At 36.0% G+C, this 57,671-nt stretch carries 60 protein-coding genes and 1 pseudogene (2 of these 61 cut by a window edge); 32 read left to right on the top strand and 29 right to left on the bottom strand.

Annotated features, from left to right (window positions below; all coding sequences use genetic code 11):
- The 4 genes in view from ABM34_RS08835 to ABM34_RS08820 are tightly spaced (at most 10 nt apart) and all read left to right on the top strand, a layout consistent with a single transcriptional unit that may run on beyond the window.
- Positions 1–863, top strand: the 3' portion of a protein-coding gene (locus ABM34_RS08835) for an alpha/beta hydrolase (RefSeq protein WP_048705097.1). It extends 46 nt beyond the left edge of the window; only the last 863 of its 909 coding nucleotides appear in the window; its start codon lies off the left edge, out of view; its stop codon occupies positions 861–863.
- A 10-nt stretch (positions 864–873) separates the two neighbouring features.
- Positions 874–1,350, top strand: coding sequence for a hypothetical protein (locus ABM34_RS08830; RefSeq protein WP_048705095.1), 477 nt, complete (start codon positions 874–876; stop codon positions 1,348–1,350).
- Positions 1,351–2,196, top strand: a complete 846-nt coding sequence (locus ABM34_RS08825; protein ID WP_048705093.1) for a sulfite exporter TauE/SafE family protein — start codon at positions 1,351–1,353, stop codon at positions 2,194–2,196.
- Positions 2,196–2,561, top strand: a complete 366-nt coding sequence (locus ABM34_RS08820; RefSeq protein ID WP_048705091.1) for a DUF1634 domain-containing protein — start codon at positions 2,196–2,198, stop codon at positions 2,559–2,561. The genes ABM34_RS08825 and ABM34_RS08820 overlap by 1 nt, the downstream gene beginning before the upstream one ends.
- 50 nt (positions 2,562–2,611) lie before the next feature.
- On the opposite strand, the gene ABM34_RS08815 is transcribed toward ABM34_RS08820, so the two are convergent.
- Together ABM34_RS08815 and ABM34_RS08810 are read right to left on the bottom strand one after the other, a co-directional pair.
- Complete coding sequence (locus ABM34_RS08815; protein WP_048705090.1) at positions 2,612–2,878, bottom strand: Txe/YoeB family addiction module toxin; 267 nt, start codon at positions 2,876–2,878, stop codon at positions 2,612–2,614.
- Positions 2,878–3,147, bottom strand: coding sequence for a type II toxin-antitoxin system Phd/YefM family antitoxin (locus tag ABM34_RS08810; protein WP_048705088.1), 270 nt, complete (start codon positions 3,145–3,147; stop codon positions 2,878–2,880). Before ABM34_RS08810 ends, ABM34_RS08815 begins: the two co-directional genes overlap by 1 nt.
- 43 nt (positions 3,148–3,190) lie before the next feature.
- On the opposite strand from ABM34_RS08810, the gene ABM34_RS13595 reads away from it, so the two are divergent.
- Both ABM34_RS13595 and ABM34_RS08805 read left to right on the top strand, forming a co-directional pair.
- Entirely contained in the window at positions 3,191–3,478 is a 288-nt protein-coding gene (locus tag ABM34_RS13595) for a DUF1634 domain-containing protein (RefSeq protein WP_157023366.1), read from the top strand.
- 76 nt (positions 3,479–3,554) lie between these two features.
- Positions 3,555–3,875: a hypothetical protein gene (locus tag ABM34_RS08805; RefSeq protein ID WP_048705086.1), complete on the top strand. Its 321-nt coding sequence runs from the start codon at positions 3,555–3,557 to the stop codon at positions 3,873–3,875.
- A gap of 148 nt (positions 3,876–4,023) precedes the next feature.
- On the opposite strand, the gene ABM34_RS08800 is transcribed toward ABM34_RS08805, so the two are convergent.
- The 3 genes from ABM34_RS08800 to ABM34_RS08790 form a co-directional block, all read right to left on the bottom strand.
- Positions 4,024–4,410 carry a hypothetical protein gene (locus tag ABM34_RS08800; protein ID WP_048705084.1) on the bottom strand — a complete coding sequence of 129 codons (387 nt, stop codon included), beginning with the start codon at positions 4,408–4,410 and terminating at the stop codon, positions 4,024–4,026.
- A 67-nt stretch (positions 4,411–4,477) separates the two neighbouring features.
- Positions 4,478–4,924 carry a hypothetical protein gene (locus ABM34_RS08795; RefSeq protein ID WP_048705082.1) on the bottom strand — a complete coding sequence of 149 codons (447 nt, stop codon included), beginning with the start codon at positions 4,922–4,924 and terminating at the stop codon, positions 4,478–4,480.
- Positions 4,925–4,946: 22 nt separating this feature from the next.
- Positions 4,947–5,357: a hypothetical protein gene (locus ABM34_RS08790; RefSeq protein ID WP_048705080.1), complete on the bottom strand. Its 411-nt coding sequence runs from the start codon at positions 5,355–5,357 to the stop codon at positions 4,947–4,949.
- A 314-nt stretch (positions 5,358–5,671) separates the two neighbouring features.
- Here ABM34_RS08790 and ABM34_RS08785 point away from each other — a divergent pair, with 314 nt between their 5' ends.
- Positions 5,672–6,247: a zinc metalloprotease gene (locus ABM34_RS08785; protein WP_048705078.1), complete on the top strand. Its 576-nt coding sequence runs from the start codon at positions 5,672–5,674 to the stop codon at positions 6,245–6,247.
- Positions 6,248–6,308: 61 nt separating this feature from the next.
- On the opposite strand, the gene ABM34_RS08780 is transcribed toward ABM34_RS08785, so the two are convergent.
- A complete protein-coding gene (locus ABM34_RS08780) occupies positions 6,309–6,914 on the bottom strand; it encodes a zinc metalloprotease (RefSeq protein WP_048705076.1) in 606 nt (201 codons plus the stop codon).
- 137 nt (positions 6,915–7,051) lie between these two features.
- On the opposite strand from ABM34_RS08780, the gene ABM34_RS08775 reads away from it, so the two are divergent.
- Positions 7,052–7,870 (top strand): zinc metalloprotease, encoded by an 819-nt coding sequence (locus ABM34_RS08775; protein WP_048705074.1) that lies wholly within the window; start codon positions 7,052–7,054, stop codon positions 7,868–7,870.
- Here ABM34_RS08775 and ABM34_RS08770 read toward each other — a convergent pair.
- The 4 genes from ABM34_RS08770 to ABM34_RS08755 all read right to left on the bottom strand — a co-directional run bounded on the left by ABM34_RS08770 (position 7,824) and on the right by ABM34_RS08755 (position 12,853).
- Positions 7,824–8,732, bottom strand: coding sequence for a hypothetical protein (locus ABM34_RS08770; protein WP_048705072.1), 909 nt, complete (start codon positions 8,730–8,732; stop codon positions 7,824–7,826). The two genes, ABM34_RS08775 and ABM34_RS08770, sit on opposite strands and share 47 nt — an antisense overlap.
- A 206-nt stretch (positions 8,733–8,938) precedes the next feature.
- On the bottom strand, positions 8,939–9,928 hold the full coding sequence (locus ABM34_RS08765; RefSeq protein WP_048705067.1) for a hypothetical protein: 990 nt from the start codon (positions 9,926–9,928) through the stop codon (positions 8,939–8,941).
- An 88-nt stretch (positions 9,929–10,016) separates the two neighbouring features.
- Complete coding sequence (locus ABM34_RS08760; protein ID WP_157023281.1) at positions 10,017–11,462, bottom strand: hypothetical protein; 1,446 nt, start codon at positions 11,460–11,462, stop codon at positions 10,017–10,019.
- 254 nt (positions 11,463–11,716) lie between these two features.
- Positions 11,717–12,853, bottom strand: a complete 1,137-nt coding sequence (locus tag ABM34_RS08755; RefSeq protein WP_048705064.1) for a helix-turn-helix domain-containing protein — start codon at positions 12,851–12,853, stop codon at positions 11,717–11,719.
- Between the two features lie 193 nt (positions 12,854–13,046).
- On the opposite strand from ABM34_RS08755, the gene ABM34_RS13245 reads away from it, so the two are divergent.
- Positions 13,047–13,838, top strand: a complete 792-nt coding sequence (locus ABM34_RS13245; protein ID WP_157023279.1) for a zinc metalloprotease — start codon at positions 13,047–13,049, stop codon at positions 13,836–13,838.
- Here the strand turns inward: ABM34_RS13245 and ABM34_RS08750 are convergent.
- Positions 13,749–14,783, bottom strand: coding sequence for a hypothetical protein (locus tag ABM34_RS08750; RefSeq protein ID WP_048705062.1), 1,035 nt, complete (start codon positions 14,781–14,783; stop codon positions 13,749–13,751). The two genes, ABM34_RS13245 and ABM34_RS08750, sit on opposite strands and share 90 nt — an antisense overlap.
- 245 nt (positions 14,784–15,028) lie before the next feature.
- On the opposite strand from ABM34_RS08750, the gene ABM34_RS08745 reads away from it, so the two are divergent.
- The gene (locus tag ABM34_RS08745) at positions 15,029–15,796 is read left to right on the top strand and encodes a hypothetical protein (protein WP_048705060.1); all 768 of its coding nucleotides are present in this window, start codon (positions 15,029–15,031) and stop codon (positions 15,794–15,796) included.
- Positions 15,797–15,871: 75 nt separating this feature from the next.
- Entirely contained in the window at positions 15,872–16,099 is a 228-nt protein-coding gene (locus tag ABM34_RS08740) for a hypothetical protein (protein WP_048705059.1), read from the top strand.
- Positions 16,100–16,501: 402 nt separating this feature from the next.
- Here ABM34_RS08740 and ABM34_RS08735 read toward each other — a convergent pair whose 3' ends face one another.
- On the bottom strand, positions 16,502–17,551 hold the full coding sequence (locus ABM34_RS08735; protein ID WP_048705056.1) for an IS30 family transposase: 1,050 nt from the start codon (positions 17,549–17,551) through the stop codon (positions 16,502–16,504).
- A 1,863-nt stretch (positions 17,552–19,414) separates the two neighbouring features.
- Here ABM34_RS08735 and ABM34_RS08730 point away from each other — a divergent pair.
- Together ABM34_RS08730 and ABM34_RS08725 are read left to right on the top strand one after the other, a co-directional pair.
- Positions 19,415–19,984, top strand: a complete 570-nt coding sequence (locus ABM34_RS08730; protein ID WP_048705054.1) for a hypothetical protein — start codon at positions 19,415–19,417, stop codon at positions 19,982–19,984.
- A gap of 886 nt (positions 19,985–20,870) precedes the next feature.
- Complete coding sequence (locus ABM34_RS08725; protein ID WP_048705052.1) at positions 20,871–22,754, top strand: LTA synthase family protein; 1,884 nt, start codon at positions 20,871–20,873, stop codon at positions 22,752–22,754.
- Between the two features lie 341 nt (positions 22,755–23,095).
- On the opposite strand, the gene istB is transcribed toward ABM34_RS08725, so the two are convergent.
- Positions 23,096–23,845: an IS21-like element helper ATPase IstB gene (gene istB / locus ABM34_RS08720; RefSeq protein WP_048702648.1), complete on the bottom strand. Its 750-nt coding sequence runs from the start codon at positions 23,843–23,845 to the stop codon at positions 23,096–23,098.
- Positions 23,835–25,076 (bottom strand): IS21 family transposase, encoded by a 1,242-nt coding sequence (gene istA, locus ABM34_RS08715; RefSeq protein ID WP_048702647.1) that lies wholly within the window; start codon positions 25,074–25,076, stop codon positions 23,835–23,837. The genes istB and istA overlap by 11 nt, the downstream gene beginning before the upstream one ends.
- 626 nt (positions 25,077–25,702) lie before the next feature.
- Here istA and ABM34_RS08710 point away from each other — a divergent pair.
- From ABM34_RS08710 to ABM34_RS08685, 6 genes are all read left to right on the top strand, one after another.
- Positions 25,703–27,166, top strand: a complete 1,464-nt coding sequence (locus ABM34_RS08710) for a hypothetical protein (RefSeq protein WP_048705051.1) — start codon at positions 25,703–25,705, stop codon at positions 27,164–27,166.
- A 466-nt stretch (positions 27,167–27,632) separates the two neighbouring features.
- Positions 27,633–27,992: a hypothetical protein gene (locus tag ABM34_RS08705; protein WP_048705049.1), complete on the top strand. Its 360-nt coding sequence runs from the start codon at positions 27,633–27,635 to the stop codon at positions 27,990–27,992.
- A 104-nt stretch (positions 27,993–28,096) separates the two neighbouring features.
- Positions 28,097–29,224, top strand: coding sequence for an acyltransferase family protein (locus ABM34_RS08700; protein ID WP_048705047.1), 1,128 nt, complete (start codon positions 28,097–28,099; stop codon positions 29,222–29,224).
- A 215-nt stretch (positions 29,225–29,439) separates the two neighbouring features.
- Positions 29,440–31,797 (top strand): helicase C-terminal domain-containing protein, encoded by a 2,358-nt coding sequence (locus ABM34_RS08695; RefSeq protein ID WP_048705045.1) that lies wholly within the window; start codon positions 29,440–29,442, stop codon positions 31,795–31,797.
- A gap of 7 nt (positions 31,798–31,804) precedes the next feature.
- Positions 31,805–32,521 carry a hypothetical protein gene (locus ABM34_RS08690; RefSeq protein ID WP_048705042.1) on the top strand — a complete coding sequence of 239 codons (717 nt, stop codon included), beginning with the start codon at positions 31,805–31,807 and terminating at the stop codon, positions 32,519–32,521.
- Entirely contained in the window at positions 32,518–33,444 is a 927-nt protein-coding gene (locus ABM34_RS08685) for a sce7725 family protein (RefSeq protein WP_064505412.1), read from the top strand. Before ABM34_RS08690 ends, ABM34_RS08685 begins: the two co-directional genes overlap by 4 nt.
- A gap of 19 nt (positions 33,445–33,463) precedes the next feature.
- Here the strand turns inward: ABM34_RS08685 and relB are convergent, their stop codons facing one another.
- Positions 33,464–33,694 (bottom strand): type II toxin-antitoxin system RelB family antitoxin, encoded by a 231-nt coding sequence (gene relB / locus ABM34_RS08680; RefSeq protein ID WP_048705040.1) that lies wholly within the window; start codon positions 33,692–33,694, stop codon positions 33,464–33,466.
- A gap of 1,141 nt (positions 33,695–34,835) precedes the next feature.
- On the opposite strand from relB, the gene ABM34_RS08675 reads away from it, so the two are divergent.
- Positions 34,836–35,471, top strand: a complete 636-nt coding sequence (locus tag ABM34_RS08675) for a hypothetical protein (RefSeq protein ID WP_048705038.1) — start codon at positions 34,836–34,838, stop codon at positions 35,469–35,471.
- 567 nt (positions 35,472–36,038) lie between these two features.
- Here the strand turns inward: ABM34_RS08675 and nrdF are convergent.
- Genes nrdF through nrdH form a run of 4 tightly spaced genes read right to left on the bottom strand, consistent with a single transcriptional unit; the run spans position 36,039 to position 39,811 of the window.
- Entirely contained in the window at positions 36,039–37,007 is a 969-nt protein-coding gene (nrdF, locus tag ABM34_RS08670) for a class 1b ribonucleoside-diphosphate reductase subunit beta (RefSeq protein WP_048705037.1), read from the bottom strand.
- A 42-nt stretch (positions 37,008–37,049) separates the two neighbouring features.
- On the bottom strand, positions 37,050–39,215 hold the full coding sequence (nrdE, locus tag ABM34_RS08665) for a class 1b ribonucleoside-diphosphate reductase subunit alpha (protein ID WP_048706490.1): 2,166 nt from the start codon (positions 39,213–39,215) through the stop codon (positions 37,050–37,052).
- Positions 39,202–39,576, bottom strand: a complete 375-nt coding sequence (nrdI, locus tag ABM34_RS08660) for a class Ib ribonucleoside-diphosphate reductase assembly flavoprotein NrdI (RefSeq protein WP_048706489.1) — start codon at positions 39,574–39,576, stop codon at positions 39,202–39,204. The genes nrdE and nrdI overlap by 14 nt, the downstream gene beginning before the upstream one ends.
- A gap of 4 nt (positions 39,577–39,580) precedes the next feature.
- On the bottom strand, positions 39,581–39,811 hold the full coding sequence (gene nrdH, locus ABM34_RS08655) for a glutaredoxin-like protein NrdH (protein ID WP_048705036.1): 231 nt from the start codon (positions 39,809–39,811) through the stop codon (positions 39,581–39,583).
- 261 nt (positions 39,812–40,072) lie between these two features.
- Between nrdH and ABM34_RS08650 the strand changes: the two genes are divergently transcribed.
- On the top strand, positions 40,073–40,699 hold the full coding sequence (locus ABM34_RS08650) for an LVIS_2131 family protein (RefSeq protein ID WP_048705035.1): 627 nt from the start codon (positions 40,073–40,075) through the stop codon (positions 40,697–40,699).
- 102 nt (positions 40,700–40,801) lie between these two features.
- Here ABM34_RS08650 and ABM34_RS08645 read toward each other — a convergent pair whose 3' ends face one another.
- Positions 40,802–41,011, bottom strand: a complete 210-nt coding sequence (locus tag ABM34_RS08645) for a DUF2187 domain-containing protein (RefSeq protein WP_048705033.1) — start codon at positions 41,009–41,011, stop codon at positions 40,802–40,804.
- A 90-nt stretch (positions 41,012–41,101) separates the two neighbouring features.
- On the opposite strand from ABM34_RS08645, the gene ABM34_RS08640 reads away from it, so the two are divergent.
- Together ABM34_RS08640 and ABM34_RS08635 are read left to right on the top strand one after the other, a co-directional pair.
- Positions 41,102–41,653: a guanylate kinase gene (locus tag ABM34_RS08640; RefSeq protein WP_048705031.1), complete on the top strand. Its 552-nt coding sequence runs from the start codon at positions 41,102–41,104 to the stop codon at positions 41,651–41,653.
- Between the two features lie 217 nt (positions 41,654–41,870).
- The gene (locus ABM34_RS08635; RefSeq protein ID WP_048705029.1) at positions 41,871–42,599 is read left to right on the top strand and encodes a C40 family peptidase; all 729 of its coding nucleotides are present in this window, start codon (positions 41,871–41,873) and stop codon (positions 42,597–42,599) included.
- Between the two features lie 929 nt (positions 42,600–43,528).
- On the opposite strand, the gene ABM34_RS08630 is transcribed toward ABM34_RS08635, so the two are convergent.
- The 6 genes from ABM34_RS08630 to ABM34_RS08605 form a co-directional block, all read right to left on the bottom strand.
- Positions 43,529–44,533, bottom strand: coding sequence for an aldo/keto reductase (locus tag ABM34_RS08630; RefSeq protein ID WP_048705027.1), 1,005 nt, complete (start codon positions 44,531–44,533; stop codon positions 43,529–43,531).
- 208 nt (positions 44,534–44,741) lie between these two features.
- Positions 44,742–44,951, bottom strand: a complete 210-nt coding sequence (locus ABM34_RS08625) for a type II toxin-antitoxin system RelB/DinJ family antitoxin (RefSeq protein ID WP_048705025.1) — start codon at positions 44,949–44,951, stop codon at positions 44,742–44,744.
- Between the two features lie 122 nt (positions 44,952–45,073).
- Positions 45,074–46,399: an MFS transporter gene (locus ABM34_RS08620; protein ID WP_048705023.1), complete on the bottom strand. Its 1,326-nt coding sequence runs from the start codon at positions 46,397–46,399 to the stop codon at positions 45,074–45,076.
- Between the two features lie 3 nt (positions 46,400–46,402).
- The gene (locus ABM34_RS08615; protein WP_048705022.1) at positions 46,403–46,915 is read right to left on the bottom strand and encodes a DUF1440 domain-containing protein; all 513 of its coding nucleotides are present in this window, start codon (positions 46,913–46,915) and stop codon (positions 46,403–46,405) included.
- Between the two features lie 631 nt (positions 46,916–47,546).
- Positions 47,547–47,786, bottom strand: coding sequence for a hypothetical protein (locus tag ABM34_RS08610; RefSeq protein WP_048705020.1), 240 nt, complete (start codon positions 47,784–47,786; stop codon positions 47,547–47,549).
- Positions 47,787–47,832: 46 nt separating this feature from the next.
- Positions 47,833–49,035, bottom strand: coding sequence for an ATP-binding protein (locus ABM34_RS08605; RefSeq protein WP_048705018.1), 1,203 nt, complete (start codon positions 49,033–49,035; stop codon positions 47,833–47,835).
- 226 nt (positions 49,036–49,261) lie between these two features.
- Between ABM34_RS08605 and ABM34_RS08600 the strand changes: the two genes are divergently transcribed.
- From ABM34_RS08600 to ABM34_RS08590, 3 genes are read left to right on the top strand one after another with little or no spacing between them, the layout of a single operon-like run.
- The gene (locus tag ABM34_RS08600; protein ID WP_048705016.1) at positions 49,262–49,822 is read left to right on the top strand and encodes a sugar O-acetyltransferase; all 561 of its coding nucleotides are present in this window, start codon (positions 49,262–49,264) and stop codon (positions 49,820–49,822) included.
- Between the two features lie 3 nt (positions 49,823–49,825).
- The gene (locus ABM34_RS08595) at positions 49,826–50,275 is read left to right on the top strand and encodes a cyclophilin-like fold protein (RefSeq protein WP_048705014.1); all 450 of its coding nucleotides are present in this window, start codon (positions 49,826–49,828) and stop codon (positions 50,273–50,275) included.
- Positions 50,276–50,302: 27 nt separating this feature from the next.
- Complete coding sequence (locus ABM34_RS08590; RefSeq protein WP_048705012.1) at positions 50,303–51,049, top strand: SDR family oxidoreductase; 747 nt, start codon at positions 50,303–50,305, stop codon at positions 51,047–51,049.
- A gap of 38 nt (positions 51,050–51,087) precedes the next feature.
- Here the strand turns inward: ABM34_RS08590 and ABM34_RS08585 are convergent, their stop codons facing one another.
- A complete protein-coding gene (locus ABM34_RS08585) occupies positions 51,088–51,960 on the bottom strand; it encodes a LysR family transcriptional regulator (protein WP_048705010.1) in 873 nt (290 codons plus the stop codon).
- 114 nt (positions 51,961–52,074) lie between these two features.
- On the opposite strand from ABM34_RS08585, the gene ABM34_RS08580 reads away from it, so the two are divergent.
- Together ABM34_RS08580 and ABM34_RS08575 are read left to right on the top strand one after the other, a co-directional pair.
- Entirely contained in the window at positions 52,075–52,818 is a 744-nt protein-coding gene (locus tag ABM34_RS08580; RefSeq protein WP_048705008.1) for an SDR family oxidoreductase, read from the top strand.
- Between the two features lie 15 nt (positions 52,819–52,833).
- A complete protein-coding gene (locus ABM34_RS08575; RefSeq protein WP_048705006.1) occupies positions 52,834–53,223 on the top strand; it encodes a DUF2255 family protein in 390 nt (129 codons plus the stop codon).
- A gap of 39 nt (positions 53,224–53,262) precedes the next feature.
- Here the strand turns inward: ABM34_RS08575 and ABM34_RS08570 are convergent, their stop codons facing one another.
- Positions 53,263–54,315, bottom strand: coding sequence for a Fic family protein (locus tag ABM34_RS08570; protein ID WP_048705005.1), 1,053 nt, complete (start codon positions 54,313–54,315; stop codon positions 53,263–53,265).
- 186 nt (positions 54,316–54,501) lie between these two features.
- Between ABM34_RS08570 and ABM34_RS08565 the strand changes: the two genes are divergently transcribed.
- The 3 genes and pseudogenes from ABM34_RS08565 to ABM34_RS08555 all read left to right on the top strand — a co-directional run bounded on the left by ABM34_RS08565 (position 54,502) and on the right by ABM34_RS08555 (position 55,797).
- Positions 54,502–55,083 (top strand): TMEM175 family protein, encoded by a 582-nt coding sequence (locus ABM34_RS08565; RefSeq protein ID WP_048705003.1) that lies wholly within the window; start codon positions 54,502–54,504, stop codon positions 55,081–55,083.
- 176 nt (positions 55,084–55,259) lie between these two features.
- Positions 55,260–55,523 (top strand): type II toxin-antitoxin system RelB/DinJ family antitoxin, encoded by a 264-nt coding sequence (locus tag ABM34_RS08560; RefSeq protein ID WP_048705001.1) that lies wholly within the window; start codon positions 55,260–55,262, stop codon positions 55,521–55,523.
- A gap of 6 nt (positions 55,524–55,529) precedes the next feature.
- Positions 55,530–55,797 (top strand): annotated as a pseudogene (locus tag ABM34_RS08555) (Txe/YoeB family addiction module toxin).
- On the opposite strand, the gene ABM34_RS08550 reads toward ABM34_RS08555, so the two are convergent.
- Complete coding sequence (locus tag ABM34_RS08550) at positions 55,794–57,194, bottom strand: aminotransferase-like domain-containing protein (RefSeq protein ID WP_064505411.1); 1,401 nt, start codon at positions 57,192–57,194, stop codon at positions 55,794–55,796. The pseudogene ABM34_RS08555 and the gene ABM34_RS08550 overlap by 4 nt on opposite strands.
- Before the next feature lie 161 nt (positions 57,195–57,355).
- On the opposite strand from ABM34_RS08550, the gene thiD reads away from it, so the two are divergent.
- Positions 57,356–57,671 carry the 5' portion of a bifunctional hydroxymethylpyrimidine kinase/phosphomethylpyrimidine kinase gene (thiD, locus tag ABM34_RS08545; RefSeq protein ID WP_048704997.1) on the top strand. Its footprint extends 464 nt past the window's final position, so only the first 316 of its 780 coding nucleotides appear in the window; the start codon lies at positions 57,356–57,358; its stop codon lies off the right edge, out of view.

The raw sequence follows: 57,671 nt of genomic DNA, 5'->3' as shown, positions 1-57,671 counted from the left end.
TTCTAATTTTGAATGCGCTCTTTTTGTATTTACAGAAGAGAAATAGTAATGCGATGGGTTCGGACGCTCCACATGTGACGCGTGATCCTGGTATCGACGAGGCTACTGCTGCTTATTTGAAGCTTCCTCGCGAGGAGTGGACAATTACTTCGAATAGTAATAAGTTATATGGATGGTTCGTACCAACGGTTAAGCCGTCAAATACGACCGTTTTAATCGTGCATGGTTTTGCGGTTGACCACAGTTCACTCGATATTCACGCGCAACTTTTCAACAAGCTTGGTTATAATGTTTTGCAAATTGATAATCAGGCTGCAGGGAAGAGTGAAGGTAAGTATCAAGGATTTGGTTATCTTGAGAGTATCGACACGAAAGCTTGGATTGATGAGCTGCTAAAGAAACGTCCTGACGAAAAAGTGGTCATATTTGGTGCCTCCATGGGTGCAGCGACCGTTATGATGACGGCGGGTACAAAGTTACCGGATAACGTAAAAGCCGTCATAGAGGACTCTGGGTACACTAGCATGGAGGAGGTAGTCAACTACCACTTCAAAGATCGTTATCATATTTCTGGCCGTTGGTTGTTACGCATGATTTCGATTGTGTCCAAAGTTCGTGCTGGTTTTTTCTATGGTCAAGCTGACTGTACAAAGGCTCTGCAAAATTGCCACTTACCAATTTTATTTATGCATGGGAAACAAGACACAGCTGTGCCATACTTTATGAGGGATGAATTGCTTGAATTCGGTGACTTTCCAAAGGAAACTTACTCACTGGACAAGGGTGTTCACATCCGAAGTTACTATGTTGACTCAGTGAATTACCAAGCAACTGTAGATAAATTTTTAAAAAAGTATCTCTAGGAGTTTTTATATGAAAATTACAATGAATGAATTCAAAGACCGTATTGAAAATGGTGACTTCAACCAAACTAGTTTGGATGTCAGCAAGGATGACTTGTTGCAAGAAGACCTTTGGTCTATCAACAAAGCTAGCGAACAATTGAAGAAAGATTTGGATGCCGGCAAATTGTCACAAGTTATGATTCACGTGGTCGACGCTGAATTTCCAATCGACTTTTATCTTGAATCCGATATCATCAATTTGCCATTTGATGATGCTAAAAAGGTGATTCACTTCTTCGAAGACAATCAAGAAGTTGAGACAAAGGTATACCTCTCAACTCGCTGTGATGAACTCAATGCATCTAAGTTCCACATCGACCACATTTCTGATGGGGATGTGACAGAAGCACAAGCCAAGAATGCTATGGCTATTATGCGTGGAAACTACGAAACATCACTAGAAAACATGAACAAGAAAGACGAAGCAGAAAAAGAGGCTAAATAGATGAATTCATCGATGATATTATTCATCGTTATTGGTCTAGTTGCCGGAACGCTTGGGGCAGTCCTAGGAATTGGTGGGGGAATGATTATCACGCCAATCCTGACCGTAATGATGGGGTTAGATATTAAATACGCAATCGGAGCAAGCATAATCTCCGTTATCGCAACCAGCTCAGGGGCTACAATTGCCTATCTAAAAGACGATATGTTGAACTTGCGTGTTGCAATGTTCTTGGAAATCGCCACCACCGTCGGGGCCATAATGGGAGCACTACTCGTCGGAGCGTTCTCCAGCACCTTTCTTTACGTCCTGTTCGGATTTTTCTTGCTATATTCGACTTACAACATGATCCGCAAATTAATGTCCAAAAAGGGCGAGGCAGTCTACACCGGGCATGATTCCACCGTCGATAAATTAAGATTAGCAGATTCATATTATGACAAAGCTGAGAAGAAACAAGTCGACTACTCCATGAAAAATGTTCCTGGTGGATTCATTATGATGTGGGCGGCTGGACTAGCATCCGGATTACTCGGAATCGGTAGTGGTGCCTTCAAGGTTATCGCCATGGATACGATTATGAAGATGCCACTTAAGCCATCAAGTGCCACAAGTAACTTGATGATGGGTGTTACTGCTGCAGCCAGTGCCACAGTCTACTTTTTCAACGGATCAATCCGCCCAGACATCGCCGGACCACTCTCAATCGGAGTGCTAGTCGGTGCCACGATCGGAGCCAGATTGATGCAAGTGCTCAAGCCAAAACTAATTAGAATGATCTTCGTACCCGTAATTTTCTACATGGGGATGCAGATGGTTCTTAAAGGATTTGGGGTGCTACACTAATGAAAATGAAAAAAGATGAAATGCGCGACGTAGAATTAATCATCGGGAAAATCCTCCGAGTGGGAGTAATAGTATCCGCAGCCGTTATCGTCATCGGAATCTTGCTATACTTCTTCAACGGTGGAGCAGGCTATCCCAACGGCGAATGGCCACGCAGATTCGGAGTAATGTTCCAAGGAATCGCACAAGGAAAGTCCTACGCAGTAATAATGCTAGGAATATTCTTGTTGATCCTGACACCAGTATTGCGAGTAGTCGTGTCAATTTATGCCTTCGCTAAAGAACACGACCGACTTTATGTTTATATCACTACTGCAGTTTTGATTATTTTGATATTTGCTATGATATTTGGTTATAACGGGTAAAAAAATCTCCCAAATCGACATTTTGCCGGTTTAGGAGATTTTTTTTGTAGTTAATTTCTTTGGTATTGTCCATATGCATACCAAATCGTAACTGTTTTTGATTCATTATCAACTGTATAAACAACTCTATGCAGAATATTTATTCGTCTTGAGTAAAATCTGCTAATTGGTGGAACGAGCTTTTCAAAGGATCGAGAGTTCTCAAACGGATCATGTCTCAATGTATTTATGATTTTTAAAAAATTTTTTTCTAATTTTGACCCCTTGATTTTTTTCAGATCGTTCTTGGCTTGTGACTTAATGGTTATTGTGTACATTAGAGACTTTTCCAAACATCATCGAAATCCAATTCTTTATCATTTTTTCTTTTAGCTAGAATTTCAGTGACTTCTGTGTTAGTTAAGTAAAGGGTCTCTTGCATAGCGTTATAGTCATCTTTACTCATAATAACGATATCATTATCGCTGTCTTTCTTGGTGGAGGAAACAGTAACAGGATGTTTTTCCTCATTTACTTGATTCATAATTTTAAAAAAGTTTTCTCTAGCTTTTGTTGGTGTGTATACGTCTTTGTATTCTTCAGTCATAATATGAATCGCCTCCTAATGTACCTATTGCTGTACATAAACAATATCATTATTAATAAACTTCATCAAGAACTATGCTTGTCGGATAAATTACGGCGGATGGCCACGCAGAATCGGAGCAATGTTCCAAGAAATCGCACAAGGTAAGTCCTATGCAGTAATTATGCTAGAAATATTCTTGTTGAACCTGACACCAGTTCTTCGTGTTGTTGTGTCAATTTATGGAGCTTCCGGACTGACAGTTTTGTTGGTTTGGGGGCTTTTTTTGTTGATTAATTTTGAGTTCGGGTGGAATTGTGGAAAGTTGTGTAAAGATTGTGTAAATACCTAGTTTAGCAGGCTTTCCCACTGTATTTTTAGTAACTAATTTTGATAAATTAGTAGTAAATGTATTTATGGGGGAAATTATGATTTGGAATGCCATATCTGCAGTGGTGGTAGTTTGTTTCTTTGTCGCAATAATAGTCGCAATTGTATGTTGGTTCCTAGAAATTGCGCTAGGAGGACTAGCAATAATCGTATTCTGCTTTGTAATTTATGGACTGTGGAAGTTCTTTACTTGGTTCTCTGGCTTGTTCGCACTTGTTGGGAGTGTTATTGGAGTTATATTCTTCTTAATTAAATGGATATTGATTATTTTTGTGGCGCTTTGTGTGATTTGTTTTGTTTATGGGATGTTTAGTTCTGGGAGTGATTCGAGGTCTGGAGAGAAGAATGGGGAGGAGTAGAATTTAAAATCAATAATAAGGCTTTATCTAGAAATTCAAAAAATGCCACAACTCTGGGGATGAGTTGTGGCATTTGTCGTGAAAATATTTATATAGGTTGGATAAGTTTTGAATGAATTAAAAACCTAATTTGTTGAAAATATAAGAACTAGATAGTCTTAACTGAACTTGTTTTAACCCAAGTTTGATATGGTGTGCCTGGATCATTAATTAAATAAGCAAATTGATTTGAAAATTCATCGTAATATAATGAACCCATGATTTTTGCATCTGGTGCATACGTGTTCCAAATTATTCCACTAGTTCCATAAAAATCGGATTCACCCCAGGCACCACCTTTACTAGTGACCATCAATTGAACATTTTTTTGTTTCAACTGTAGTCTTGTCCTATAGGTGTCTCCATAATTAGTCTTACCAGTAGTATCAATATAATCGGGTATTATAGTTGATGCACTAGCAATTGATGGTGCTAATGAACTCCCTGTTAATAAAAGTGCAAAACTTGCGACTGCAATGGCAATTGTTTTCTTCATGATTATTCCTCTTTTGTATAATTTGTTTGTAAAAAATATTATCTGATACTTGTATTAAAAATGTGAATTAGTGTTCAGTGAAAGTGGTTGCATATTTGTTGTGCATTAAATAAACGAAAGTATTCGGAAAGTCAGGTCTGTTTACTAGATACAAAGTTTGTCCTGCCATTGATCCATCTAGTGCTGAATATTTTGCTGCAACAAATGAATCGCCAACGTTATATTTTAGACCACCTTGTTTAACAGAAACATTCATTAAATTGTCTCTGAGTTTTCCTTCATTAGAAGTATTTGGGTAGGTCCACGCTGCAGATCCGAAGTCGTCGCTTGATATCGTTACATTTACTTTGTTGGAAACTTTTACTAGATGTGAAGTTTCTGGACAATTATTAAACGCAATTTCACTTGGTGCAGTTTCAATATTTGAAGCCTGAGATGTTGATACTGATAATGCAGCGGTACCTGCTAAAAGTAATGATAAAGATGTGAATATAAGTGCTAGTAATTTTTTCATAATTAATTTCCTCTTTTATTTTTTATTTTGCTGGATGTGTAAACATCATATAGAGTTTCATAAGCCAATATGAGATTGCATTACAAATGCCGAATTTTATTACTAATACTGGTTCTATCAGTTGTGAGTAATCATTGTGTATAAAATCTGAAATCGTAAATGATTGCCCTGAAGTAACTAGGATTCCGATAATAAAGAATAGAGTTACAACCCATGAAAGAATCAATTGGATTAGTTCAATCTTTGTTACACCCTCAATTTTTTCGTTGCCTATCCATGCTGAAAATATATGAATAAACGATTTGATGTTGTTCCACGCCAACTTAAACATTGAAATAAAAAGAAGCATAATGAATCCATACCAATGTCTCATGTAGTAATCTTGGGCATCTTCTTTATATGGATACCATTGACCATTTCGTGCGTAATACATTATATTAATCTCCTCAAAATATACTTGTTCTCATCGAAATTTTGTTTACCCCAGTTCCAACAACTTACTCACTGGAATAATAATTTTTGGAATAAATGAATTCAGAATAAGATTTCATATCCGTAACCCCCTGTGTTTGTTTATGTCTTCATATTACGGCTTCCACTAGAGAATCCTAGTATCAGAACTGGTACATCGGAATGTTTAGTCGTTATAACGGCGAATATATTTCAAAACAGGGAATAAGAATAAGTCAAAGTATTATAATATTTATGAAAAGTTTTATGGAATGAAGTTCGAATGGGGATGTCTATATGAAGAAATCAGTTATTATTGGAATTCTGACAACGTTGATGTTATTGATAACAGGAGTTGCTGCTGTTAATAGTGTCAGCGCATCAACAAATTCAATTAACACAAAAGAGTTTTTAACAGGGGACAAGTTACAAAGTACAAAAGTTAAAGTATATATTGATCCCAATGTTTCAAGTGGAATCAAACAAGACATACAGTGGGGCGTTAAAGATTGGCAACAATCAACCAACAAAATTGCTTTCTCATATACAAACAACCCAAATAATGCCACGATCAGATTTACCACGGGTACATTCGACAACCTGATAAATGCGATGACATATGACAATCAGACAATTCCAAATGGAAAGAATAAACTGATTGTTAACGCGATTATTAAAATTAACCGTGACTTAATTGATACAGATAAACTAACAAACTTTGGAATACGGATTGTTGAGCATGAAATTGGACACGTGCTGGGATTGGCTGATATTAAAGATAGTGGTTTGAAGTACTCTACTGTAATGTGGTGGAAGGATCCTAATACGGGTATTACGGCATTAGATGATAGAGCAATTAACTCTATATACTAAAAATACCGATGGTTCTCAGTTGAACCACCGGTATTTTCTTATTTGTATGATTTGAGAAAAGCTAATTAATATTATAGAGAGCTTTAACATTTGAGATATCAAATGGAGTAGGTCCTGTAACATTACCATCATTGCTAAAGTACATTACACTTTTACCTTTCATGGCTGGGTCGGTTAAATCTATTAGTCCTAGTGCGTGTCCCATTTCGTGATTTGTTACATTAACTTTATCATATGTATGTAACTCATCGTGAAAATTGAATTGAATCGTGGCTTTGATTATCGTATTACCCTCATAAGAGATTACTGTTTGTCCTGCAGTTCTATCTGTCAATGTTCCTTCTGATGTATAAATGATTTGAGCATTGTTGGGTGAGGGGACTAATTTGTAAGTTAATTTTTTGTATATTGCATGGTCCCAGGCGTCAATTGCATATTTTGCAAGTTCAATTTCATTTGTTGAAAGTTTGGGATCGATATATACCTTAATGTTTTCTAATGAAGGCAGTTTTTTGTTTGCATAAATGTTTGAATTTGGTAGTAAACCATTATATGCAGGTTTGTCCAATGTTTTAGACACTGCTTGAACTGTATTGGGTGGAAGTAGTATTAACGCGGTAACAACGGTAACAAGAAATTTTGTTATATTTAAGTAGAATTTTTTCATTAATTTATCCTCTAAAAGGTTGTAATATAATTAGCTTTACTTATGATATATCAATATGGATATTATTTATATAGAAATAATTATTAGTGAATGAAACACCGATAGTATTTAAATATTTTAAGGGATGAACGGGGATTATGAGTAAAAGAAAAATGATCTGTTTTTTTGCAATTATTTTTGGTGTTATTATCGAAATCTCAGATTATTCACCTGTTTGTGCAAAAACTGTAACAGATGAACAGCATAATAGAATTGAAATACAAGATAAATATTTTGTAAATATGCCAACTGAACAGGACTTATCCAAAGCTTTAGGATTATATCAGGAAGCAACTTACTACTTAAACCACTTGGATGAACAGATGCCCTCAGAATTACAACATCATTTTGAATATAAGACCATGAGAGATAAAGTTGAGTCACTTTATAGTCCTGATAGCCTTAGTTGGAAGACTAGAGAACAGTTACGATTGTATTTATTAAGCCAATATACTCCACATATGGCAATACACAATTACATGAATCAAGTACATGGCGGACTAGATACAGATAATATGCGATTTACGCTCCAAAAGAATGGAATTTATCAGTACTCTGCAATTTTAAAGCCTTCAAACATAACAGTATACAACCAAACTGGTAGAAAAGATGTAACCAATGCTATTAATCAGGCTGCTATTAATTGGAACGATACACCCGGAGTACACTTCAGGTTGGTAAGTTCACCTAAAGATGCACGAGTAATTATAAGGCAAACGAATGGAAATGATTCAGACGTATATTTCGAACAAGCAACAGACGCTGTATTCAATGTTACAGAAACTTATGCACAATGTTTAGTTCAGGGAGATGTGATTTTGTCATCAGATTTATTGAAGTCCCAGGACAAGAAAAAATTAGTTCATGCAGTTACTCATGAGTTTGGACATGTTCTGGGGATGCCCGATTTATATTAGGATTGACTGGAATCCCGTTGTCAAACTTGTGTATGGGTTCATTCTCTACAGCATTCCAGTCAGTGACGTATCCTATGTCTTCATTTGAGACATCAGTTGTGTCGTTTTGAGCATAATACATAACGTCATTAATATGGTTATCATCATATACAATGCTTTTATCAGCATACTTACTGTTGTATTTGGGGTTGTAATTATTTCCAAGATATTCACTGTAACGTGTGTCAATAAAGTCTCCATTGGCTAGATGTACTAGACCAGTAAAATATGGATGAGAATTATCAATATGATCACCCTGTGGATTCGAAGAATCTTGATAAACAATTGATCCTTTGTTTGAATTGTTGGATGTATGCGCTGTCATGATATCACCTCTATTTGAATGATGCTTATTTATTTCAAGTGGGGTCATAACCTTACCAGTCGTGACATCTATGTAGTTTCCTTTAGAATCTGTTTTGTAATTAAATGATTTGGCATTGTCACCGGTTGAATGGACTTTTAGTTGCCCAACTTTTCTTGATATTTTTGCGTCGAAGAATTTAAATTCTGGATATAAATTTCCATTTGATTGTCTTCGATATTGATAGACACCATTCGAGCCGAATGGATGAATAGCGATAATTCTGTCAGGATTATTTTTGTCCTGCAGAAAAACATTATCGTTAGTATCTTTTCGTCCTCTTTTTTTAGTTGTTTCGGCATCAGCAATTTTTTTCTTGTTAGTTTTAGACTTTTGTGAAACAGCGGGATTGCTGTTTTTAACACTTATGTTTGAATAGCTTTGATAAGAAAAATATCCAATTAGAATTATTACAATAATTGAACCGATACTTATTAGGGTTTTGGAACGATTACTCATAGTTTTCTCCTTGAACTATTAATTTTTATGTGTAGGCAATCAAGTTAGATTACAGTAACTGTTTGGATAAAATATATTATTGATAACAATAAGTATATCGCTAATAAGCATAAATCGTGTTGTAATTGGTGCTACCTTTTTAAGTGCAAGATAAATTTGATTTATAAAAAACAGACTTGTCGTTCATTAACGGCTAGTCTGTTTTTTTAGTATCGAGGAAGTCCAAGTTCATTATTAATTCTTTCCCCTAAACTTTTAGGGCTGCCACTATATAAAGTGTAAACTTCTCCAGTTTCTCGACGTTTAAGTTGAGTACTTGATAGGCGTTGGAACGTTTGATCTTGATCAACAGCGCCGTCGTTGTTACCATCTGAACTTCGGAATGTTACTGTGTCACCATCTGTTACCACTTCAGCGTTCTTTATCCAGGCCGTCTGATAAGCTGCTCCATCATCATGAACGTTATACATACTGAATGTTGAGGCGTTATCCATTCCATTATTACCTGGATCTCCAAACACAATGTAAAGTGGTGAATCTTTTTGCCAGAAGATCTTTCCACTGTAGTCAGAATCTGATATTGATTTAGTCCCATCTGAGCTATTTGAAGAAGATTTCGACGATGTTTCACTGTCACTACTTGAACTACTTTGGTCATCGGAAGAAGTTGATTGACCAGAGAGTCTCTCGAAGTCAGCTTTAGAATATGAGTTGTACCAGGTCATCCCCTTGGTGCTTAACTTCTTTGTCTTTGAGAATGATGAGATAGCACTGCCGCCTGTCTTGTCACTTGCCATTCCAAGGGACGTTTTACCATCAGTTTTCTTGAAAACTAATTTCAAATAAATATCAGAATTGTTGGTGTCATACTGGTTATTTGAGCCATGGATGATGAAAGTATCTTCTGCAATCTGTTTGTATTCGACGTGTTTTAACAACATTGCATCTCCGAGACCATAGGTCATCTCATTGTCCAAAAATTTGACTGGTTCAAATGTTTTTTCACCAAAAGCATCAGTATCTCGTCCATAATATCCTTTGTATTGGCTTGGTACACCGGATTTCCATGTATTTGAATATGTTTGACTTGTCCCAGTTTTTGAACCTTGTGATGAAGAATTATTAGAAGTATTGGAGCAACCTACAACTGTGAGCGCCAATCCCCCGACTAAAACACTAGCTAATAACTTTTTCATATTTACTCTCCCTTTAACTATATTTATATTTTGACATTAATAAAATGATTTTCAAATGTTAAATTGATCATTTGGTATGGACTGGTATCTATTTAATATTAAAGTATTCTTTCCAATAGGCTGGGGCTTGTTGACTTTTGAGGTCATTGACCCAGATGAATTTTCTATAAGGTACGTATCTATTAACGCTGGCCTTTCCAGTGTAAAATTTCGGATCCTGTACACGGACTGAGTTCACCTTGTAATTTGTATTCATGACGTTCATGTAGCCAGCTCCAACGACGATAAGTGTTAGCGATAATAAACCGGTAAATAAATTTCTAAATTTGATGTTTTTTGCCGCAGCGATGACAAAACGCATTGCAATTAAGTACATGAACACGTATGTTTCAAAGTTTCCACGACAATTGATGGGTGCTGAAACGAACAGTAATTGTCCCATAATCACGCCGGTCATTAAGAAGTAGAGCCACATTTTTGCGTCGGTTTTGAAAAATATAAATATGCAATAACCTATGAATGTCACGAGCAGTAAACTAATTATTCCCTCGATATTTGCAAGGTTTGTATTGAATTTGGTATATCCGTACATATAATTTAGTTTCAATTGTTTTAAATAGATGTTGATGCCGATGTAATAGGCTAAGAATACTAGTGATATCAGCGTTATTGATATTTTTTTCAAAATTGAAAAATCACTTTGAACTGCCAAAAGGACAATTGCTAATAAAAGGCCTACCAATAGTGCAAGGTTAAATGTTATCAGCCAAAAGTGTGTAATTTTTGAATAGTTAAGCCAGATCTCTGATAGATTGAATGTGGTTGTGTGATAAAGGTTGTGTTCGTGATAACCAGGATGCATAAACATGGTTATTGCTGAAGCGATGGCACCGACTAAATAGGTTATGTGGAACGCTTTAGTTTTCTTGTTGAAATATAGGATTACTAAAACTCCCAGTACGATTGACGCGATTGTCAGTGTTTCCGTAAAGAGACCAATAACATAAGCTAAAATCAACGTACACAGCGGTATGATGCGACTCGGTTTTTTGTCCTTATTGGTGTCGACCATCCAAATATAGACCAGGATCATTGCGACTGGCGGAACGTAGTTAATAAATCCAGCGTTCCAAACTAAGATGTTATTTAAGAATCCGTCTTGTAGTGTGAATACAAACAAGAACGATAGAACTAACGATAAAAACGTTGGTCCTGAAAGCTCCCAAAATCCCCATAATAGTAGAGTCCAGAAGATTGCGTACATAAGTATCGCTAACCATAAGTTGTGCATCGTAAATATTTCTAGCGTATTACCAATGTAGCGGCCATTACTACTTCCACCATAAGTAGCCTGTGGCCCGTAGAACATGTGATGTAACAAGTAGGTACCAGATGGTCCCCACCAAAAGTAATCATCTCCTGAAGGTACAACGAAAAATCTGAATACACCAAAGTAGACGAATGAAACAACGAACATTAATACTGTAAAAATTTTATACAGTGGGCTTTGTTCGTTCATAATATTAGTTTTCATAATCTTGTAACTTGAAAATCTAGTAGATACTGATTGATAAATCAAAAGAGTTTGAACCAGCTTTTCTTAAATCCCCCTCATAATATTTCATGTAGCCTCCTCGTGACTACAAATCTCATACTACGGAGAAATGGCGGTGCAACAAGAATCAAAGGTGGTACATCTTCGTTATAACGATAAGATTGGATAAAAAAAAGGGATGCTTTTCAGCATCCTTAATTGAAGATTGAGCTATTTAGTTTTTTAGTAAATGGTTATATATCTCTCTTATGATAAGAGAGTTGTAATTTCTGAAGTCCGTTCGTTGGGGTATCAAAATGGCTAATATAGTACAAATTACTAATTATTGGCTTTGGAACAGATGACTTACTGATATTTCGATATTCCGATTCCAAGTAAGCTCCCTTGTGAACTACTTTGACGAATTCATCTTTCCCAGTGTAAGAACCATTGATTGTTACCACACTTCCCGCACCAAATTCATTATCGATGGCGGCAACCTTTTGTCGACCGGATTTTTGCACGAGAACATATCCAATCTCTTCCTTAATAAAAGGGTTAATTCGATCAAGATAAGGTGATTGCGCATTTTTTCCAATATATGCGACAGATATAACAGCCAGCACAACAATAATTAATGACAGTAAAAAGTAGGCAGCTTTCTTATAAATTTTACCCTTACGTAAGCCTCCAGCAAGTTCGTCATTCATTTGTTCGCTGTTATCGTCCCAAAATTCAGTAACTGGGAAATCCAGAGCTTGTGCGACTCGAATCATATATTCAAGATCAGGATAAGTTTTTCCGGATTCCCATCTGTGGACAGTTTGTCTGGAGACAAGAACAGCATCAGCTAGTTGCTGTTGAGTGAATTGAGCCTCCTCACGTTTCTCACGAAGAATATCGGCTGAGGGAGTGATTTCTTCACGCCCCTCATAGCTTTGCTTTATGGGAGTTACTGGTTGTTTAGTTTTACTAGTTCCTACATAAATTGTAAGTGCGGTACTCAAAATTAATAATAGCAGCGTAATACCTGGGATAACCCGAATGTCGCGATTGACGATTTGAAAGGTGATTAGGTTGATGCAGAGTATGGCAATCAGTGCGGACTGAAAAATTCCGACATAAAGTAAAGTATGTTTAGTATTTTCCGACCAATGGCTGAAGGATAGGAAAACGTAAGCAATGTAAATACAAATAAACGCCACGAATTCAAAAAATCCTGGTTTTGTTGTTTCCGCGTATTCCAAATAGGTCATCGACTTATAAAATGGAAAGTACGCTGTTTGGTCTGGAGTTTTAATGTAGACAATCTTTAAATACACCAGAGATATGATAGTTAGTACAGATAGCAATAACAATATTACTTTTGTAGTAGATTCTTTTTTTATCATTTTTATCGACCCGAGTATAATATTTATATCATGATAAGTATATTTATATAATAGCAGAGTTCATTTGGAGTTGATTAATCAACTTGGAGATGAAAAGAGCAGATATCATTATTAGTAGATATCTGCTCCTATGGCTATTAGTGATTTGAATAGTTTGATAAAATATAAATATTATTAATAGGGGAATATAATTATGAAAATAAAACTTGCTTCAATTGTTGCTGTGCTGATTGCCACATTCACAGTTCAAATAACTAGTTCTAACGTTAATGCTCAGAAGGTAATAGATGATCAGGGGAATACTATTGAGCTTACAAATAAGGATGGATACTTTACTAGAAATGAATATTATGGAAAATATCCATATACTCATGAAGACGATGATCTCTTACAAACAATTCAATCAGAAAAGTTTCATGGTTTGAAAGATCTCTCAAAGTTGCATGAACAATTTCCTGGTGTTTACACAATGCGGGATATATATAATAGGTTTCCAACGATGTTCCACGAAATGTTGGATTATATTATGTCTGGAGACCCTGGTTATAAAGGTCAAAATGCTTATCATTATTATTTGTTTGACCTTAATACAGATAAAAGTCTGTACTTCAATTCCACCAGTGTTCGTTACACAACGATTTTACATCCAAATGATATAACCGTTTATAACGAAACAAAGAATCCAGAAGTGGTCGATGATATCAAGTCAGCCTTTACTCAATGGGAAAAGGTATATCCAGTTCATTTCAGATTAGTTAATAGTCCAAATGATGCGCGAATAACTATTAATGATTCTTCTACAAATCCGTTGGATAATGGACTTGATGGGAAATACACCATTGATGATACGTATCAAGAAATATTGATTAAATGCCATATTACATTGTCATCAGATTTAGTTAACCAAGCTGGTTACAGTAGCGCCAGACGGCACACTATCTTGCACGAGTTCGGGCATGTATTCGGATTGGCCGACTTGGGATGATTTTATGGAATCATAGGTAAGATTTATTTCATCGGTCGAACGGTCATCAATATAGCCCCAATCTTCATTTGACTCAATTTTAGAAGGGTCGACTACATGGCCTCCTGCATTGGGTCCAAGTGTTGAAAATAAAGTGTTATTGGAATTGTAGTCAGATTTATATACCTTTATTTCATCTTCCGAGAGCTCTGTTACATTGTTTTGCTTATAACTCATTACGCGATTTGAGTTATCAGATAGCTTAGATTTGTCGTTAGGGTCAAATGAAGCATAATCGAAAGTTGCCCAATTTTTACCATAGTATGTTCCTGTGAAGGGTTGGTAGTAATCGCCGTTCTTAAGTCTGTACGAGATATATTTATCATCAGTTTTAAAAGGTTCTGTATTGTTTGCCCCATGTGATGGATCAGAAGGATTGTCTAATGCCTCATTAATAGTGTCTTGATATGCACTGCCGTTTTTATGTGGTTTGTTATTTTCAGCAAAACCATCATACTTCATATAAGTTTCATTTGTATGTTGTTCCTTATAGTTTCCGTCAGGTTGTTTTTCATAAACAAATGATTCAGACGGGCTCTTCGAGTTTGTGGGTGAGACGATTAACTTACCGCCCACTTGTTGAAGAGAACCATTAAAGAATTTGAATTCAGGATAGATTTTTCCATCGGCTTGTTGCCGATATTGGTATACACCCTTCGAACCGTGTGGGTTTACAGCAATAATTCTATCAGGTTTGTTAGTATCCACGAAAAATTCATTTTCGTGGATTTTACTTTTTTTAGGTTTGTGGAAGGTATTTGCGTTTGCAGTTGATGTATTTGATTGACTTGTTTTGGATGTATGATTCACACTAGTAGTTGAATAACTCGTGTATGAAAAGTAACCAGCAAATACGGCTAGTATTAATAGAAAACTTATTAGTCCAATTTTCGCACTCTTGCTCATTTTATGATCCCCCAAGTATAAACATAAATATAATTGTTAATTTATAATATAATATCATTTTATCTTGAGTGATAACAGACGGATAGACGGTTTAGAGGGTATTGATCAAAATAATCAATACCCCTTTTTGTTACAGTGAATCACCGTTACAATAAATATATATTTCAATGTACCACCTTTGATTCTTGAGGCTACGGCCTTTTGACCTTAATATCGAATTAACATAAAGTTTAAGGAGATTAATTATGGGACAAAGGGAACAAGTATTAAATGAATTTTCACGATATCAAGAATTAATTAATAAAATTGGGACTACACTTTCTCAAGGAAGTGATTCAGTTCATTTGATTAAGGATTTAAATTATCAAATTGGAACGAAGAATCAAGATGAAGGATATCAAAAAGCGAGAACAGCTAAAATACATAATATAATTAGTGAGCATAAAATATTATCATTGTTAGGAATTTATGCTGTATTCTTCTTACTAAATTACTTTATTATTATGCGATTATTTATTAATGGAAGGATATTTATTGGCTTTGTATTACCGGCAATAATTTCAATTGGTGTTGTTATTGTCTGCAGCAATATAGTCGACATACCTATGATTAAGCTTCAAGAAAGCGAAAAGACTCAAGAATATTTTGGATATGAAAACCAACTTCAAACAAGTAATCATGATCTTAATCAGTTAATATCTCAGTATTCAGCTTTTTATTCAAATTCACTCATTTCAGGATTCATTATTCAACCAAATGAAATTGTTGGACCAACATTTGAAAATGGAGGAAAGTATTGGACACCATTAGTGGGTGGCGAATTGAAGTGGATTGTGAGTTACTTGCAAAAACACCAAGCAGAAACAATTCATGAAGCTTCAATGTTGTATACACAACAGATGGCATATGAGAATCAAGTTGAATCAAATAATCAGATTATTCAGAATACTAATGATGCTGCAAGAGCCGCAGAAGGTGCCCGTGATAATACGAGTTATCATAATTGGTATTAAGAATTATAATTGGCAGTGTTAACATTAATGTGTAGTTTTCTTTTACTCATTATTTATTTGTTGGAGGAATTAATTATGAAGCATAAACTAGTTAAACACTTAATACTTTTTTCACTTGTCATGCCACTAACTGCAAATGCGGCATATTGGGGAGTACCGGATATTAACAATGGAAATTATGACCAGGTACATTTTGCGGCTGCGAATGTTGCATATGATGACAATTCTAAATCTATTGAAATGGATCCAAGTTATGCACCTAATATCTATAGCCAACTCGAAGAAGCCACAAATACAAGATAGAAGTAATTTGCATGAAATATATGAATAAGTGCATATTCATTCCTGATGTGGTTAATTATGAGACAAAAGCATTGTTATTAATTTATAGAAATGGGAGAAGATAATTATGAATACTATAGAAAATGAATTTATTTCAAATTTAGGCTCAATGATTTCACAGCTGGAGGGGCCACTTCTAGTGGGATGTTAGGAATGTGTGTTGTTCCATATGTTCATTAGTATTGAGAATACAATGTGGAATATTTCCAACCATCAATAGTAAACCATTTTTTTAATTTTACAGCACTGTTTATATTTTAATGTCAGACATATTTCAAAAATAAGCATCGCAAATTGCAAGAACAAGTTAGCCATTTTTAAAAGACTGATACCAAGAGGGTTTCAGGTAATGGAGCTAAGTAATTAAGCACATTCCTCATTGAATAGCTCAGTCGGTGTTTGATAACCAGTATGTTTACGAGGCATATTGTTTAGTTTATTTTCTGTTTGTGCAACCTCCAAAGGGGTTGCCAAATCAAGAGAGATTCCCTTTGGAAAATCTCTTCGTACCATACGGTTGTGAACCTCATTGGTTCCTCGTTCACTGGATGTATATGGATGAGTGAAGTAGACAGGTGCTATTTTATCCATTACTTCTGTCAGGGTACTGAATTCAAGACCATTGTCGGCAGTAATGGACTTGATTATTGATCCATACTCTTTATTAATACTTCTCATTGTATAAGCCACTGAATCAGCGTCCTTACTGTCAATTAAACGGATAATTTGGAAACGTGTCTTGCGTTCAATCATAGTAAGAATCACGCTCTCCTGACCGTTTCTAAGGCCAACAATAGTATCTATTTCAAAATGGCCAAATTCTTCCCGATTATCCACTTCGGTTGGGCGTTCTTCTATACTTAACCCCAAGATACGATGGTTCTTACGAGCCACGTATTTTGGTAATCGACGAGACATCTTATTGATAAGATCAATATTTCTAACTTCTAATAATTGGGCATCGATATAACTATAAAGGGTTTTAGTACATACCATTTCTTCTGGTAGAAAAAGGTTCAACGCCTTGGCACGACCAACAGTCGCGTCAGGTGACCAACCGTCTTTTTTAAAGTGCTCCACAAAGAATGATAAGAAGTTAAAAACCTGTGACAGTTTATAAGGTCGATGACACGCTTTGCGTTTATCGACATAACGACTATGGGCAAGTTCAGGTATATATTCTTGATGATAGTACTCTTTACCGTTAATTTTCTTAACTTGAGTAGCTTCACCACGTTTCAACTCGTTATTAATAGTCTGTGGGCAAACACCGATAGCAATCGCGATCTTACGATTGGATTGTCCCAATTTATGTAGAGCAGCTATTTTTCCACGCTCAACTTCAGTTAAGTGGTGACCCTTATTTCTTTTTATGGTAATCTGTTCTTGCGCCAAGGCGAAAACCTCTTTCATTGTTAGTGTCGGAACTCCAATGATACCTGATTTTTTCGTCTTGGTGTTTTTTTTATTCAGTTTTTTTTTAAGTGGCTAACTTGATTATAAAATTTGCCCAAAAATAAGCATTTAAAATTGATATAAAATAATACTAAAAATTAAGTTGCGAGCTTTTTCATTCCAAATAAATTTTATCTTCAAATATTTATTAATTGTTAATAATGTGTTCCTTGGTATTTAACCATAGCCATTCAATTCGATAATTGAGATTAAACCTAAATTACATTCCATTCATTTATAGTATTTCAAACGATATCTTCGAAATATATGTTAAGGATTATAGGATATATAGAGTCAATATCATTTGTTACTAAAATCATTATTACCCCGCCATTTATGCGATATATACCAATTGTTGGTGTTTGGGACTTCGGATAAGTGCAGTATTAATTGTAATAGTTCTGGTTAAATAATGATAAGCTTAAACTTATTAATTACTTTGAGATGCAAAAAGAGGAGACTAAAAATATGGAACCATTTCAAATGTACTCAGTTCTCAGTGTTCAGACTGAGGATGCATATCTTATACATCCATCTGTAACTGATTCAAATAAGTAACAATTACAATGAAAGCAAGTATGTTAGTCAAAATGTTAATAGCGGTAATAAAATGTAGGAAACCGATAGTTTTAAACCGGCGATTACCTACATTTTTTTATCGTTATTAGCATACTAATTCAGCTACATTGAATTATATTGTGTGCATTATTGACACAATAGGATTTGATTTTTTTAAGAAAGGGTTTAAGGAACGCTTTAAATTAAATTTTATTTTTCAAAAGAGTTTAAGATTGTATGGAAATATAAATAACCATCAAATTATTCAAAATAAATATTCAATTTAGGAGAGATGGTTTTCATTAAGGAATGCAGGGATATTTAGCAGTTTCATATTACTGTCAATACTTGGAACAAACGAGACTTCCATTTATCCTGAGTTATATACAGTTGGTAATGTTTTCAAGTATAAGTTCTTATAATTTTTATTATTATGATATATTTTGAGTATATTAAAGTTGGTTTCGGGTTTTGGAATGTTATTTTTAAGTAAGGGATGTGTCTTCTGTGGATATTGTTAGTCAAGAGTATGTGAATAGTGTTGATGATTTTGCGTATTGTATATTACCGACGATTACAAATATCGCTCCAAGTACGACAGATTTCGGTTATTGGGGCATTCAATAAGTATTTTAAATGGAATCATAAAAATACGCTAATAGTTTGATTTCTGAATGATTATTTTATCTCTAGGATATACAGTTGAAGACTATGTACTTGAGATTTTTTGTTTAGTTAAAATAAAAAGTCTCAACTGATTATTGTCTGAGTGCCGAAACCCATTAGCAAATATTGATGGAAATGACTTGAGAACTAAAAGAATAATATATAACAATAACATTTGAAGTTATTCAATATTATTGTCAAAAAAATCGCGAAAATCCAAAGAGACATGCGATTTTACGACAAAATTCATCATGTAATGGCTCTGGATTAAAAACCATATAGTCTATGATAAATTCAGTTGTAGATGGATTAAAATTATAGGTTCAGATCCGTTTGCCCTTTGCTAAAATACGCCATGTATCAGTCCGTTCTTATGCCAACGCGGGGTCATTAGAATTGCTATCTTTTAGACATATTCAAACTGTGATATCGTAGAAAGACTTACTTTCTGATCTGCTTGGTTCCCATCCGTTGGAAAATATTTTTATAGTTGTTTATTTGGTTAAGTGCTGAAACTAATTTCACAATTTATAGTTTTATTAAAAATAATCATTAGTAATTAAGTATTTTAAACATAAAGAGTAGGTGTTTTGGGATATGAAGATAGATATAAAAAGATATTTAACAAATACAATTTATACTGAGGATGATTTTGGAAAATTTTTATATGATTCTAGATTTGATGAAAATCAGTTAATTGATTCTCTCTTGAAGCATGGAATATCACCGCATTCGGAAAGTTCATCCATTCAAGATAGTGAGCAATGGAAAAATGCAATAATTAATTTGGAATCTAGTAAGGACAGTACACTTGATTTATTTGAAAATACGATTCAAGAATGCAAACAACAAATACGGTATAGTATGATTGATGATTTTTTATTGGGGCGAAGAAGCAGTAATTCAGCAAGTTTTGATTTTATTAAGGCATTGGTGAGAATTATCATTTCAGTTGTGTTGACGGGTGGGATAGCGTTCTCGTTAAGTAGTATAAAATTTATTAAATTAAACTCTTTTTCTATTATTTTTTTTGGAACTATAATTCTTAGTTTTTTGATAGTAAATGTTATTACTGGCGTGGAGGGACGAACTTTCTCCACGCAAGTAAAATTAAATAAATTAAGTCTTATTTTGAAAATAGCTAGGAAAAATCGAAAAACAAAATAAATGATAAGGTTAGTATGGATAGTACGAGTCCATGATTAATTGATATCGTTAAAGTTACTGACGAAATATAAGTTATCTAACCGTTTCTGTAGATGTAGAATGATTGCAAAACAAAATGTATTATGAGGTTACCAATATAATAAACCAGTAATGTAGCCAGACAGATGGAATGGGAGTGTAAATAATTTTGTGTAACTACATTTATGCCTTCTCATGTGACTTGTTTCATCTATGATAACATTGAATTTAAGGTATCGGTGCATTGGCCAAATCCTTTATGACATCTGGTACTGAATTTATCATCGTATGGCAAGAATTGACTGACCGGAAAACGATCCAATAAGTCTTCATTTGGAAATTGTTTTTTTGTCTAAAGGTGCGTCTTAACTGTTTATTGAAAGATTATATTAAATTAGTTGAATAGACTGCTCATCTTATTGCAGTTGGAAACTCATAGAAGATCAACAGGTTCTGCTGATCTTTTATTTTTTTTGTCAATTTTGAGTACTTGGATTCTCATTTGTCAGTAAACAAAGGAAATATTTCTTGAGCTAAATTTTTGCCTGACTGCTGATGGATCAGCTTGAAATTGTTCATTAGGTGCAACCATGTACCCGATGATTTCTATAGCCTCATCAAGCGTTTCTTCAAGTTGCTTTCTAAATACTTCATTTATGTTTTCACCCTTTCCGATGCATTCTTTGGGATTGTATTATATTTATACAAACTGTTTTACACTTTCCGTATTTTGTTGAGATTTTCCGATTAATCTTACAATTTGAGTTATTAATAAACAATTTCAGTGTCCATAATTGATTATTTTTAGATGTTTTTTTGACCTACCATAAATTCAAATATTGCCGATTAATCAAAGGTGTCACTTATCATGAAAAAAATTAAATTAATGTATATTATCCAGTTTGTATTTATGGTTTTATCCAGTGTATTAATGAGCTTTTATTTGTACTTCTCTCAACTTAATTCCATCTCAATGACGTTTGCTACAATTTTTCATACGAATTATGGCATGTACTTTTTGACGGTCTTAATTATGTTGTTAATTTATTTTGGGTTGTATGGGATTTTTAACAGATTCTTCTTCTCAACGGCATTATTTTACGTACTAAGTATTGTGTTTGCTGTTGCTAATAGATTAAAAATAATTTATCGTGCGGAGCCACTTTTGCCCAGCGATTTAGCATTCTTTAATAGTAGTAGAGGACTTTTATCCATGATCAGTTTAAAATTAACTCTAGAAATTATTTTTGGATTGCTGTTCATTGTTGTCATATGTCTTTTTCTTCAGAAAAAGTTTGGAAAGACAACGTTGTTTATTAAATGGCCGATAAGATTCATTATGATTTTACTATTCGGTACTGTTTTAAGCGGTTTCTACACCGTTAATAATCAGAATTCGTTGACAAAAAAAATATTAACTAAGGAAGGTTATACATCTAGTTCTGCCAACTTAATGTGGGATACCAATAATAATGGCCCACTGATTACTTTTTTGACCAATATTCATCTCGATGTTATGGAAAAACCTTCCAACTATAATCAAGAAAAGATTGATTCCATTGTTAAAAAATATCAAGGCGTAGCAACTGATATCAATGAAAATCGCCCCAATGCAGATGTTAATAAACAGACTGTTATTTTTGTTCTAAGTGAAAGTCTATCTGATCCTTCGAGGGTACCTAATGTAAAGATTAATCAAGATCCATTACCAAATATTCGCCGAATCAAAAGTGAGAATACTTCCGGTTTGATGCTTAGCTCAGGGTATGGTGGTGGTACCGCGAACATGGAATACATGGCTTTGACTGGAATGGCTGTAAACCAATTTTCAAATACATTAAGGACACCATTTGTACAGTTAGTAACAAAGCAAGTTAATCCAGAAAATATAAGTAATCAATTTGAAATTTCAACAGCAATTCATCCTTACCTTGGAACTTTTTATAATCGGACAGGAGTGTATGAAAGCTTTGGAATTAAGAACTTCAAAAATCTTAAGACAAAGGGTCACTCTGCTTTGAAATACACGGCTCCACTTAATGGAGGACAATGGGTCAGTGACAAATCAGTCTATAACGATGTGTTATTACAAGTTGAACAGGGTAAACATGGCCAATTTATTAATGTTGTTACGATGCAAAACCATATGCCATATAACAACTATTATCCTGATAATACTTTCACAGCGAGTGGTAAAGGGGTTGGTCAAAATGCATCTGAAGTGGCTAATTATGCTAAAGGAATTAGCTATACCGATGCATCGACCAAAGATTTTTTGAATGCTCTAGATACAATTAATAAGCCAATAACGGTAGTTTTGTATGGTGACCATTTGCCCGGGATATATAGCGGAAATGAAAGTGCTGTGCATGAAATCCCTGAACATGAGACCGATTATTTTATCTACAGTAATAAATATGCTATTGACCACAATATGGGGACGAAAAAAATAATTAGTGACACCCACATCACCGATCCTAATGGATTTATTCCGCTTGTTTACCAACAAATGAAACAAAAAGTATCTCCATTTTATGCACTTTTAACTGAAATTCAGAAGGATACTCCTGCTATGGCTAAATCTACTATAAACACTTCAGGAAACTTATATATAGACAAACACACAGGTAAGCAAATTTCATATAACAAATTAAGTTATCATCAAAGGCAACTTTTGGAAGACTATCGGCTTGTTCAATACGATATGACTGCTGGCAAAAATTACAGTGGCAAATTAGGATTTACAAAATAGCCAGAATTGATAAGTTAATTTAATTATGAGGTAAATTGGAAACACTAAACGGGAGGGTATGGGTAGTAATTAAACACCTATGTATATCTAGATTTTTACACTAAACTAATAAAATATATTTTAATCTGAAGATTTTTTAACGATTCCAATCAACGCATTACTAATTTTTGAAAGAAAACCTATCGCTTGTATACAAGATAATTTCCTAATTCAAAATTGTTAATAATAATATCCAAAATTGAAACAAAAGTAGGTTTAAAACTATGTAAACTTGGCATGTGTCAATAGCGGAATAAAAATGCAGGTTTATAGCGGTTAAAAATGTAGGTTTTTAGCGGTTTTTATTTCTTGATTAAATCGTTGTTTCTAAGACGATATGATTTACCTGTAATCTTGATGATTTGTGCATGATGCACTAATCTATCAAGAATTGCCGAAGCAGTTACTGTATCTTGGAGAATATCCCCCCAACTAGACAAGCTGGCATTGCTAGTAATAATTGTAGAATGTCGTTCATATCTATTGTTGATGAGCTGAAAGAGTAAATTGGCTTCTTGCTTTTCAATTGGTAAGTAACCAAGTTCATCAATTATTAAAAGCTCATAATTTGAATATCTTCTTATTTGTCTATCCAAGGTTCCCTTGTCATAGGCTTTTTTTAGTTTCAACAAGAGGTCATTACAATTGATGAATAAAGTTCTTATATCCTGTCTACATGCAGATACCCCAATGGCAGTTGCTAGATGAGTTTTCCCAACACCCGGAGAACCGAGAAATATCAAATTATCATGTCGCTCCATGAAGCCCATATTTTGAAACTCTCTAATTTGAACTTCATTGATGCTTGTTTGAAATCCAAAATCAAATTCTTCAATGGACTTTTTGACGGGAAAACGTGCTTTCTTGATAATCGAATCGATATGCTTTCTTTCATTGGCATGTATCTCTTCGTCAGTTAGCTTCAATAGTGATTCTGTTAGTGGTACAGTTTTATGGCCAGTTTCATCGAGGTACTCTGGCAGGTAGTTACACATATTGTTCAAACCAAGTTCTTGTAGATTATTCATTAATTCATGGTAGTTATCGCGCATTGTTGTTACCTCCAAATTCAATTGCATCATATTGAACCAAGTTATTCTCGATGTAGTTTCTTATCTCATCTTCAGATTTGTTTTTCTTAAGGTCAGATTGAAGAATCTCAATTGTATCTTCTTGTGTATAGTTGAATTTGTTTGAGGTTATCAAGTGCGATTTTATTAATGCTCCGTTATAATATATTTGTAATTGATCCCCATTATCGGATAAGCGAACTTCGACTGTCTTACCGATATATTGGGTGCTAACGGAATACTTACATTTACGAAATTGGACCATTGATTCAGAAGATACGATACGGGTAATATCGTCTTCGAAGTATGGATTAAGTAGGTCTGATGGTAGTTTATGTAAGTATTCTTTTTCTTTGTCATTCCATAGATCTATCGGTTTAATATCTGTCGCTTGTGAGATGTCATTGTTCAAACTATTCATAGTTTCATCAACTAACTTGATAACGTCATCATCAGTTTCAAACTCATAATTAAAAGCACGTAATCTCTCAGTTGTTCTAGCTAGTGCCTCGACACATCCTTTAGTTTGAGGTCTGAATGGTCGACAAGCAATTGGCTTGAAGCCTGCGTCTTTGGTAAAAGCAAGAAATCTAGAATTGAAGATGGTTTTATGATACTGACTCTTAGAATGGTCCACAACAATCTTCATATTGTCGAACCATATTTCTTTTGGAATGCCTCCAGTGTATTTAAAAGCTTCATTAAGACATTCGAACAAAGTATCCTGATTACGTTCAAAAGTGAGCGTCATGAATTTCATCTTTGAGAAGGGAAGAACATATAGAAAGATATTAAACTTGTGTGGCTTTCCAAATTTATCATAGAGAACCATATTTTCTTTCCAATCAACCTGAGCGGATAATGCAGGGGAATGTGTCACACGAATCGTGGCTTTCTTTGATCTCTTCCTTTTGAAGTCATGACAATAATCCTTAACCAAAGTGTATTTACCGGGATAACCTTGAGTTTGTATAAATTTGAAGATTGCCATCGCACTACATCCAAGTTCTAATTTGTCATCAATTATTGCAGTGTATGGATCTAACTTACTTTTTCGCTTCTTTACCATTTTGTTTGGTGGATTAGAAGCCTCGAGGTAAGCTTTTTTTATTGTTCGATAATCGGCATTGTAAGTACGGCCTAAAGCAGTGAAGTTAGGTTTAATATTTTCATTCACGTAGAACTCCATCCTTTCGCGAATATCATTTCTCATCAAATTGACCTCCAGGATCTTGATAAGAAAATGATACTAAAAAATGTAGGTAAACCGACAGTTTTAAACCGGCGATTACCTACATTTTATTACCGCTATTAACATTTGGTGGATTTGAGACTTTTTAAATGATTCCAAATTTTTTTCTAATTCAATAATTTTGGTATTAGTTTTCGAAAGTTGGTTTGATAGTTCATTCAGCTTCGAATTCATATAATGTAATTTTCCCTTATTTCTAAACATTGATATACATTTCCTCTATTCTTATTTCTAAACATTGATATACATTTCCTCTATTCTTAATAATAAACGTTTCATGGATAATTAAAAAATAAATATAATCATACGAATTTACAGTTCTAATTATACTTTTCTTTTTCAACAATAAGCCAAAGATTTTATATTTATGATTTTTTTGCTCGTTTTCTGGATAATTAAATGTTCTGATCATGTGTTTATGTAACTTATGAAAAATAAACAGAAGTTATTCCACTTAGGTTATATATCCAATTTACAGGTGAACTTTCAAATAATATCGATCTGGATAAATGTTCATATATGACGTAGTTACATCATATTTTATTGTACAATTTAATTATAATATTGAAATTGGGGGATCTTGGGTTATGATCAATAAATTTCAAAGGGTTATTAGTTGGATTATCTTAATTTGTGTTGCCATCTTTACGACTTTAGTTTTTTTCCAAATGTGGCATAACTTATTCAAGAATTACTTCAAGTTTGAGCCTCAAAATTATGTTACTTTTCTGGTAGTTGGTTTCGTATTAGTTGTGGCTGCCGGAGTCATACTTTATATGATTAGGGACGATATCGTTGCTGTTAATCGTGGAGTCTTGATTATCCTGCTAATTGTGTTCGCTATTATTGCTATAGTTTGGGTCAAGTCAGTACCACAAACTCAAATTAGTGACTTTGGTAACTTCTGGAATCGTGCACCTGATGCATTGCATGGCAAACCAATTTATGCATTTGATAATGATTACTTTGCTAAATGGGCATATCAAACTGGATTCTTAGTTTATGTAATGGCAGTAATAAAAATATTTGGATATCACGTTGTTGCTATTCAATATTTAAATATTCTATACCAAGTATTAATTTTGTTAGTTTCATATAAATTGGTAGTAAAAATATTTGATAACATCAAAATGGCACGTATAACGGTGTTATTGTTGATGGTGAATCTCGATTGGTTTGCATTGAACTCTCAAGCGGACAATCAATATATAGGCTCCTTATTATTTTTGACTACATTTTTATTGATTCTCCAAGATAAATACTGGGCATACGCATTGAGTGGCCTGACGTTAGCACTTGGAGCGATTGTCCGTCCAATTGGTCCGGTTATTATCGCCGGAATTGTGGTCTTTGGGATCTTCTACGTGATGTTTAAAAATAATAAATTTCATTTGGATGCTATTTGGAAGTTTCTCATTGTGTTGGCAATTTACTTTGCAATATTTTCCGGGGCTGGAATGTTGATTAAATCATCTGGATTGAATCAATATGGTTTATCTAATCGTGATTCTGAGTGGAAATTTGTTACAGGATTAGACTATGGATCCAATGGTACATATGATCAGAAACTGGTTAATAAGTTTGACTTGACCGAAAGTCGGGCCAAGATGAGTAAGCAAGAACATAAAGTCATCAATCAACATGTTGGATTTATTAAGCAGGATCATCGATGGTTCCATCTCTTCTACCAGAAACTATCAATACTTTGGGCAGAAAGGTCTTCAGGAATTGACTTCACAAGTATTGAAACCAATCATTCTCAAGATACTGTCAGCACAATGCGGTACGTAGGGTATATTGGCTCAGTCATAACAATAATTTTCTCATGGATAGGTTCTTTGAGGCTATTTAAGTTTGAGTTCAAAAATGGGCTTTTCTTACTACTATTACCATTAATGGCTTTCGTAGTTATTCAATTAGTAATAGAAGTGCAAGGAAGATACAGAATTGAATTTATTCCAGTTTTAGCAATGTTAGGTGGAACTGGGGTGGTAGCAATTTTTGATTGGTTTAGCTCCAAAGTAAAACATAAAACAGTTAATAGAATTTAATGCTATCGCAGTTACGTGATACGATATTTAAAGAGATGATTTTGAATTCAGATTGTATGATGATAGAACAGGGTTTCCAATAGTTGTCAATAGGACGACAGTTGGGGACTTTTTTATTTAATGCATTGTTTTTGTAGATTGCAAATTTTGAATGATTATTAAATTTAATATTTATATTAAATTAAAATGTGTAAATAATATTGAAACTAGTTTAGGGCTTAGATCTAATTGTTTGTCCTAGAAATGGGGATTTCGATTTGTTTATCATATAAAAATATACATTTTACATTAAAATATTTTTTCGGAAAATTAGCGCCATCTAATTACAAACTAATAATAGAGAAAATGATCATAAAATTTAACTGTTAAAATCCATAGTCTATTGCTAATCTATTGTTGTCTCATACAAGTAAGCTTGATTGAGTGAGACAGAACCAAAAAATAGATCGCAAGGGGATTAGAAATTATGTCAATTAAGAATGTGATTGTTTCCAGTGTTGCACTATTAGGATTAGGATTTGCTCCAGCTATTGGTTCAATTGCAAGTGCAGCTACTACAGTTGCACAAGCAGATACAGTAGAAACAACGACTGTAAATAGAAATGGTTTACAAAGAAGAGTCAACATGCCAGGTGTTGTTAAAGTCTGGAGTGGTTCTCTTACTAAAGGCTACGATAAGAATGGAAATGTTCTAGCAGATGGTCCATGGTACCAAGGTAGCTACAAGACTGACTTTGCAGTGTTTGCACAAGGTCATCTATTTTTTAGAGTAAGTACAGATGCTTATCTAAAAGATGATGATGTCCAGTTCACACCATCAGTTTAAGATAATTATTCAAATTGATACTAAATTAGCCTCATAACCTATTTATATTGGTTATGAGGCTTTATTAATCCAAATTAATTTCGAAGATTATGAGATGAGGGCTTATGAAAAAGAAAGCAATCAGAAATTCTAATATTGAATTTTTGAGAATGTTTAGTATGTTATTGATAACATTGCATCATTTCAGTTTGTGGGGACAAGGTGATAGAGCAGATAAATTAATTACGAATGGTCATTTAATTGACGCCTTTAAATCACTGATCTATTTACCATTGGGAGATATTGGTGTATATATATTTGTAATGATTACGGGATTTTATCTTGGAAACAAGATAGTTACTAATGGTCAGTCTTTACGGAAATCTGTGAATATATATGGTCAGCTATATTTCTATAGTGTGATATTCTTATTTATTGGACTGAGTTATCATCTTCCACTAGATAATTTTCCAAATCTGAGGGATCCACTTATGCCATTTAACCACGTCCCTAATATATTGATGTCAGTATTCCCAATTGTGTTTAATCATTATTGGTTTGTAACAGCGTTTGTATTATTAATGTTGATCGTTCCGTATTTAAATATAGTGTTAAACAGAATTGATAAGAGACAAATTCAAATTTTATTGTTCATTTCAATTGTAAGTACAAGTATCTTTCCGCTTTTAAATAATAACGTTGCATCCGAGTCTGTCGGTTTAGGTGTCGTTGTGACTGCGTATATCATTGGAATGTATATCAAAAAGTTTTGTTCACTGGGAAAAAGTAGTTTCGGTATCGGCATGCTATTCGCAATAATAAATATTATCCTAATTTATGTGATAACTTACTATGATATTACGATACTCAAGTATAGATATATAAGAATATATACAGGTTTCTTTGCACTTATGTCCGCGGTAGGGATCTTCCTAATATTTGTAAGCTTGAAACCGAGATTTAACTTTATTCTTAATAAGCTAGCAAAGCATATATTCGCAGTTTACTTAATCACTGAGAATATTTTTGTAATCAAACCGCTGTGGAAAATGTTTTCTTTTAATAACATTACTGATTTGATTAAAGTAAATGTTTTCGGATTAATTGCCGTTTTAGCTATAATGCTATGTGCTTGTTGTATTGATATAATTAGAAGCCAAATATTTAGGATGCTTAGCAGTTTAGTAACTGTAACAAAACAAGGTATTATTTTGTTTAAAGCATATGTGATGAGTAACAACAAAAAAGTTTAGAGTCACATATAGAAGCTGTGAATTCATGGTGGTGTTACATTCAAATAATCCAGGTGATCGGTGTCAAAATTGATTACCTGGATTTTTTATTTTAAAAATCCTCACAAAAGACGAACACAATTAAACTTATTATTCTAAATAACATTCATAAGCAGACAAAAACGAACACATGTTTTACAATGTTTAGAGTGATTAATCGGAAAAGGGGTGTTTAGATGGCTACGAGAATTGGGATTCGTCAGTTAGTTGAATTTGTCCTGCGTTCTGGTAATTTGGACGAGTCCAAGGATAGCCAAAACACTGCTTTGATGGGCGCTCAGATTCACCGTAGACTTCAAAAGGAGCGTTCTGCTGATTACGAAAGTGAAGTTTACTTGAAAAAAGTTGTGCCGATGAATGACGAGGATTACGTCATTTCTGGACGTGCCGATGGAATTGAAATGACTGACGATTCAGCGTTGATTGAAGAAATCAAAACGTCTGATCAGAAATATGAAGACTTGTCTGACAACACCCTGGAGCTTTATTGGGGTCAAGTTCAGGTCTATGGATATTTGTTGCTGGATGAGCATCCGGAACTTGATGAAGTGACACTTCAACTGACATACTTTCAAGTCAACGAAAACAAGACAACAACCGATCAAGAAGTATTTAAACGTGAAGACTTAAATGAGTTTTTTCAGAAATTAATCGACGAGTATGAATATTGGCTCAAGTTACGCTCCGACATGAGGAAAACTCGAAATGAATCAATAACAGATTTGCCATTTCCGTTTCCTGAATTTAGAACTGGTCAACATGAGATGGCAGCAGCTGTTTATAAAACTATTTGCTTGAAGACACGTCTATTTGTCGAGGCACCCACTGGGACTGGAAAGACTATTTCAACACTGTTTCCTGCTATTAAGGCAATGGGTGAGGATAAAATTCAGCGGCTGTTTTATTTGACGGCCAAGCAGAGTACTCGCCATGTCGCTGAAGAAGCTATCGATTTGATGAGTAATGATGGTTTGAAATTAAAGAGCATTACGTTGACCGCCAAAGAGCAGATTAGATTTCCCGAAGAGAAAGATGTTCTACCGGATAAGAATCCCTTTATGATTGGCTACTATGACCGATTGAAGCCGGCTTTGAAGGATATTTTGCAACATGAAACTAGTATTACCCGCAGTGTAATCGAATATTATGCACGCAAACATACGATTGATCCATTTGAATTTTCACTGGATACTTCGCTTTTTTGTGATGTCATCATTTGTGACTACAATTATTTATTTGATCCACTAGTCTTTTTGCAACGATTCTTCACCGAAAAGGATCCCGATAACTTCTTCTTAATCGATGAAGTTCACAACCTAGTCAGTCGTTCGCGTGATATGTATTCCGTTGAAGTCTCGAACGAACGGATTCCCAGTTTACTTAAAGAAGCAGCTGCCCAGAAGAAGGGTACTAAAAAACTTCAAAATCAGCTGGAAAAAGTTCAGAAGACCTTCGATGATATCCGGGCGACAGTCGAAATTTTGAAAAAGGACGACTTGGTGACTGCAGATGTACCGGTTAATTTGATGAAAACTATGAACAAATTCGCCGAGTTCATGACCGATTGGATGAAGGAAAAGGAGCCGTCCGACTTTCTCGACCACATGCGGGACTTCTTCTTCGACTGTTTTACTTTCGTGAAGATTTTTGGGTTTTACGATGATACGTATAAAACGAGAATTGTGATTGATGGGGATAAGGTGTCAGTTAAGCAAATTTGTTTGGACACGAGCTATTTCTTGGACCAATCGATGAAGCTGGGATCGGGTGCGATTTTGTTTTCCGCAACATTGTCGCCGATGGATTACTATCAAAATGTTTTGGGCGGAGTTGAGAATAGTTTGCCCTATCAATTGCCCTCACCATTTCCAGCCCAAAACCAAGACATTTTAGTAACGCAATATATTTCAACGACATATTATCAGCGAGCTGCCAACCAACCTAAAATTGTCGATAGTTTGTATACGATGGCTTCAAAAAAGAAGGGTAATTATCTGTTTTTCTTTCCATCATATGGCTACTTACGACAAATAAAGGATGCCTTCGAACAGAATCATCCTGATGTTAAGACGGTTGAACAGTCCAGTGCGATGGATGCTAAGGCACGAACAGAGTTTCTCGACCAATTTATCGAAGATCCAGATGAGACACTAGTCGGATTTTGTGTATTGGGTGGTATTTTCTCTGAAGGCATTGATCTCAGAGGTGACCGATTGATTGGTGTTGCAATTGTCAGCGTTGGGTTGCCGGGATTGAGTCCAGAAAACAACCTCATTCGTGACTATTACGATGGCGAGAATGGCCAAGGTTTCGCCTATGCTTACCAGTTGCCAGGGATGAACAATGTCTTGCAAGCTGCCGGACGACTAATTCGCAGTAGCACCGATGTTGGTGTGATTTTACTACTCGATCAAAGATTCGCCAGTCAGCGCTACGTCAACTTATTCCCGCCACACTGGAACGGATACAAACGAGTTAGCACTGTACAAAATTTATCAAATGAGATCGACAATTTTTGGAAAGGACAAAGGTAGTCGGCTGATGAAAACTAAACTGACGAAAAATCTAGAAAGTACGCTCTATCAATATTGCTACGAGCAGGGCGCTTATGTGGTTGAAGAGGTCTCGATGCCTGACAAGAAGGGGATTGTCGACACGCTGAGCTACCAGATGCTGCCGAGCGGTTCGGTGGAGTGGCGTTGTTATGAGCTGAAGGTGACCAAGTCCGACTTTCATTCGAAGGCGAAGCTGTCGTTCATTGGGAATTACAACTACTTCGTGCTTCCGCAAAAATTATTCGTTGAGGTGGAGGCAGAAATCCCGTCGCATATTGGAGTCCTGATTTATCGCGAATTCGATAAGAAGGCTATGGACCTAGCTCCTCAAACTTTGCGTGCGCCGGGATTTTTGACGGTGGCTAAAAAGGTCCAGTACCAGGATTTGCAAGTGGATGAGGAACAGCTAACTGGTCATTTTGTGGCGTCATTATTCCGTGAGGTCGACAAGGCTAAGCGGGTTGAGAAAGGCCTGCAACTTTATTCTGACGACAAGTTGTTCAAGGAACTAAAGAAACGTGCCAAGAAAGGTTACGATGTCTACAAGCCGGACCACAATTTATATGATCAATTTCTTGATGATACTCAAAGTGATGCTGTTGATGCGTTGCAGGAAGAATTGGATGCTAGAAACGCGGAATATCAGGAGTTGAAGCTGAAATATGATGCGCTGAACCAGCCAAATTTGGAGGGTAAAGTATGACCTACTATCCTTATTTGCGTGGCCGGATGTATGACTTATTGGCACTAAAAGAATCAGTCGAATTCGGTGACTTAGGGCCAGATATTGTTCCAATAATTGAGCCAGTCCGTGATTCAAAAGAGTTGCAACAGACGGTTGATGTTCTGATTGAACACAAACAACCATTCAGTGTAATCGCCAACCCACAGGTCAGTGTGTATGGTCTGAATGACACGAAGCTATATCCATTACCTGATTTGACAGAAGTTCCATTTTTCCATCCAGCAGCTATATTGGCGCCGGACTTCAGTAGTGATTTCTTACAAACATCGTCGGATCAGACTGCTTTGTTGGTGGCTAAAAATTACCAGATTCTAAAAGCATATGAGAAAACTAGAATTCTGAAAAAGGTCAGTGGCATCTTAATTCCTGAGGAAGCCAGAATTCACCAGATAGTCGGTGATAAGTCAATCTCATTGACCGACCCACTGACATTTGTTCCTCATGTAGAAGATTACGCCGACATTGAAGATGAATTCTTCGAAAGTGCCAATTGGTATCAACAAAATGACAATTACCAAGGATTTGGCGACTATTCAATGGTCGGCAGCTACTATTTTGATAAGGGTATGCCATCAAGAGCGATAGCCCTGCACATAATATACGCTGCAGAAAATGGCACTCTAAGAATTCACCACTTCGTTTCAGATAGCAACGAAAGAATGAGCGGACAGAAGGATAAATTTTTTGAAGCAATAAATAAACTAGCAGTTTGGGCACCAGAAAATATTCGAGGACTGAACGATACACCAGCACTGAGGGAACTAGTCGGATACGCCAAGCAAGACAAGTTTCCCGGACTAGGAATAGTTAAAAAATTATCCATGCGTCATCACTTTCAGTTGATGCATCGATTGTTTGAACTTAAAAAACATAAAGTGTGAGATGTTTAATTCTCGCACTTTATGCTTTTTTGACAAATTCATTTTTAACTTCGCTCATGCTGACTGTTTGCATATCATCTTCGAGATACTTCTTATGTGAGATTTTCCCCACGTGCAAATCATAAGCATCTTCTAATTGATCAAACGAATATTTAAGAACTAAATCTGATAAAGATATGTTATAAAGTTTTGCCATATACTCCAGCCATTCTTTTTCATTGCTAGAAACCTGAACTTTTATACTAGCCATTACTTTATCCACCTGAACATCATTGTACTTTCGAAACTAGACACATACAATCACAAAAAAACTCAGCCTCTCGGCTGAGCCATGTCTCTATTATTTACCTGGGTGAACCCACTTTTGATCCAAAGGAGCGTGACCGTTAGGTTGAGGTCTAACAGCTTGGTTTAGAGTATCGTGAAAATCATTAGCAAAGTTATTCATAAGTAAAATCCTTCTTTTCGTTAGTTTATTTAATTTATCGTTAGTACTATTTACCCGGGTGAATAAGTTTTTGGTCCAAAGGAGCTTGGCCGTTTGGCTGTGGCTTAACAGCCTGGTTAAATGTGTCGTGGAAATCATTTGCAAAATTGTTCATAGTAAATATCCTTCTTTTTTATTATTTTTTGTGATGCATTGCTTATTTTGTGTGGAAAGGTTGAATCTTTTGATCGATAGGAGCGTGACCATTAGGTTGTGGTTTAACTGCTTGGTTTAAAGCGTCGTGGAATTGGTTTGGAAAGTTATTCATAATTAAAATCCTTCTTTTCATTTATTATTTTGTTTGATTCAGATATCTCGATATCTAATTAATGTAATGGGCGTTGAAGTTTTTGGTCGATAGGAGCATGACCGTTAGGTTGTGGCTTAATAGCTTGGTTTAAAGTATCGTGAAAATCATTTGCGAAATTATTCATAGTTGAAATCCTTCTTTTATATTATTTTTAGTTTTTTAAAAATTTTGATTCTTTAATTAGTGCGATTGATGCAGAAGTATATGATTTAGATGACTCTGCATTCGAATTAGTTGTAGTTGAATTTTGTTTCATAATCGATATTCTTCTTTCTCTATTTATAGTTTTTATTAATAAGTTTAAGTTTTAATTTGGTGTTACTTTTGAATGTTTCGGAACAATGGTTCAATAGCTTGTTCAGCTTTACCATTGTGTGAAACAGCTGTGTTTAAAGCTCTGTGAAAATCGTTTGAGAAGTTGTTCATGTAATTACCAACCTCCTTTCTATGTCTTACATTATTGCAACGGGAGCTTTATTGGAGCTTAAAATTGTGTAGTCAATTTATGAAGATGATGTGAATAATTATGACGGGAGTATTGTTCCTTGATATACTCGAATTGGGATATATATATATATAGGAGGAAATACCAATATGAGAAAATTGACGATAGCATTAATTGCTACACTAGCTTTGATTTCAGCCGGAGGATCCACAGTGAGTGCAGAGACAACAACAATAAATGATAAAATGTCACCAGATTATACAGAAATCGTTCCTTACGATTCGAAACTTCCCGTGCCAAATTATGCAGGAATCAGCACAGTCTATACAAAAGATAAGTTAACAACAATTTATGACTCAAACGGTAAGCCATATGAATCTCTACATTTGGCACCAAAAACAGCCTGGCATACCGATAAAATTTTTACCCAAAATTCAAATAGCAGTAATTCATCAGATTTTGCCCAATATTATCGAGTTTCGACAAACGGATTCGTAAAAGACAGTGATATAACCATCGTCAATCCAGATGGCACATCAGTCTTAAAAATGGACGAGTATGGCTCAGGTGAAGCTTACAACAACTTTATATGGGGAAGTGGAAGAAATCATAATATGGTTCCACTAGCAGCAGGAACAACCTGGAAAATAATCAACGTAGTTCCAATAAATTACAGCATTCGTTGGGATACTCGCGATTTCAAACGAACAGATTATTTACTCCAAATAGGAAATAATGTTTACTACTCAGTCCTACAAAGTTCCGGTAAATTTACAATAGAATAAAAAAAGAGCCGATCCATAAGGACCAGCTCGTACCTGGGGTAGGTATACAAATGAAATACTTAATTAAGGTTACTAAAATCGATTAGAAACGTGTGACGTTATCAAACAATTGACCAACAGCGTTAACGTCGTTAGCGGCTGTATGGATACCAGTTGAAACACCTGCACGTAATGAGTTTAAAATAATCATACTGATTTGTTCCTCCTTCTTTTGAACAAGTTCATTATGCATTTGGAATCATAAAATTAGCTTAAAAAGGATAATGAAATGTAAAAAAAGGCGTAACTTCAATTTTGAAGTTACGCCTTCATCTTTATTATCATTTAATTACAGTAATTTGGGAAATAGCAGTGAACCGTCACCACCCACCAAAAAATTATGATTGTACTATCTAGTCCGTAGGTCTGGTTCTTTGGGGCCAAAGCCGTGAATTTATTGTTGACGAGCCAAAGGGCTCGTTTACAATAAGCTCGCTTCTGGATACCGCACTATGGATTCAGAACGAGCCACAGCGTCCACGGCCCCAAAGAACCAGACCGGAGGACGGCAGTTACGCTCAAACTAAACTACTTACGCCCAATATCATAATCATCATCTTTCATAGCTTCAACCTTACCCATCAAATAACCATTACCAACCTGTGAAAAGAAGTCATGGTTAGAAGTACCAGTAGAAATACCATTCATAACAATAGGGTTAACATCTTCAGCGTTACCATCTGGGAACAATGGACTTTGTCCAAGGTTCATTAGAGCCTTGTTAGCATTGTATCTAAGGAATACCATAACGTCGTCTGTCCAGCCGATATCGTCATATAAAGTGTGAGTATATTTTTCTTCATTGTCATATAACTTGTACAACAAGTCATACATCCAATCTTGCATCTTGCTTTGTTCTTCTTCTGAAAGTTCGTTGAAACCTAATTGGAATTTGTATCCAATATAAGTACCGTGGACTGATTCGTCACGGATGATCAACTTGATGATTTCAGCAACGTTAGCAAGTTTATTGTTACCTAAGTAATAAAGTGGTGTGTAAAAACCTGAATAGAACAAGAATGTCTCCAAGAATACACTGGCAACTTTTTTCTCTAAGCCAGTACCATTTTGGTAAATTTCATTGATGTATTCAGCTTTTTTCTGGAGGAATTCGTTGTGATCTGTCCAATCAAAAATCTCTTCAATTTCTTCAGCAGAGTTCAACGTACTGAAAATAGAAGAATAACTCTTAGCGTGAACAGATTCCATGAATTGAATATTGTTGAACACAGCTGTTTCAGCTTGGGTACGGATATCTTTTCTGATTTCTTCGATACCATCTTGTGATTGAAGGGTATCAAGCAAAGTTAGACCACCAAAAACGTGTCCTACCAAAGTATGTTCCGTATCACCCAAAGTACGCCAGTCATCAATATCGTTTGATAATGGAATACGAGTATCTAGCCAAAATTGGGAAGTAAGCTTTTCCCATGTAGCTTTATCAACTTGGTCTTCAATTTGATTCCAATTGATGGCCTTATAATATGTATCAACCATGTCAGTTCTCCTCTATATAACTTTTCAAAAATATATTTTACCTTAAATTGAGCAGCTTTCGCACTCGTTACTACCGATTTCGTCATTATTTTCTGTAAATGTTCTTACATAGTATAGCGATTTAATGCCTTGGTAGTATGCATAGTTACGCAAAATGCTTAAATCACGTGTAGTTTGTTTAGTGTCAGTCTTCCATTCGTATAATCCTTCAGGAATTTCTGAACGCATGAATAATGTCAAACTCATACCTTGGTCAACATGCTTTTGCGCTGCAGCATAGATATCGATAACTTTACGCATATCGGTATCATAAGCTGACTTGTAGTATGAAATTGTGTCATTACTTAGTAGGGGAGCTGGGAAGTACAACTTACCGTTTTTCTTCTCTTGACGTTCCTCAACTAGACGTGTGATTGGTTGCAAACTAGCACTTGTGTTGTTTACATAAGAAATTGAACCTGTTGGTGCAACAGCCAAACGGTATTCGTTGTAAAGACCGTATTGTTGAACGTTCTTCTTCAATTCTTCCCAATCAGCTTTTGTAGGGATGTGGATATTAGCAAATAATTCTTGAACGTGGTCTAGTTTTGGAGCAAAGTCCTCGTTTAGATATTTGTCGAAGTATGATCCGCTAGCGTAGTCAGATTTTTCGAAGTTGTAGAATGTTTCTCCACGATCCTTAGCGATTTGGTTACTTTCAAACAATGTCCAGTAGTTTAGAAGTAAGAAGTAAACACCAGTGAATTCAATTGATTCTGGTGAACCATATTCGATATGGTTCTTAGCTAAGAATGTGTGAAGTCCCATGGCACCTAAACCAACTGAGTGGCTTAACTTGTTACCATGTGCAACTGAAGGAACGGCTACGATGTTTGAAGCGTCAGAAACATATGTTAGTGCGCGCATCATTGAACGAACTGACTTACCAAAGTCAGGACTTTGCATCATATTCAAAATGTTTGTTGAACCTAGGTTACAGCTGACATCTGTTCCCATTTTGACGTATTCTTGGGCATCGTTAATTTCAGATGGAATTTGTACTTGTTGAATTTCAGTACACAAGTTACTCATGATGATTTTTCCATCAATAGGGTTGGCACGGTTAACTGTGTCGATGTTTAAGACATAAGGATAACCTGATTCTTGTTGTAATTTACTAATTTCGTCTTCAAGTTCACGGGCATCAATCTTGTATTTCTTGATACGATCATCAGCAACCATGTTGTCATATTCTTTTGTAATATCGATATATGAGAATGGCTTGCCATAAACTCTTTCAACTGAATAAGGGCTGAATAAGTACATTGGCTTGTCTTCACGAACTAGTTCGTAATACTTATCAGGCACAATGACACCAAGTGACAAAGTCTTAACACGAACTTTTTCATCAGCGTTTTCTTTCTTAGCCGAAAGGAAGTCGATGATATCTGGGTGGAAGACGTTCAAATAAACGGCACCGGCACCTTGACGTTGACCTAATTGGTTACTGTAACTGAAACTATCCTCGAGTAACTTCATAACTGGAAGTACACCTGAAGATGAGTTTTCAACACCCTTAATAGGTGAGCCAGATTCACGTAGGTTTGATAGTGTAATACCAACACCACCACCGATACGTGACAATTGGAGGGCACTATTAACTGTGCGTCCAATACTGTTCATGTCATCTGTGACTTGTAATAGGAAGCAAGAGACATATTCACCACGACGTTTTCTACCAGCATTCAAAAATGAAGGTGTAGCTGGTTGATAACGTTGGGCGATCATTTCTGTACACAATGACTTGGCCAAATCTTGGTCGCTATGTGCGAATAAAAGTGCGTTAAAAAGAATTCTCATTTCATAGTTTTCAAGATACAAGTCACCATCGTTAGTTTTGATAACGTATTGGTTGTAAAATTTGTATGCGGCCATGAATGATTTGAATTGGAAATGTTGATCCATCAAATAGTTATATAAGCCTTCGATAAAATCAAATGGGTATTGATCGATAACTTCTTTTTCGATGAATTGGTTATCAACAAGATAGTCAATGTGATCCTTAAATGAATCAAATTGTTTAGTATTAGGGTTAACATTTTCATTAAAAAAGGCCTTGATAGCATCTTGGTCTTTGTTTAATGGAATCTTGTCATCCACTGGAATATTAATTTCATTATTTAATTTGAAGTAACTTACATTAGTTACGTCTAAGTTATTTAGCCCCAACTTCATTCACTACTTTCTTAAAGTTTTCTACGTCTTTATCGGTTCCATTGAACTCGAATTCGAAGACGACTGGTACGTTTAATCCTTTAGCAATATCACGTGCTGTATGATTGTACAAAGTGTTAAAATTGCGATTTCCGCCGCCTGCTACGCCGACGCAATTTTCTGCATTGTCTTTGTATTGGAGAAAGTCGATTACAGAGTCCATCATATCATCGTCGTACGCAGGTACGATGAGAATAAACGACCGACCCATTTCGTGAAACGGGTCGGCGTCGTTGATCTGATATGCATCCAAGCCGGTTTTCTTAACGAAACGAACGGTTTGGCCTGTAATTGAATAAAATGCGATGTCTACCATCGTGTTAGCCAACTAAACCTTTTAGGCTATCTGGACGAAATCCGACGATTGGATCACTGTCAGCAGGCATAACTACAGGGACGCTTTGGTATCCTTGTTGTTTTAAGAAATCAAGATATTGTGGTTGTTGATTAATATTTCTTTCCTCAAATTTAACGTTATGTTCAGATAAGTATCTTTTTGTCATTTTGCATTGCATACAATTGTTTTTAGAATATACGATTACGTTGTTCATAGTGGTGGTCCCCTTTTAATAAATGTTTCAAAGACTAGTATAAAACAATTGGAATGAAATGTAACGACAAATATACTATATATTGTGGTCTACCTATATTTTCATACACTATAAGGTGTGCCAAAATGCGTGGGCTCGCCATTTATAGCACTATAAAAAAATTTCAATTTGGGTAATTGTATATGATTTCGTGTTAGAATTATCTTATCAATTATTAAGTTGAAAAATGAACAAATAACCGGTGGATTTGAGGAGAGAAAAATGAACGCATGGAACTTCATAGGTATACTCGCTTGGATTATTGTTATTGCTCTACTATTCCTTGTAGTATTCAACATTAGAAACAGACATTTGAGGATTTTAGTTATGAATAAGTCTAAAATCACATGGAAAACAATCTGTCTTGATGCACTCGAGATTTTAGTCGTCATCCTGGCAGTAATAGGGATGTTCTATGTCTCAATTTTTTCAAAAGTTGATTTGAACAACAAGGATGACATTACGGTGTCATACAAATTTGATCCAATGATTATTCAAACTACTTCTGACGGACAAGGTTACTACGTTAAAATCGACAAGAACAATTCGAACGCATCTACTAATGTTTATCAATATTGGTTGACGAATTCGCAATATACCGTTTCAAGTCGTGAGTCGACGATTTCAGACGCTACGTTGCCATTTAACGTTTCGGGAGTACATTTGAACTGGCCAATGAAGAAAATCAAGAAGATGGACCAGAAGTACCAATACGCATACGTTTTGACAGCTGAAGCTAAATATAAAAATAATTTCATTAATGGACTAGGATTACACGCCGGTAGATTTGCATCTGAGTACCGTGTCTTGCGTGTTCCAGCAACATCGTTCGTTAATGTAGAAAAATAGTGTTAATTGCTTGTCTTGTCCGGTAGTTTTTGTATAATACAAGACAACAACAGAAAAAGGGCTAAACCAATGTTGGTTTAGCCCTTTGAGTTTCAAAAAATTTTACTTTGCTTTTGACATTTTCTTGGCACTAACGACAATTTTGTTGTTAAGTTCCATCTTGTTTGGGTCATCCTTAGGATCGTTTTTAACGATTTCAACTAAAGCTGAGTGTTCATAAACCTTTTCAACTTTACCTTGGAACTCATAATCCATATCTTCTTCGACTTTGCAGTCGTATGTTTCGCCGATCTTAATATCTTCAATTTTCATAATTTAAACTCCTAGAGTTATTTACCTAACAGTCTAGTATCATAATATAGTAGAGGGAATTTTTCAAACTTAAAGCAATGGAGAGCCGTCATGGATAAAAAAGTTATTGTCATAACAGGTGCCAGCGGGACTGGTAAAACAACCATTAGTCGATATCTTGAGGACACATATAATATTCCACATGTAATTACACACACAACTAGACTGCCTCGTGATGGGGAAGTGAACGGCGTGGACTATTATTTTGAAACTCCTGAAAGTTTTGAGAAGAATCATTATTTGGAGCGAGTTGAATATAGTGGTAATAAGTATGGATCATCTGTCGAGGGTCTGGAAGAAACATGGAAGAAATCAGACATTGCTTCAATTGTGGTCGATACGAAAGGTGCAATTGCCTACCAGAAGAAATTTGGCGATGCTGCGATAATACTTTTTCTCAAAGCAGATCCTGAAGAAGTTGCTGACAGATTAGCTAAGCGCGGAGATGAGAAAGCCAGATTATTAAAGAGAATGGCTAGTGAAGAGAACCGTCGAGACTTCGAAATTCCTAAGGAATTATATGGAAATTATTATGAAATTGTTAACAAAGACATAAAAAAGACTAAAGATTACGTCAATCAAGTAATTAAATCAGTTAAATAAGAAAAAAATGCTCAATAATGCAATATCAAAAAACCTATGATATCAGCATTCTTGAGCATTTATTTTTTTGTAATACAAAGTGTAACATTCTTATACTACTCTTGTAACAGTTATGAAATATACGGAGTGTATAGTATTCCTCGTTGAGTGATAAAAATAATTTATGAAATTTAAACTTTAAAAAAAACACAAACCATTTTACGGGGGAAATTTAATTTTGAATACAATTAAGAAAAGTCTTGTTACATTTACAGCAGCTGCAGGATTAGCTGTTACAGGTTTTGGTGTTACAAACCTAACATCAAACGCTACACAATCAGTACAAGCTGCTACAATCGTTACTGAAAACGTTCCTTCAGTTGTACGTACAAACTCAGATGTTAAATTATACTCTGACGCATCAAACCAAGCTAAACTAGTTGGCCGTTCATTGGCTGCAGGTACAGACTGGGCTGTTGTTGGCGAAGCTAAAGACGACGCTGGTAACATCTGGTATGCCGTTGCTGGTAACGAATGGGTTAAGGGTGCTGAAGTTACAGCAGATCCTTCAGCTCAAGACGCAGCTACACAAGCACCAACAGCTACATCATCAGTTGAAAGCTTAATCAACACTGCAAAATCATTTATCGGTACACCTTATGTATGGGGTGGTAAGACACCAAGTGGTTTCGACTGCTCAGGTTTCACATCATACGTTTACTCACAAGCAACAGGTAAGAGCATTGGTTCATATACTGTAGCCCAAGAATCAGCTGGACAACACGAATCAGTTCAATCAGCACAAGCTGGAGACCTATTGTTCTGGGGTAACCAAGGTTCAACTTACCACGTAGGTATCTACTTAGGTAACAACCAATACATCGCTGCACCACAACCAGGTGAAAACGTTAAAGTAGCTAACATTTCAGGTTACTTCATGCCTTCATTCGCTGTACACGTACTATAATATAAAATTACACAACAAATTAAATACTACCCGTAAAGAGGTCACGTCGATAAGACGTGACCCTTTTTTTGTGATTAAGTTTTTTATACATTATAGGTAGAAAGATGATTTTTTATCTAAATATTCTCTGAAATATGGTAAACTTATCGAGCAATGTTTTTGTTGCATGTGCTGCAGTTATTTTGCAGTTTTCAAAACTTATTGAGCTGCTTTTGTATGAGTGGCCTTGAAGATAAGTAATGGTCGAACGTTATTCGGCTGTTTGTATTATTTTTATGAAGAGGATCGGGCTGGAGACGAGAATCTGGCTTGGGTGAGCTGCATTTGAGGTTTGAGAAACCTTGAGTGGAGCTCTTTTTGTTTGCTTTAGTTTTTAGTTGGGGGGATTCACTGTCGTCCTCCGGTCAGGTTCTTGGGGGCCGTGGTCGCTGTGGGCACGATTAAATAAGAACGTACGAGCTAAAGCTCGTGCGCAACAGTCATATTGTTGGCTTTGCCAACGGACGATCAAGGAAGCCAAGTTCGGGAAAATCTCGAAACTCGGCCTCCGAGTAAGCATGCCCTATGGCATGCCAACACGGATTTCACGGCTTGGGCCCCCAAGAACCTGACCTGCGGACTGGGTGGATCATCCAAATCTTCCTTTTTTTTGGGGGGTGGTGTCGACTTCCGCCACTCCGTGTCTAGTTTGGTCTTTGTACTGAACCCGATTCTTATGTTTACGTATCTAAATATTGATTATCGTAATTTCCACTTTACATCAGTAATAAGAAGTATCACTTATCAAGTGAAATTAAGTATCTATCTATCTATCTATCTATCTATCTATCTATTATTTAATACAACCAAAAAGATCACCGAAGGAAACCGCCTCGAGTGATCTTTTTTTGTATTATGAAAAATCTGTGGGAAATGTGAAGTAAGTGATTCTATCTCTTCAAATCATGATCGGATTTCTTCAATACTCCTACTACTTGGTGTGGCTTGTATGGTGCTTCTAGGTAGTTGATATCTTCTGGTGATAGTTTTACGTCTACTGCTCCTACTGCGTCTTCTAGGTGGTCTGGTTTTGTTGCTCCGATGATTGGGGCTACTACTTGTTTTTTGTGTAGTAACCAGGCTAATGCTACTTGGGTTCTGCTGATTCCTAGTTTTTTTGCTACTTCGCCGACGTGTTGAACGATTGCCTCGTCTTGGTCCTCTGTGCTGTCATATTTTGCGTGGGCTACTTTGTCTGTCTTTGATCGTTTTGTATCTGCGTCCCAGTCTCTCGTTAATCTTCCCGAGGCTAGTGGGCTGTATGGTGTTACTGCGATGTTTTCCGTTTCACAGAGTGGCATCATTTCTCGTTCTTCTTCACGATTTAGTAGGTTTAAATGGTTTTGCATGGAGACGAATTTTGTCCATCCGTGTTGTTCAGCTATCATGTTTGCCTTCTCAAATTGCCATGAGTACATTGCTGAAGCTCCGATGTATCTAGCTTTTCCGGATTTAACCACTTCATTTAATGCTTCCATTGTTTCTTCGATTGGAGTGTTGTAATCCCAGCGATGGATGATGTATAAGTCTACGTAATCCATTTTTAAACGTTCCAAACTGTGGTCGATTTGAGATAGGATTGCTTTTTTTGAAAGTCCAACTTTATTTGGCTTGTCACTTTGGTCGAAAAATACTTTTGTGGCTACCACTAATTCGTCACGATTTTCATTCTTTAAGGCGTTACCTAAATATTCTTCACTGTCACCATATGAATAGACGTTGGCTGTATCAAAGAAGTTGATTCCTAGTCGTAATGCTTCTTGGACTACTTCGGTACTTTTTTCTTGATTGATTGCCCATGGAAATTGTCCATGATCTGGGTTACCAAAGCCCATTGTACCGAGGCAGATTCTTGATACATCAAGTCCTGTGTTGCCTAGTTTTGTATATTGCATACAATTTATTCCCCTTGATAAATATACTTATAGTTCAAGTTTATACCTTCTGAATGTTACTGGTAATAGTTAATCAGTATTTGAATGTGTCAGGAACTTCCAAGTAAGACAGTGGACTGAGCCGCCTGGTGTGGATAACTTATTAACATTGATGGGTATAACTTTTTTCTCAGTATTGTTTTCCACAGGTCTATTCTGAAACAATTAATTAATGGGACTTTAGAGAGGCTATTTCTTTTTCAGTCAATTTCAAATCAACTGGATAAGAACCAGTAGTAATAATTTGTTGGAAAAGTTGAGTAACGGCCTCACTGGGAGTTATATTCAAATTTTTCAATATCTGTACAAGATTGCGTTTTTCATTTGTATCAATAGAAATACGAATTGGAACATTATTGTTAAATGACTTTGTAACCATAATAAATCCTCCTATATAACTAGTGTTTAAAGTTAAGTATAGACTTATAAGACCAAAAAAATACTATATTGCTGTAGGAAAAATTCCTTAAACAATATAGTATTTTATTTTCGTTATCAAATTTACTTCGTGTTCTCACGAATTGCGTCGTTAATCTTTGTTTCGTTATAACCTAACAAAATCAAGAACATAACAACATACAATGCCAATGGTATCAAAGCATAATTAAGATTAATTGCTGAGATGGCACCTGCGGTTTGGACTTTATTGGAAGAGTAACCTGCGACACTTAACGACTCAGCGGTGATCAAACCACCGAGACCTAGTCCTAGGTTAACTCCGAAGTCATCTGTCGAAGCGAGGACTCCTTCGGCTTGAATTCCCATTGAAGTTCCGTATCTAATCGTGTCGGCAATCATGATTGAAACTAGTCCAATGATAAATCCATTACCGATTGAGTTGATGAAGATTCCGGTGAAAATTACTGGTAAATTCTGAGTGTAGGTTGCGACTGAAATGATGGCTTGTCCAATGAATCCGGTCACGATACCGATTAACATGGTATTCTTTTTGCCCAATTTTGCGGAAACAAAATAAATTGCCACCACTCCGATTAGGGCGGTGAAGGTGAATCCATTGGCGATTGAAACTAAGTTTTCATTTTTCATTACATATTTGAAATAGTAGACGGTCGTCTGATTTTTGATTGAGGTCGTTAACCAATACAAGAAAATGACAATCGAAATTACAATCCAGGGTCTATTCTGTTTTAGCATGTTCCAGACGTTTTTGAGTGGTTGATGACTGATTGTTTTGTCGGTGAAACGTTCTCTGACGTGGAAGAATGTATTTAAAATTAAAGCCAAGGAGATTATTCCAAAAAGAATAATTGTCCCTAAGAAGCCTTTTTGTTGATCGCCTTTTCCAAATAATTCAACTAATGGAAGGGTGAAGACGGCGACGATAATTTGTACAGATGAACCGAAGAATTGTCTGATGACACCGAGTAAAGTTGTTTCCTGTTCGTTGTCGGTCATGGTTGGTAGGATTGATGTGATTGGCAAATTGACGGCTGTGTAGAAAAATCCAAGTCCAAGGTAGGTGATGTACGCCCAAACTAATTTTCCTGCGTGTGGAAAGATGGTTGGTGTCACGAATGTTAACACAGCAAATATCACGTATGGGAAGGCATACCATAAGAAGAATGGTCGACTTTTTCCCCAACGTGATTTAGTGTGATCAATCATGATACCGATAATCAAACTTTCAAAAACATCAGCGGTTCTGGCAACTACGAATAAAATTGCCACTTCGCTGGCTGTTAATCCAAAGACATCTGTATAGAAAAACAGCAGATAAGTAGTCATCATTTGGAAAACTAGATTATCTGCGGCATCGCTCAATCCATAACTGATACGCTCAGTTAGAGAAGTTCGCCACTTACTCATCGGCTATTTCTTCTCTGTTAAACGACGATAGATTTCACGACCTACGATATCATTAGTCCACATCCAAGCAATGTGACCCAATGCTTCTGAAAGGTGCTCCTCAGTTGGTTGGTCGCTGGCTGAAGGAACAGTCTTCATCATTGGCATAATTCCAATGTGGAAGGCAACCCAGATGGCTAAACCAAAGATGGCACCTGATCCAACTCGAAGGTAACGTCTGTTTTGTGTTAAAACTTCATATAGAATTGCAAATGAAGTTGAGAATCCGAAATGCATTAAATAACTAACCCAAGGTAATTTGTGGTCTGAATAAGTATATGTAGCATGTGTAATTTTTTCAGGAATACCGAATTGTTGCAATAGTTTCTGTGGAGGATTGGTTGAATCACGTTCTGCAGTACGTGGTGGTAAAATATTTTCCCAACCTAATTTAACTAATCCAGAAAAAATTCCGGCAGCTGTACCTGCGATAACAGCAGCTTTTAAATCAGTTTTTTGCCTCTTGTTCAATCTCATAATGTTGCCCCCTCAATGTCATTTGACTTCATTATAAAACAACGTAATTAATAACGCATGTCATAAGTATTCGAATTGGTCATAAATTATTCACAATTAATTTAATCTTTGTTCTCACATAGACAATCAATTATTCATAATTGAACGTTATTCTTTATACATAGTCAAAAACAAAGAGGTGACCGGATGGAACGAGACTTCGAAAATTGACTTCCGAAGTGGTTCGTTGGCATTGCCAACAAAAAAAATGTTGCGCATGAGCCATAGGCTCATACGTTCCGATTTTCATAGATTACTTACACAACTTACTAAATATAGATAATCCCTAAATAATTAAATACTTATCTCCCCCCTATAAGATAATATTTAATCCCCTAAATAACGAATATATATAATCCCCTATATAGACAAGTATGCTTGATTGAGAAATCTTTCAGGCCAAAATAAATACACCGCATGCATTGGCATCGGTGTATTTTTTTAGTTGCTCTAAGCACCTTCGGTGCATAGAGCAACTTATGTCTGTGTGAGAAGCACACAGACGTTCCATTAAAAAGAAAGCAGCAGTCAGAACAAAAATAAAGGGTGCATAGAGCAACTTATGTCTGTGTGTTTCTACACAGACGTTCCATTAAAATAAAATCTGTTCTTTTTCTACTGGATATCCATTGTCAGGGATACCCATTTTTTTCATAGCTGATCTGAAATCATAATTTTTATTCTCTTCATAAATATTTGTCCGTACCGGAACAAAAGTTAATGCCCCATTTGACTCAATTCGAGGTTCATATTCAGCGTTTTCTTGAATCCTGAAATCAGAAGGTACAGGCATCAATAGTGAAGTTCCATGCTTGATTATCTTTACTGTCATCTTGTTACCTCCATTTGATATGGCAACTATATACGTAACTTGTGCGTTAATCAATATTAGTTTCAAGTAACCAATCAACAATGTTAACAACTGGAATACCATCAATTTCTTTAACACTATTATTATAACGTTGAGTAATTAATGACTTCTTATAATTGTCTTTTATGTTAAGCAAATTATCGGTCTCATGAGAGTTTTCAGGGATGTCGTAGGCAACTTGAATATACTGTATTTCATCAATTTTTCTAGCGACAAAATCGATTTCTTTAGTTTCCATTTTACCAATATCAACTGAATAACCACGTCTAATAAGCTCCATGTAAACAATGTTTTCCAATTGTCCTGCATAGTTTCCTGGTCTTCGTCCAATTGCGTTACGGCGCAATCCGGGGTCTACTGTAAAATACTTTCCGGATGTCTGAAGATATTTTCTTCCACGTAAGTCATATTGACGTCCTCTGTAGAATAAAAATGCATCTTCAAGCAATTGTAGGTAGGAACTGATGGTGTGGTTAGTTGTTGTTAATCCTTCACTAGTTATAGTGTTAGCAATTCGAGACGGATTTACTAATTGACCAATATTATCAGAAAGAAATCCGACTAATGCTCGTAGGATATCGGTGTCTCTAATCCCAGAACGCATAGAAATATCATTTAAAATAATAGTGTCAAAGATTCCTGATAGTATGGAGTCTTTGATATTTTTTTCTGCTAAAACAACTGATGGGAATCCTCCGTATTGTTCATATTCATCGAATGCAGAATCAACCAAACGTGACTCAGAATCAATATTTTTTGCCGTCAGAAATTCTTTAAACGAGAACGGATAGATAGGTATTTCTACATATCTTCCACTTAATAATGTTGCCAATTCTCCGGAAAGCATTTTTGCATTGGATCCAGTGATTACGATATCACAATCATAGCTAACTCGGATTCCATTAATAACACGTTGCCAGCCGTCAACCATTTGTATTTCATCGAACATCAAGTACTGATGCCTGTCTTTTCTAAGCAACGGTTGTAGTTTTTCTATCAGTTGAGTGTCAGTTCTAATGTTTAATAACTCAAATGATTCAAAGTTTAAATAAATAATATCTTGCTCATCGATACCATCCGACAATAGGTAATCACGATAGAGACTGAGCAGGACCGATTTTCCTGAACGGCGAACTCCGGTTATGACCTTGATATTCTCGGAATCTTTGAATTCAATCAGTTTTTGTAAATATTGATCTCTTCTGATCATAAGTGAGTCCTCCTTGTTTCAATTGGAAGTATATTTCCATTTTACCTTTTAATTGTATTTTTTGGAAGTATGTTTCCAATTTTACGAAAAACTCTCAAAAATGGAAACATACTTCCACTTTTAGCATAACCTATAAACATATCACAATATAAATCATAGGTATTAGACATAACGTCATTGAGGCTTTAATCTAGAAAAGTGATTTAGAGGAAAGCGAGGCGGACGGATGGATATTACCGAACGAGCTTTAAATAATGAATATATTGAAACTAATAGCTCAGAATTTCCGGAAATTAAACGGATTGTTGAGAAGAATGCGGAACTTTTGACGAAGTTCAACTATACATACCAGACCAAGAAACAGAGACAGGACTTGTTTAGTCAGATTACACAACAGTCTGTCTCCTCAACTAACGAAATTAATGCGCCATTTCATACTGATTTTGGCCCACATATTTTCCTTGGAGAAAATGATTTTATTAATATTGACTGTACGTTTGTTGACTTGGGTGGAATTTATCTTGGTAACAACGTTCTGATTGGTCCTAGGACGACGATTATTTCGGTCAATCATGCTGAAGAACCTGAGCACAGATCTGATTTGAGACCGAAATCCGTTCATATCAAGGATGGTGCTTGGCTGGGAGCGGGCGTGATGGTGCTTCCTGGTGTCACAATTGGCGAGAACGCGATCGTTGGTGCTGGCTCGATTGTTACGAAGGACATTCCGGATAATATGATTGCGGTTGGGAATCCTGCGCGAGTCATTAGAGAAGTGAGGGACTGACGTATGAAGAAATATAATTTATACATTCTGGCAGTAGTAACTTTCGTAATTTTAATATTCGTGGGCAACACTCAGGTTGTCGAGGCTAAGGGAACTCAGATTGACATTCAGGTAGGCAAGAAGCACGTTAAGGGGACGCTTAATAACAGTTCTGCGGCGAAGTCGCTTCAAAAGAAATTGCCACTATCCCTTGCTGTAAAAGACTTTCCTGGTGAGCCGGAGAAAAATGCCGACTTGAATTTCAAGCTTAGTACCGATGGGATGCCGAAGGGATCAGCTGCCAAGAAGGGTTCGATTGGATACTGGTCACCCGACAGACGATTGGTCTTTTACTATGGAAAAGTTAGTTATTACCAAGGTATCCATATCATTGGTCATTTCAATTCCAAGAAGGATTTGAAGACGGTTAAGAACATAAAGAAGAATCAAAAAGTAGTAATTACGGCTGAATAAGTCGAGTTAAATAAGAGGAGAAAAAATATGACTGTAGAAAATAAAGTAGTAGTAATCGCTGGAGCATCAAGTGGTATTGGTGCAGCCACAGCAAAGAAATTGGCTTCAAAAGGTGCCAAAGTTGTGTTGGGTGCTAGACGTGAAGAAAAATTGAAGGCATTGGTTGACGAAATTGGAGAGAACGCTAGTTATCATGTAACTGATGTTACTGATCGTGACGAAGTTGCTGGATTGATTAAACTTGCTATGGATAAATATGGCAGAGTTGATGTCTTGTATAACAACGCTGGAATTATGCCTCAAGGCAATTTAGCTGATCGTGATTATGACAAGTGGCAATCAATGCTAAACATCAATATTATGGGTGTGCTAAATGGTATTGGAGCCGTCTTACCAATCATGCAGAAACAAAATGATGGCCTAATTATTAGTACTGATTCAGTTGCTGGACACGTTGTTTATCCTGCATCAGCAGTTTATAACGGAACAAAATTTGCCGTTAGAGCTATTATGGAAGGTTTGCGTCAGGAGGAATATGCCAACGGAATTCGTTCGACAATAGTTTCGCCTGGTGCCGTTAGAACCGAATTGGTCAACACAGTCGGCAACAAAGAAATTCAGGATAGTTTGAAACCATTGTTTGAGGCACCAGAAAAAAGTGGATTATCGCTTTCTGCAGATGATGTGGCCAATGCAGTTGTTTACGCAATTGATCAACCTGAAAATGTAGCAATCAGTGAAGTCTTGATTCGTCCATCAAAGCAACAAGCATAGAAAAAGCCATCATTTTTCGCGGGGAAGATGATGACTTTTTATTTTAAGTCGATTATTAATTGGTTTAGGAATGCCTCTGCAGCAGGAGATAGACGAGTTCCTTTGCTCCAAACTAGACTGGCACCTGATGTTTTTCTTGGTGATAACGGTACGAAAGTTAAATCGGATTGATTAGTGTTGATGATTCCATCAAGGCACAAAGCGTATCCGATACCCGCAGAGACCATCAGAGCAGCGTTGTATATTAGGCTAAAAGTGGCCACAATATTTAATTTTGGCTTGCTATTGCCGTACCAACTCTCAATCAAATCAGTCGACACAGTTTGACGAGATATTATTAAATCTACATCTTCTAAATCTTCAAGAGAAAGATGCTCTTGTTTTGCCAAGGGAGAAATATTAGGCACCAGCAATCCCCAACGACTTTCACCAGGCAAAGTTAAGAAGTCATAGTTGTCCTTATTTGTGGGCTCAACTACAACACCGAAATCAAAAACACCAGATTTTAAGCTACGTCTGACCTCGTTAGCATCAGTGCTAATAATGTTCGTTTGAATATGAGGATAAGTCGTCCGCAAATTATTAATTGCTTGAGCGACATTAAGGAAAATCCGAGTTTCAGCTGCACCAATTACAATCGAACCAGTGATATCTTGATTCTTCTGTACATTTTTCAAGGTTTTATCAGTGAGAGAGAGTATCTGATCAACTTGGTTTGAGAAATATTCGCCACTACTAGTGAGTTCAATATTGCGACTACCACGTTCGAACAACGTCGTTCCTAATTCCTCTTCTAAACTCCTTAGCTGACGTGAGACAGCTGGTTGAGAAACGTGAAGTTGATCCGCAGCACGACTAATATTTTTCTCTCGAACAACAGCTTGAAAGTATCTGAGTACTCTTAATTCCATAATTTTCTCCTATAACGTAAACGTATAGTCTTTGATTCAATATAAGCATTTTACATATATACCGTCAAGCTTTAATCTATTTCTTGTAGATAAATATTAGAGGAGTAATTAAATATGATTAAAGATAAAGTGGTAATTATTACTGGGGCTTCAAGTGGTATCGGTGCAGCAACTGCAGTTTTGTTGGCTAAAAAGGGTGCAAAGTTGGTATTAGGTGCCCGTCGTGAGGATAAGCTACAACAATTGGCTGACAAGATTAAACAGGATGGTGGAGAAGCAATTTATCAAGTAACTGATGTTGTTAACCCAGATGATAACGAATCATTAGTAAAAATAGCTAAGACAACTTTTGGCAAAGTCGATGTTATGTTCTTAAACGCTGGTCTAATGCCAAATTCACCATTGTCAGATTTGAAGACTGATGAGTGGAATCGTATGGTTGATGTAAATATCAAAGGTGTTTTAAACGGGATCGCCGCAATCTTGCCAACATTTAAAGAACAAAAATCAGGTCATGTTATTGCCACATCTTCAGTTGCCGGATTGAAAGCATATCCAGGTGGAGCTGTTTATGGAGCAACCAAGTGGGCAGTTAAAGATTTGATGGAAGTACTCAGAATGGAATCCGCCCAAGAGAATTCACATATCAGAACTGCAACAATTTATCCTGCCGCAATTAAGACAGAGTTGTTGGATACAATTACTGATCCTGAATCAGCCAAGGGTATGGAACAAATTTATAATCAATATGAAATTGGACCAGATCGTATTGCAAACGTTGTTGCATTTGCGATCGATCAACCCGAAGATACCAACGTCAACGAGTTCACAGTCGGACCAACAGACCAGCCTTGGTAGAAACGAGGTGGTTTTATGAGTGAAATTAGTAAAAAATCATGGAGTGCCGAGCAATTGAAAAAATTTTCTACAGCTGATGATATGAGAATTTCGCCATTCTACAGCGATGGGAAAACCTACGGAACACCAACCTGGATTTGGTCAGTGGTTGTCGATGATAAATTGTATGTCAGAGCATGGAACGGTCAGAATTCTTGCTGGTATCAGTCGGCAGTACAACAGCGAGCAGGTCGGATGAATTTAGCAAGTGCAAACTTTGAAATTAGTTTTAAAGATGTTGCTGATCCTTCTTTGATCAATAAAGTGGATGACGCATATCGTGAAAAATACGCTGGCAGTGCATACTTGTCACCGATGATTCAGGATGGTCCAAAAAGCACTACGTTAAATATTATTCCAAGATAAATTTCTTAATCTATGTAAAAATTGGCTGTCTTACATAGATTAGATGACTAGTACATACTTAGTTGATCGACCGCCGCCAACTTTTCTAATTTTGCCATTATTCGATAGATTCATTAGTGCATGCTCAATAGATGATTGACCGTATTGAGGAATATAAGCCATTAGGTCTCGTTTTGATAAAGGCCTTAGTTCATTTTGTAATGATTGGAGTATTAAAATATCCAGATTTTCAGACTTATTTGTGGTAGGTGTTATGCGTGAATCTAGTTCTCTATATGCTTGGAGAATAATACTTAAGAAGTAATTAATGAATGGTAAATAACTATTTGTATTATCACTCCAACCAACTGAACTTTCCTCCAGGGCCTGATAATATTGGGGTTTAAGTTTCTCAATTAATGATTCCAAACTAATATATCTTCCGACACCGTAGTTTGCTTGATATAACACTAAAAGGGTTAATAAACGAGATATTCGTCCATTGCCATCACGAAATGGATGAATCGAAACGAAGTCGAAAACAAATGCTGCACAAAGTATTAACGAAGGAATCTGATCTTTTTGTATCGCATTATTGAATTCCAAACATAAATCGTTGATTAATGTTGGCGTCATAAATGCTTTTGGTGGATCAAAGCGGATTTCTTCAGTCCCATCTGGCAATGTTTCTACGATTTGATTGTCGATATCTTTAAATTTTCCACCCCAGTTACTTGCAGTGAAACTGAATAAATGTTTGTGGAGGGTCAAGATTGTATTTGAAGATACGGGAATATAAGTATATTGCTGATGGATTAAATCAAGCACATCACGATAACCGGAAATTTCTTCTTCACTCCGATTGCGAGGCATAACCTTTCTCGCCATTATTTGTTTTAATCTGGTGTCGGTAGTGTGGATTCCCTCTATACCATTGGATGCCTCGGTACTTTGTATCTTAGCGACTTCAATTAAACGCTCTAATATAGCGTTGTGAGATTCTAGTGATGAGGCCTCTATTTTGCCCCTCAATTCAGAAATTTGAATGAGCTTTTGAGTTATCTCAGGCGTAATCGTGAAATTGTTGAGGGTTTTGTAATCGAATTTCTTCATGGAATCACCTTCTAATCTATGTAATATTAACACATTTTACATGGATTAGACTAATGGAAGTGAAGAATGCTAGATGTTCAAAATGGAAATAATATTGAACTACACAGGCGTATAAATGACGGATAGTTAAATATTATTTTATGTCGTTGTATAATTTATCCTATAAATTTAGAGGGGGTAGATTATATGAACAAAGAGAGACTCATTGCATTCACTGACGCCGTATTGGCTATTGTAATCACTATATTAGTGTTGGAATTGGAAAAACCAACGCAAGTAAGTTGGGCTGGAATTTTTGCTCTCCGCGAAAATTATTTTGCCTACACTACATCATTTTTCTGGATTGGATTAATGTGGTTGTCACATCATAATGGTTGGCAAAAGGTAAAGCAGATTAATAGCTCGATTGTTATTCTTTCACTTTTGATGTTATTCTTCGCATCATTTTTTCCATATACAACCAGTATTATGGCTTCGAATTTTAATAATTCGGTTGCCCAAGCCTTATATGGGATTAATGTGCTATTAGTAACTTTCTGTAATATTGCTATTTCTCAGGCGCTTAACCGTGCTAACCATCACCTACATTTTGGATTGTTATTTACGACACCTAATTGGGCTATGATCTTGAATATACTGATAAAATTTGTCGGCCTGGTCATTACACTTACAATTTATCCACCAATGATGACTTGGGTAGTTATGTTTGATGTTGCATTGTTATCGGTTATTATGTGGGTCACAAGTAAGAATGGGCAAACCATTTAGTTGCTGTATTGAAATGAATTATTGACAATATTTAAAATTCAACAGAAATATCTCACCAAAAATTTAAGGGAGAATGTCATTACTTTTACGTAATTTATCTGTATAGATAAAAGAAAGGTAGTGAATCAATGTAAAGTGGTAGCAATATGCTATATAATTGCTTCGAGGTGATTATTATGACAAATAAATCTGATAAAGTTCAAGTCTCTTTTAGAATTGATAAGGATGATAAAGAAAGGGTTATGGAAATATATAATAATTTGGGAATGAGTCTCTCCACAGCATTCAACGTTTTTGTAAAACGAAGTATTATTGAAGGCGGATTTCCTTTTGAAACAAGAGATCCATTTTATAGCAAAAAGAATATGGATGAACTTGCGAAGAGAATTGCTCAAGCAAAAAAAAATCCAGGAGAGGTTCATCAGCTCCTGGATGACTAGTATTCAATGGATAAAAACAGAGAATTAACCTTTATTGATCAAGGGTGGAACGAGTATGTGTATTGGCAAGGGGAAGATAAAAAGACCCTTAAAAAAATAAATAAACTGATTAAGTCAATTAAGCGATGGATATAGTGAGGGTATTGGTGAACCTGAATTACTGAAATACGAGGCTAATCCGACATGGTCGAGAAGAATTGATGATTACAACAGGTTAGTTTATTTAATTACTGATTCACATATTAGTATTATTCAATGCAAAGGACATTATTAGTTCATCAACCTAAATTCGAGTTCCTTCAACCGTTTTGCATCCATACGAGCGACGTTGAAACGAAACTCGTTTTTTGTTGCTCCATAAATTGTCCCAGGTTTAACCAGTATTCGTTTGCGGAGAAGCTTGTTGAAAATATCTGAGTCATCTTGAGTTATCCACAAATAGAATCCACCATCAGGGACAGAGAAATTCCACCCTGGTCGATACTTGTGGAAAAGTTTTGCTACAGCTTCTCGACGACTCTGGAGCTCTCTTGTGAGTTTGATCAATCCTAACGAGAATTCCGAACTAGTCAAGGCAGAGTTAACCATTTCTTGCGCTAACATGCTAGGTACCATGTCGAGTTGTTTTTGCACCTGCAACAACCGTTGACCAATTGCTTGTGGAGCGATTATCCACCCAATTCTAGTTGAGGAACCTAACAATTTGGAAAGCGAACTAATGTAAATCACGTTTTCCGGAGCTAATGATTTCAATGTCGGAACTGAATTCTGATCGTTAACTAGCCACCCGAAAACATCGTCTTCAATAATAGCGACTTGATATTTTTGACAGAGGGCTAATACTTGCTGACGTTGATTGCGTGTTAAGGTTTCGCCAGTTGGATTTTGGAAAGTTGGGTTCAGAATTAATAACTTGATTCGATGCTTCAAAATCACTTCTTCCAATTTCTCGAGGTCGAAGTGGCTGTGGATAAGTGGTACTCCGTATGTATTTATTCCCAGGGTCCTGAAAACTGCTGTGGAATTAAAATAAGATGGCGTGGTAAAAGCTATCGCGTCACCGGCTTTGAGTAAACTGCTCAGTACTAGCAACAACGACTGTTCAGCACCGCCCGCAATCATCACAGTTTGTTTGATCAAATCAATTTTTTGCTGGATTTCTTGTTGACGACTCAAAGTTTTTATCAAATCAAGATAACCAGTGGAAGATGCATGCTTTTGATCCTTTAAATAAGCTTGCCAGTTAAGCTTGAAAGTCCCCAAATTAGGAATAAGGTCAGAAGGCAATTCATTAGCAGCACCATCAATAATTTTGTTGCGATCGAGTTCACGGACTTGATCCAATTCTTCCATCGCTAAAGTGTTGTTATCAGTGGCCGATTCAAGCATCGTCTGCCAATTAATATTCACAGTTAAAGGTTTTAAATGAGGTAGCTCGGCAACGAAAGTTCCGCTACCTCTTTTTTTGACCAATAAATCTTGTGTGGATAACTCAGCCAAAGCACGAGTGACAGTCGAACGGTCAACTCGAAACCAACGAGCCAGACTACGTTCAGCCGGAAGACGCTGACCAGGAATAAGTTGATCAGTTTGGATCAAATGTTTGATTAATTGAATAATAGCTTGATACTTAGGTTTAATATCCGGCAAATCAGCCGACCAATTTATCATAGGTAAATTTTCCCCCTGGATTTTGTGTACCATATATTATTTACGTAGGTCACTAACATATTAATAGTTAGTATACTAATTGGCTGGATTAAAAACAATCCAATTGGCTGTTGTATAGCAACGAGTTTCTAGGATAATGGAAGGAATTAGGAGGTGATCATATGGAGAATGTATTAACAATCGCAGGTTCAGACAGCCTGGCAGGTGGTGGATTGCAAGCAGATTTGAAGACGTTTGAAGAGTTCAATGTTTTCGGCGTCAGCGCCATCACCAGCGTCGCCAACATTTTTCCAGATGACCTCAGAATAAATGTATTGAACTCAAACCTAGTCAAGGAACAACTAGATTCGATTTTTCCACAAATTCCACTGAATGCTGTTAAAGCAGGACTTCTCGGGACTGTGGATAACTTGAATATAGTCGCAAATGAGCTAAAAAAGCACCAAATTCCAGTCGTAGTCGACCCAGTTTTAGCCT

This window comes from Companilactobacillus ginsenosidimutans (assembly GCF_001050475.1).
In the GTDB taxonomy this organism is placed as follows: Bacteria; Bacillota; Bacilli; order Lactobacillales; family Lactobacillaceae; genus Companilactobacillus; species Companilactobacillus ginsenosidimutans.
The sequence above is the reverse complement of the archived record's forward strand: the minus strand, read 5'-3'. Positions and strand labels throughout refer to the sequence as shown.

Bases quoted from the DNA above. Each gene is read 5' to 3' on its own strand.
- ABM34_RS08605 (WP_048705018.1), bottom strand. From the start codon at position 49,035: ATGATCAGAAGAGATCAATATTTACAAAAACTGATTGAATTCAAAGAT.
- ABM34_RS08685 (WP_064505412.1), top strand. From the start codon at position 32,518: ATGACCTACTATCCTTATTTGCGTGGCCGGATGTATGACTTATTGGCA.
- ABM34_RS08800 (WP_048705084.1), bottom strand. From the start codon at position 4,410: ATGAAGAAAACAATTGCCATTGCAGTCGCAAGTTTTGCACTTTTATTA.
- ABM34_RS08765 (WP_048705067.1), bottom strand. From the start codon at position 9,928: ATGAAAAAGTTATTAGCTAGTGTTTTAGTCGGGGGATTGGCGCTCACA.
- ABM34_RS08770 (WP_048705072.1), bottom strand. From the start codon at position 8,732: ATGAGTAATCGTTCCAAAACCCTAATAAGTATCGGTTCAATTATTGTA.
- ABM34_RS08820 (WP_048705091.1), top strand. From the start codon at position 2,196: ATGAAAATGAAAAAAGATGAAATGCGCGACGTAGAATTAATCATCGGG.
- ABM34_RS08700 (WP_048705047.1), top strand. From the start codon at position 28,097: ATGAAAAAGAAAGCAATCAGAAATTCTAATATTGAATTTTTGAGAATG.
- ABM34_RS08610 (WP_048705020.1), bottom strand. From the start codon at position 47,786: ATGACAGTAAAGATAATCAAGCATGGAACTTCACTATTGATGCCTGTA.
- nrdF (WP_048705037.1), bottom strand. From the start codon at position 37,007: ATGGTTGATACATATTATAAGGCCATCAATTGGAATCAAATTGAAGAC.
- ABM34_RS08750 (WP_048705062.1), bottom strand. From the start codon at position 14,783: ATGAGCAAGAGTGCGAAAATTGGACTAATAAGTTTTCTATTAATACTA.
- ABM34_RS08725 (WP_048705052.1), top strand. From the start codon at position 20,871: ATGAAAAAAATTAAATTAATGTATATTATCCAGTTTGTATTTATGGTT.
- ABM34_RS08570 (WP_048705005.1), bottom strand. From the start codon at position 54,315: ATGAAGAAATTCGATTACAAAACCCTCAACAATTTCACGATTACGCCT.
- ABM34_RS08550 (WP_064505411.1), bottom strand. From the start codon at position 57,194: ATGATAAATTGGTCGGCTGATTTGCCGGATATTAAACCTAAGTATCAA.
- ABM34_RS08560 (WP_048705001.1), top strand. From the start codon at position 55,260: ATGACAAATAAATCTGATAAAGTTCAAGTCTCTTTTAGAATTGATAAG.
- ABM34_RS08710 (WP_048705051.1), top strand. From the start codon at position 25,703: ATGATCAATAAATTTCAAAGGGTTATTAGTTGGATTATCTTAATTTGT.
- ABM34_RS08650 (WP_048705035.1), top strand. From the start codon at position 40,073: ATGAACGCATGGAACTTCATAGGTATACTCGCTTGGATTATTGTTATT.
- ABM34_RS08675 (WP_048705038.1), top strand. From the start codon at position 34,836: ATGAGAAAATTGACGATAGCATTAATTGCTACACTAGCTTTGATTTCA.
- ABM34_RS08830 (WP_048705095.1), top strand. From the start codon at position 874: ATGAAAATTACAATGAATGAATTCAAAGACCGTATTGAAAATGGTGAC.
- ABM34_RS08690 (WP_048705042.1), top strand. From the start codon at position 31,805: ATGAAAACTAAACTGACGAAAAATCTAGAAAGTACGCTCTATCAATAT.
- ABM34_RS08745 (WP_048705060.1), top strand. From the start codon at position 15,029: ATGGGACAAAGGGAACAAGTATTAAATGAATTTTCACGATATCAAGAA.
- ABM34_RS08705 (WP_048705049.1), top strand. From the start codon at position 27,633: ATGTCAATTAAGAATGTGATTGTTTCCAGTGTTGCACTATTAGGATTA.
- ABM34_RS08585 (WP_048705010.1), bottom strand. From the start codon at position 51,960: ATGGAATTAAGAGTACTCAGATACTTTCAAGCTGTTGTTCGAGAGAAA.
- istB (WP_048702648.1), bottom strand. From the start codon at position 23,845: ATGCGCGATAACTACCATGAATTAATGAATAATCTACAAGAACTTGGT.
- ABM34_RS08620 (WP_048705023.1), bottom strand. From the start codon at position 46,399: ATGAGTAAGTGGCGAACTTCTCTAACTGAGCGTATCAGTTATGGATTG.
- relB (WP_048705040.1), bottom strand. From the start codon at position 33,694: ATGGCTAGTATAAAAGTTCAGGTTTCTAGCAATGAAAAAGAATGGCTG.
- ABM34_RS08630 (WP_048705027.1), bottom strand. From the start codon at position 44,533: ATGCAATATACAAAACTAGGCAACACAGGACTTGATGTATCAAGAATC.
- ABM34_RS08760 (WP_157023281.1), bottom strand. From the start codon at position 11,462: ATGAAAACTAATATTATGAACGAACAAAGCCCACTGTATAAAATTTTT.
- ABM34_RS08590 (WP_048705012.1), top strand. From the start codon at position 50,303: ATGACTGTAGAAAATAAAGTAGTAGTAATCGCTGGAGCATCAAGTGGT.
- ABM34_RS08695 (WP_048705045.1), top strand. From the start codon at position 29,440: ATGGCTACGAGAATTGGGATTCGTCAGTTAGTTGAATTTGTCCTGCGT.
- ABM34_RS08735 (WP_048705056.1), bottom strand. From the start codon at position 17,551: ATGAAAGAGGTTTTCGCCTTGGCGCAAGAACAGATTACCATAAAAAGA.
- ABM34_RS08730 (WP_048705054.1), top strand. From the start codon at position 19,415: ATGAAGATAGATATAAAAAGATATTTAACAAATACAATTTATACTGAG.
- ABM34_RS08575 (WP_048705006.1), top strand. From the start codon at position 52,834: ATGAGTGAAATTAGTAAAAAATCATGGAGTGCCGAGCAATTGAAAAAA.
- nrdH (WP_048705036.1), bottom strand. From the start codon at position 39,811: ATGAACAACGTAATCGTATATTCTAAAAACAATTGTATGCAATGCAAA.
- ABM34_RS08815 (WP_048705090.1), bottom strand. From the start codon at position 2,878: ATGTACACAATAACCATTAAGTCACAAGCCAAGAACGATCTGAAAAAA.
- ABM34_RS08580 (WP_048705008.1), top strand. From the start codon at position 52,075: ATGATTAAAGATAAAGTGGTAATTATTACTGGGGCTTCAAGTGGTATC.
- ABM34_RS08810 (WP_048705088.1), bottom strand. From the start codon at position 3,147: ATGACTGAAGAATACAAAGACGTATACACACCAACAAAAGCTAGAGAA.
- ABM34_RS08740 (WP_048705059.1), top strand. From the start codon at position 15,872: ATGAAGCATAAACTAGTTAAACACTTAATACTTTTTTCACTTGTCATG.
- ABM34_RS08600 (WP_048705016.1), top strand. From the start codon at position 49,262: ATGGATATTACCGAACGAGCTTTAAATAATGAATATATTGAAACTAAT.
- ABM34_RS08805 (WP_048705086.1), top strand. From the start codon at position 3,555: ATGATTTGGAATGCCATATCTGCAGTGGTGGTAGTTTGTTTCTTTGTC.
- nrdI (WP_048706489.1), bottom strand. From the start codon at position 39,576: ATGGTAGACATCGCATTTTATTCAATTACAGGCCAAACCGTTCGTTTC.
- ABM34_RS08595 (WP_048705014.1), top strand. From the start codon at position 49,826: ATGAAGAAATATAATTTATACATTCTGGCAGTAGTAACTTTCGTAATT.
- istA (WP_048702647.1), bottom strand. From the start codon at position 25,076: ATGAGAAATGATATTCGCGAAAGGATGGAGTTCTACGTGAATGAAAAT.
- ABM34_RS08775 (WP_048705074.1), top strand. From the start codon at position 7,052: ATGAGTAAAAGAAAAATGATCTGTTTTTTTGCAATTATTTTTGGTGTT.
- ABM34_RS08640 (WP_048705031.1), top strand. From the start codon at position 41,102: ATGGATAAAAAAGTTATTGTCATAACAGGTGCCAGCGGGACTGGTAAA.
- ABM34_RS08795 (WP_048705082.1), bottom strand. From the start codon at position 4,924: ATGAAAAAATTACTAGCACTTATATTCACATCTTTATCATTACTTTTA.
- ABM34_RS08790 (WP_048705080.1), bottom strand. From the start codon at position 5,357: ATGTATTACGCACGAAATGGTCAATGGTATCCATATAAAGAAGATGCC.
- ABM34_RS13245 (WP_157023279.1), top strand. From the start codon at position 13,047: ATGAAAATAAAACTTGCTTCAATTGTTGCTGTGCTGATTGCCACATTC.
- ABM34_RS08645 (WP_048705033.1), bottom strand. From the start codon at position 41,011: ATGAAAATTGAAGATATTAAGATCGGCGAAACATACGACTGCAAAGTC.
- ABM34_RS08565 (WP_048705003.1), top strand. From the start codon at position 54,502: ATGAACAAAGAGAGACTCATTGCATTCACTGACGCCGTATTGGCTATT.
- ABM34_RS08625 (WP_048705025.1), bottom strand. From the start codon at position 44,951: ATGGTTACAAAGTCATTTAACAATAATGTTCCAATTCGTATTTCTATT.
- ABM34_RS08780 (WP_048705076.1), bottom strand. From the start codon at position 6,914: ATGAAAAAATTCTACTTAAATATAACAAAATTTCTTGTTACCGTTGTT.
- ABM34_RS08825 (WP_048705093.1), top strand. From the start codon at position 1,351: ATGAATTCATCGATGATATTATTCATCGTTATTGGTCTAGTTGCCGGA.
- ABM34_RS08785 (WP_048705078.1), top strand. From the start codon at position 5,672: ATGAAGAAATCAGTTATTATTGGAATTCTGACAACGTTGATGTTATTG.
- ABM34_RS08755 (WP_048705064.1), bottom strand. From the start codon at position 12,853: ATGATAAAAAAAGAATCTACTACAAAAGTAATATTGTTATTGCTATCT.
- ABM34_RS08615 (WP_048705022.1), bottom strand. From the start codon at position 46,915: ATGAGATTGAACAAGAGGCAAAAAACTGATTTAAAAGCTGCTGTTATC.